The sequence below is a fragment of the Methylobacterium sp. BTF04 genome (genome assembly GCF_010692745.1).
Classification (GTDB): Bacteria; Pseudomonadota; Alphaproteobacteria; order Rhizobiales; family Beijerinckiaceae; genus Methylobacterium.
The window spans coordinates 1-57,671 of record NZ_JAAHTB010000007.1; the positions used below are offsets into that span (position 1 = coordinate 1).

Genomic DNA, 57,671 nt, shown 5'->3' on the forward strand with positions numbered 1-57,671 from the left:
GAGTTCGCCGTCGTCCGCGCCGGCCTGAACTACAAGTTCGGCACGTACTAGGACCTGACCGGCGCCCCATACCGGGCGCCATCGGGCCAGATGTTCGAGACCACGACAACGCAGAGAGCCCGGCCGAAAGGCCGGGCTCTTTCGCGTTGAAGGCGGATCGATGCATCCGGAATGGCAGAGTTTGCGTTGAACCCCTGACAAAAGCCCGCGGCATCCCCCATCTCTGAACCGCCTGCGCGGTGACGACGCCGCCGGCTTTGCCTTAGGAGGACGACTCCCATGAACAGCGAAGAACGCGACGTCATCGGTGGCATTTTCCAGCGTCTGGAACAGGCTTCGAGCCAGCCCCGGGACGCGGATGCCGAGCGTTTCATTGCCGAGAAGCTGCGCTCCCAGCCCTACGCTCCCTACGCGATGGCGCAGCTGATCTACGTGCAGGAAGAGGCGATCAAGAGCCTCAACCAGCAACTCGAGCAGGCCCGGCAGAGTGCCCAGCCGCAGCAGGGCGGTTCCGGCGGCGGCGGTTTCCTGTCGAGCATCTTCGGCGGTGGATCGCGGCCCGAGCCGCAGCGACCGGCCGGTCAGCCCTGGGGCAATCAGGGCGGTCAGCAGCCGGGATACGGGCAGCAACAGCCGGGATACGGCCAGCAGCAGCAACCCGGCTACGGACAGCAGCAGGGCTTCGGCGCACCGCAGCAGGGCGGTCCATGGGCTGGACAGCAGGCGGCGCCGGCACGCGGCGGCGGCTTTCTCGCGACGGCTCTGCCGATGGCCGCCGGTGCGGCGGGTGGTATGCTGCTCGGCAGTGCCCTGTCGAACGCCTTCGCCGGCGGTCACTCCTCGTTGGGGAGCTCGGCAGCGGCGGGGCTCGGCGGCGGATCGGTGACCGAGAACAACTTCTTCGGGTCGGATAGCAGCAACCAGGATCTCGGTTCGGCCCTCGGCGGCGGAAGCGACCTTCAGGGTGCGTCGTTCGACAACGATCCCGGTGAGGATTTCGGCGGCGACCTCGGTGGCGGCGGAGACGACGACTGGGTCTGAGAATCATCGCCCGGCGTCGTTCGACACGACGCCGGGCGGACGTTCTAAGCGGGCGCGGTCAGAGAACCTCGACGCGAGTCCCCACCGGCGTGCGCTCGTAGAGGTCGATGACGTCCTCGTTCATCATGCGGATGCAGCCGGACGAGACGTTCTGGCCGATCGTATGCGGCTCGTTGGTGCCGTGAATCCGGTAGAGTGACGAGCCGAGATAGAGAGCCCGAGCGCCGAGCGGATTGCCCGGCCCGCCCGACATATGCCGCGGCAGGTCGGGCCGCCGCAGGATCATCTCCGACGGCGGTGTCCAATCCGGCCATTCGCGCTTCTGGCTGATGGTCTTGAGGCCAGACCATGCGAAGCCGGGGCGGCCGACGCCGATACCGTAGCGGATCGCCCGGCCGCCGGGCTGAACCAGATAGAGAAACTTCGACGGGGTATCGACCACGATGGTGCCGGGACGCTGGCTTCCTTCGAAGGCGACGACCTGGCGGCTATAGCGTGGATCGGGCGCACGGGCGATCGCTTCCACCGGGCGGTCCTGAAGCGGCTCGCGAGACAGTGCCGCCTGACGCATCGGCGCTTGGGCAGGCACCGTGTAGCTCGGTTCCGGAACGCGATCTCCGGACGACAGCATGCGCTCTCCGACAAATCCGTAGGCCGCTCTCTGGTGTCGCGGCGCACCCGCATCCATCAGCGGATCGCCCGTCCGTACAGACTCCTGACGCCGTACCGGGGCGGGTTGGCTCGCGCCATTGACGAGCAACTCGAGGAAACCGCCGCCATAGGCGCCCGGGCGGGCATAATCGCTCGATCCGGACTGAGCCTGCGCAACACCTCCGGTTACTGTAACGGCAAGGCAGGCGACGGCGACACACCACTCGACACGCATGATCCCTCAATCCCCTCAGGGCGGCCCGATGGTCCGCATGGGAACGAAGGATCGGCGCTGATGGCGCGATTTCGGTGAAAGAACGTGGTGAATCGTTCAGGAAACCGAATACGGCGGCGGCAACGCGGATTCATCGTGAACGGCCCGTAAAGGTTGCCGAGCGGTTTCAATGTTCAAGAAATGGCAACCTGTTTGATGGATGTTCGGAACGTGACCTCCTCAGCCGGCTGATTCTGACCGATGACCATCAAACGTTACCGCATCGAAGACAGCCTCGGCCTTGCAGTCAATGCGCCGCCCGTCGCGGAAGCGGCCAACGTGGAGTCGGCCAACCTCAACAGCGCCAAGCTCGACGAGATCATGAGCGCGATCCAGAATCTCCAGCGCGTCACCCAGAGCAGCACGGTGGAAACCATCGATGCCTGCCGGCGCGAGCTGAGCGAAGCCTTCGCCATGCGGTCGGAACTCGACATCATGAAGGAGGCGATCACCCGCACGAAGCAGGAGATCGCCACGCTCTACCGCTCCGAGAATACCGGCAAGGGGATGCGCCGGGTGGCGGGTGAGCTCGATGCCGTGGTCGATTCCACCGAACAAGCGACCAGCACGATCCTGGGTGCCATCGAGGAGATCGAAACCAACGCGAGCATGCTGCGCGCCATGACCACCACCATGGCCGGACGCGAGAATATCGATGCGATCCTCGAGCGGGTCGTCGTCGCCTTCGAGGCGTGCAACTTCCAGGATCTCACCGGCCAGCGCATCAACAAGATCGTCGGCGTGCTGAAATTCATCGAGGAGCACCTCGACCGGATGATCGACGCGTGGGGCGGCCTCGACACCTTCAGCGAGATGCTCGGCGTCAACGCCGGCAAGATCGACGTCGACGACGAAAGCTCGCTGCTCAACGGGCCGCGACTCGGCGACGACCCCGGCCATGTCGACCAGGGCGATATCGACGCCTTGTTCGATTAAGCGGGCGCGGCCACGGTCGCGGTGCAGTCTCCGTTCCTAACCCCCCCTTCCCTCGCTAATGCCCGCGGCTTAAGTCAGCGGCATGAGCCGCGACACCGCGAAAGCCCCTCCCCCGAAAGAGCCGTCCCGGAAAGATCTGCCTCCGGACGGCTTCGACGAGAGCGAAGACGACGAGGGCGCTCTCGAGGTCTCGGCCGCGGACGATGCCCCGGAGATCGACTTCGATTTCGAGGATGGCGCAGTCAAGGCCGGCACCGAGATCATCCGGCGGTTCTGGACCACCCTGCCGACCTCGCCGGGCGTCTACCGGATGTTCGACGACAAGGGCGACGTGCTCTACGTCGGCAAAGCCAAGAACCTGAAGGCGCGCGTCGGTTCCTATGCGCGCGGGCAGGCGCATTCCAACCGTATCGCCCGGATGATCTCGCAGACGGCGGCGATGGAATTCGTCACCACCGCCACCGAGACCGAGGCGCTGCTGCTGGAAGCCAACCTCATCAAGCAGTTGAAGCCGCGCTTCAACGTGCTGATGCGGGACGACAAGTCGTTCCCCTACATTCTGGTCACGGGGGATTCGGAAGCACCGCAGATCATCAAGCATCGCGGTGCACGCCGCCGCAAGGGCAGCTATTACGGTCCGTTCGCCAGCGTGTGGGCGGTGAATCGCACGGTGAATGCACTCCAGCGCGCGTTCCTGCTGCGCACCTGCACCGACAGCTACTACGAGAACCGCACCCGGCCGTGCCTCTTGTACCAGATCAAGCGCTGTGCCGGCCCCTGCACCGGCGAGATCGACCTCGGCGAATATCAGGCCCTGGCGGAGAACGCGAAAAACTTCCTCTCGGGTAAATCGAATGCGGTGAAGGACCGCATGCGCGACGAGATGCAGGACGCGTCGGAAAAGCTCGAATTCGAGCGCGCGGCGCGATACCGCGATCGGATCGCCGCGCTCTCGGCGATCCAGGGAACGCAAGGGGTGAACACCCAGGGCGTCGAGGAGGCCGACGTCTTCGCGCTCGACGAGCAGGCCGGGCAGTTCTGTATCGAGGTGTTCTTCTTTCGCAACTTCCAGAACTGGGGCAACCGCGCCTATTTCCCGAAGGCCGACCGGTCGATGACGCCGGACGAGGTGCTGGCCTCCTTCATGGGCCAGTTCTACGACGACAAGCCGGCCCCGCGCCTAGTTCTTGTGTCGCACGTCATTGAGGATGCCGAACTCCTCGCCGCCGCTCTGTCGAGCCGTACGGAGTACCGCGTCGACATCCACCAGCCCCAGCGCGGAGAGCGCAAGAACCTCGTGGACTACGCCCAGCGCAACGCCAAGGAGGCCCTCGGGCGCCGGCTGGCCGACACCGCCTCGCAGGGCAAGCTGCTGGTGGCGCTCGGACAATCCTTTGGACTCGGTGCCACCCCGCGGCGGATCGAGGTCTATGACAACTCGCACATCATGGGCACGAACGCGGTGGGCGGGATGATCGTCGCCGGGCCGACCGGGTTCGCCAAAACGCATTACCGCACCTTCAACATCAAGTCGGAAGAACTGACGCCGGGTGACGATTACGGGATGATGCGCGAGGTGCTGCAGCGCCGGTTCAAGCGGCTGGTGAAGGAAAACCCACGCGATACGACCGAGCCCGCAGCGGCGCTCGGCGACGCCTCCGAACCGGTCCCTGAAAGCGACACGCTCCCGGCCTGGCCCGACCTCGTGCTGATCGACGGCGGCAAGGGTCAGTTGGACGCGGCGCGCACCGCGTTGGAAGAGATCGGAGTCATCGACGTGGCTTTGGTGGGAATCGCCAAGGGCCGCGACCGCGATGCCGGTCGCGAGACCTTCTTCGTGCCGGGTCGGCCACCGTTCAAGCTGCCGCCGCGCGACCCGACCCTGTATTTCGTCCAGCGCCTGCGTGACGAGGCGCATCGCTTCGCCATCGGCACCCACCGGGCCAAGCGCAAGCGCGAGATGATCAGCAACCCGCTCGACGAGATCGCCGGGATCGGACCAAGCCGCAAGCGGGCGCTCCTGCACCATTTCGGCACCGTCAAGGCGATCCAGCGCGCGGCGTTCGAGGATCTCGCCAAGACGCCGGGGGTCAATGCGGCCACCGCGCGGGCGGTCTACGACTTCTTCCATACCAATGCGTGAGGAGATCACGGTGCAGGAGCGGTTGACCCCCGACCCGGTGCATGGTTTCACCGCGCCGATGAATCCGGTCCTCACCCGACGCCGCTCGCCGGCCTGGACGCTGGCGAACTGCCTGACCTACGGGCGGCTCGTGGCAGTGCCGGTCGTCGTCGGCCTACTGTTCTGGCCCACCGAGCACACGGCGCGCTTCGCGGCGCTGGGAATCTACATCGCGGCAGCGATCACCGACTATCTTGATGGCTATGTGGCGCGCACCTACGACCAGAGCTCGGCGCTCGGGCGGATGCTCGATCCCATCGCCGACAAGCTGCTGGTGGCCGCCTGCCTACTGATGTTGGCGGCCGACAACACCATCCACAGCTGGAGCCTCTGGGCCGCCATCGTGATCCTGTGCCGAGAAATCCTGGTCTCGGGCCTGCGTGAATATCTCGCCGAGCTGAAAGTCGGCGTGCCGGTGAGTAAGGTCGCCAAGTGGAAGACGACGCTGCAGCTCGTGGCGATCGGATTTCTCGTGGCCGGCCCTGCCGGGGAGACCATCCTGCCCGGTACGATCTGGACCGGAACCGTTCTGCTGTGGATCGCTGCCGCGCTGACGCTCTATACCGGCTGGGACTACATGCGCGCCGGGATCAAGCACGTCATCGACGATCCCCGCTGACAGGACCACGCGCGATGAAGCTCGTCTATTTCGCGTGGGTGCGCGAGCGGGTCGGCAAGGCCGAGGAAATCGTCGACCTGCCGCCCGGCGTCACCACGGTCACTGATCTGGTCGAATGGCTCAAGGGCCGGGGCGAGGAATACGCCTACGCCTTCGAGACCAATGGTGTGGTCCGGGCCGCCATCGACAAGGTCCACGCCAAACCGGACGCCGCCATTGCGGGTGCGTCCGAGATCGCGTTCTTCCCGCCGATGACCGGCGGCTGAGCTTAGCGCTTGTTCAGCGCGGTTTTGAACGCTGCGAGATTGTTACGCATCATCGCGAGGTAGGTCGGCGCCGGGCCGTCCGGTGCCGACAGGGCATCCGAATAGACCTTGCCACCGATCACCGCACCGCTCTCGCGGGCGATCTGCTGCATCAGGCGCGGATCGGCGATGTTCTCCAGGAAGACGGCCGGGATCTTGTCGCGCCGGATCTGGCGGATGATCCTGGCGACGTCGCGCGGGCTCGCCTCGCTGTCCGTGGAGACGCCCTGCGGGGCGATGAAGGTGAGCCCGTAGGCAGCGCTGAAGTACCCGAAGGCATCGTGCGTGGTGATGATCCGGCGGTGCTCGGGCGGGATGCCGGCGATGGCCGCGCGGACTTCGCCGTCGAGGGCGTCGAGCTTGGAGAGATAGGCCGCCGCATTGGCGGCATAGGTCGCCGCCCCTTCGGGATCGACCTTCGCCAGGCCGTCGCGGATGTTGCCGACATAGATCTTGGTGTTGGCGATGCTCTGCCAGGCATGCGGATCGGAATGGTGACCGTGGCCGGCTGGCTCGTCGTGCGTGTGAGCATCGCCTTCCTCCTCGATCGGCTTGACGCCGCTGGACGCCACCACAAGCGGCGCCTTGGCGCCGGAGGCCTGGATCAGCCGGTCGATCCAGCCTTCGAGGCCGAGGCCGTTGACCACCACGAGGTCGGCCGCCGCGAGGGTGCGGGCGTCGCTCGGAGCCGGGGTGTAGCCATGCGCGTCGGCATCGGGACGGACGAGACCCGTCACCGCGACCCGGTCGCCACCGACCTGGGCGACGAGATCGCCGAGGATCGAGAAGCTGGCCACCACCCGCACCGGTACCTGTGCGGCGAGCGCAGGGACCAGCCCCAGCAGCACCAGCACGCCCGCCCCGATGGCCTTCTTCACAAATCGCCCGCACGGCATCCGCCTGTCTCCCATTCGTCCCGCCGGAATGCCAGTAATGTAACATTATCACATTTCCAAGCCCGTAGCCGCTTCGTGGTCCGGAGGCTTTCGCTTGATCTCGAACGAGACCGGTCGCAAACACCGCCAACAGGCGCCGCGACTAGCGAACCCCAGCGGCGCGGGACAACGAACGGATCAGCATGGCGCGTCGGCCGCTTCTGAGGGGCGAGACCCTTCCCCTCCTCGGCCGCGTGTGGCGCGATTGGCTGTCTCCTCACCGGGCGACCCTCGCGGTGGTGCTGGTGCTCATCGCCATCGTCGGCGCGGCCACTGGGTTCTACCCCGCCCTGATCAAGGGCGCCTTCGACGCCTTCGATAACAAGAACAGCGCGGCCCTCGCCTACGGACCGCTCATCGTCATCGCCATCACGTCGATCCGGGGCTTTGCGCTGTTCGGGCAGACGGTCCTGACCAACCGTGTGGTGACGCGGGTCGAGGCGGACATGCAGGCCGCGCTCTACGCCCACCTGATCGATTCCGATCTCGCTCAGCTCGGCCGCGAGAGCCCGGCGGCGTTCACCCAGCGTTTCACCACGGACTTCGCCTTCATCAAGGAAGCGCTCACCCGCATCTCGACCGTGCTCCTGCGTGACATCGCCATGCTGATCGCCCTGGTGGCGGCTCTGGTCTGGATGGACCCGCTGCTGACCCTGGTCGCCGGAGTGACGGTGCCGTTCGTCGCCGGCCCGATCGGGCGCGTCGGCAAGAAGCTGCGCCGCGTCTCGACGACGACGCAGGAGCAGATGGGTGCCACCGCCAGCCTGATCACCGAGAGCCTGCAAGGCGCGCGCGTCGCCAAGACCTACGCCCTGGAGGGCTACCTGAAAGGCCGCGCCGCCGACGCCTTCGACAAAGTGCGTCGCCTCAAGATGAAGGCGGCCAATGCCCGCGGCCGCCTCGACCCGCTGCTCGAGATCGGCGGCGGATTCGCGGTGGCGGCGGTGCTGGTGCTCGTCGGTCAAAGGGTGATGTCGGGAGAGCGCACGGTGGGCGATTTCACCGGCTACGTCGCGGCGCTCCTCCTGGCGGCCCAGCCGGCCAGGGCGCTCGGCACCCTCAACGCCATCCTGCAGGAAGCCGGTGCGGCCCTGCAGCGCTACTTCACCCTGATGGACGAGCCGCCGCTGATCCGGCAGGCCGCCGACGCATCGCCGCTCCGTGTCGTAGGCGGAGCGATCCGCTTCGACGACGTACGCTTCCGCTACCGCGACGATGCGCCGGCTCTGGAGGGCATCGATCTCACGGTTCCGGCCGGCGCCACCGTGGCCCTCGTCGGCCGCTCGGGCTCGGGAAAATCCTCGCTCCTCAACCTCGTGCCGCGGCTCTACGACGTCACGCATGGCCGCGTGACCATCGACGGACAGGACATCCGCGCGGTCACGATTCCGTCCCTGCGCGCGGCGGTGGCGGTGGTCTCGCAGGACGTTGTGCTGTTCGACGACACGGTCTCCGCCAATATCGGCTTCGGCCGCCCCGGCGCGAGCCAGGCTGAGATCGAAGCGGCGGCGGAGGCAGCCGCCGCGCACGGCTTCATCAGCCGATTGCCGGAGGGCTATGCGTTCCGCGTCGGCCCATCGGGGGGACGCCTATCGGGAGGTGAACGTCAGCGCATCTCGCTCGCCCGCGCCTTCTTGAAGGACGCGCCGATCCTGCTCCTCGACGAGGCGACGAGCGCGCTCGATTCCGAATCCGAGCGGCTGGTCCAGGCCGCCCTGCTGCGGCTGATGAAAGGGCGCACCACCCTGGTGATCGCCCACCGCCTGTCGACGGTGCGCGATGCCGACCTCATCGTCGTCATGGATGCGGGCCGCGTGATCGAGACCGGCACCCACGACGCCCTGATCGCGCACGGTGGCGGTTATGCCCGCCTCCACCGGATGCAACTCTCCGGCGACGCGGCCGAGCTGTCGCTCACGCCCTAGGGCGAGAGCGGACCACCCGGCCCGCTCGCGCGTTGAGCGCGACAGTCTCGAACGAACGGGCACGCGATGGCACCGGAATCCTTTGGCCGGACAGGCGGTGGCGAGACCGTCACGCGCTACACCCTCCGCAGCGCGCACCTCTTGGTCCAGATCCTCGATTACGGCGGGATCGTCGCGCGGATCGATGCACCCGATCGCACCGGCTCCCGTGCCAATGTCGTGCTCGGGGCCAGAGACCTCGCGGGATACGCGGCGAGCGATGCGCATTTCGGCGCGATCATCGGCCGGTACGCCAACCGGATCGGCCAGGGCCGGTTTGCCCTCGACGGGCATGTCTACCAGCTCTCGCAGAACGAGGGCCGCAACAGCATGCATGGGGGCGCACGCGGTTTCGACCGGCATGTCTGGCGCGTCGAGGCCGCGGAGGATAGCCGACTCGTCCTCACCCTTCGGTCTCCGGATGGCGAGCAGGGCTTTCCCGGCACGCTCGACCTGCGCGTCACCTACAGCCTCGACGACGATACGCTGGTGATCGACTATGCTGCCCGGACCGACGCGCCGACGATCCTCAACCTCACCAATCACAGCTACTTCAACCTCGCGGGCGAGGGAACCGGTAGCGTGCTCGACCACCGGGTCGAGATCGACGCGGATTCCGTGCTGGTGGTGGACGAGACCCAGGTCCCTACCGGAACGCTACTCGATGTCACCGACACGCCCTTCGATTTCCGGAACCCGACGGCTCTCGGCGCGCGCATCCGCAGCCCCGACGGCCAGCTCGCTTTGGCGCATGGCTACGACCACACCTACGTCTTGCGTTCGGGCGATGGCCTGAAGCGGGTGGCACGCGCCACCGATCCGTCGAGTGGGCGGAGCCTGGAGATCGCGACGACGCAGCCCGGTCTGCAACTCTACACGGCCAACATGCTCGATGGCACCGTGACGGGATCGGGCGGCGGCCTCTATCGCTCCGGCGATGCGGTCTGTTTCGAGGCCCAGGGCTTCCCCGACGCGCCCAACCACCCGCATTTCCCTTCCACCGTGCTCCGGCCCGGGGAGGATTTCGCGGCGCGGACCACCTATCGCTTCACGGTCGCCCCATGACCTTTGTGATCTTCGCGGCAGCGTCCCTCGCGGAGATCGCCGGGTGCTTCGCGTTCTGGGCGTGGCTGCGGCTCGGCCGATCGGCGTGGTGGCTGCTGCCGGGCGGCGTATCGCTCGCCCTGTTCGCGTATCTGCTGACGCGCGTCGACAGCGAAGCGGCCGGGCGTACCTATGCGGCCTATGGCGGACTCTACATCGTCGCGTCGCTGCTCTGGCTCTGGCTGGTCGAGAACCAGCGCCCCGACCGATTCGACGTGGCGGGGGCTACCCTCTGTCTCGCCGGCGCGGGCGTTATCCTGTTCGGGCCACGCACCTGAAAAGGCCGGCGCCCGATGCGCCGGTCCGTTCCTGGGAAGATCAGTCGAGACGGACCCGCCAGATCTCATCGGCGTATTCGCGCATGGTGCGGTCGGACGAGAACCACGCCATGCGCGCGGTGTTCAGGATCGCCTTGCGCCACCACGCCTTCGGGTCCTTCCAGGCGGCGTCGACCGCGCGCTGCGCCCGCCAGTAATCGTCGAAATCGACGGTGAGCAGGTAGCGGTCGTTGTGGCGCAGGTCGTCGACGATGGGCCGGAAGCGGGCGCGGTCGTCCGGCGAGAAGCCGCCCGAGCCGATGAAATCCAGCGCCGCGGCCAGGCGCGGCGAAGCGGCGATGGCCTTGGCCGGATAGTTCGTCTCGGCCATACGCGCCTGCACCCCGGCCGCATCGAGGCCGAAGATGAAGATGTTGTCGGCGCCGACATGGTCGCGGATCTCGATGTTGGCACCATCGAGCGTACCGATGGTCAGCGCGCCGTTGAGTGCCAGCTTCATGTTGCCGGTACCGGACGCCTCCATGCCGGCGGTGGAAATCTGCTCGGAGAGATCGGCGGCCGGGATCATCGCCTCGGCCAGACTCACCGAGTAGTTCGGCAGGAACACCACCTTGAGCCGGCCAGCCACGTCGGAATCGTCGTTGACGAGCTTGGCGACGTCGCAGGCGAGCTTGATGATGAGCTTGGCCTGGACGTAGCTCGGCGCAGCCTTGCCACCGAAGATCTTGACGCGCGGGGTCCAGTCCCTGTGCGGCTCGGCCTTGATCGCCTGATACAGCGCCACCGTCTCGATGACGTTGAGGAGCTGGCGCTTGTACTCGTGGATGCGCTTGATCTGAACGTCGAACAGGGCAGCGGGATCGATGACGATGCCGGTGCGCTCGGCGACCACCTTGGCGAACGTCTCCTTGCGGGCGTGCCGCATGGCGGCATAGCGGCGCTGGAAGTCGGCATCCTCGGCGTGATCGGCAAGGCCGAGCAGCGCTTCCGGCTCGTCGAGCACGCGCGCGCCGACCATCTCAACCGCGAGCTTGGTGAGTTCCGGGTTGGCGTTGTGCAGCCAGCGCCGGAAGGTGATGCCGTTGGTCTTGTTGACGATCTTGTCGGTGTCGAGGGCGTGCAGATCCTTGAACACCGTCGAGCGCATCAGGTCGGTGTGCAGCGCCGAGACACCGTTGACGCGGCGGGCGCCGAGGAAGGCGAGGTGGCCCATCCGCACGCGCCGGCCGTGGGTCTCGTCGATCAACGAAACCGAAGCGAGTTGCGCCGCATCCGCCCGGCCATGGCGCCCCTGCTCCTCGAGATGCATCCAGTTGATCAGGTAGATGATCTGCATGTGGCGCGGCAGCACCCGCTCCATCAGGCCCACCGGCCACGTCTCCAGCGCCTCGGGCAGCAGGGTATGGTTGGTGTAGCTGAGGGTGTTGGTGGTGACGTGCCAGGCATCCTCCCAGGTGAAGCCGTGGTCTTCGAGCAGGATGCGCATCAGCTCGGGGACGGCAATGGCCGGATGGGTGTCGTTGAGCTGGATCGCGGCGTGATCGGCCAGCGTGCGCAGGTCGCCGCGCTCGGCCATGTGCCGGCGGACGAGATCCTGCAGCGACGCCGAGGTGAAGAAGTATTCCTGGCGCAGGCGCAATTCCTGGCCGGCATCGGAGGAATCACTCGGGTAGAGCACGCGCGAGATCGCCTCGACGCGGGCCCGGTCGGCCACCGCGCCGACATGGTCGCCGCCGTTGAAGCGAGCGAGTTCGACGGGCGATTCCGCCTCCGCCTTCCACAGGCGCAGGGTGTTCACATGGCGCCCGCGCCATCCCACTACCGGCACGTCGTGCGCCACCGCCTTGACGGTCTCGGCCGGGTGCCAGTGGCGACGGATCACCCCCTCGCTCACCGACGACATGGTGACGGAGCCGCCAAAACCGATGGTGTAGGTCGCCTCCGGGCGCACGAACTCCCAGGGGTTGCCCTCGGCGAGCCAGGTCTCAGGGGCCTCCTTCTGCCAGCCATCCTCCAGGGACTGCCGGAACAGGCCGTGATCGTAGCGGATGCCGTAGCCGATGGCCGGGATCGAAAGGCTCGCCATGCTGTCCATGAAGCAGGCGGCCAGGCGCCCGAGGCCGCCATTGCCGAGCGCCGCGTCGGGCTCGGCACCCTCCACCGTGTCGAGGTCGACGCCGAGCTCCTTCAAGGCGGCGCGGGTGGTCTCGACGAGGCCGAGATTGTTCATGGCGTCGGAGAGGAGACGGCCGATGAGAAATTCGAGGGAGAGGTAGTAGACGCGCTTGTTCGGCACGGCGTCGCCGGCCTCCATGCAGGCGTCGACGATCCGATCACGCAAGGCGAGCGCAGTAGCGGCGAACCAGTCGCGCTCGCGCGCGGAGGCCGGCGTCTTGCCCACCACATAGGCGAGCTTGGCGAGGATCGCTTCGCGCAGATCGGTCACCGCATGCCCCGACGCGGCCTTGTGCGGCAGGCTCGGAACGCCGTTGGCCCGCTTCGCGCCACCGTTCGCTGTGGCATCCTCGGCGGGATCGCGTTTCATCAGAATCTCGTTCAACACGTCTGAAATCCCCCTCCTGACCGGGACATCGCGTCAGGTCAGCCCTGGGGGCCGTCCCTGTGCGCGTCTGCCGACTCCGGTCCGTTTCGCGACGGCGTCGCCAACGTCCTGCGTGCGGTCCCATATCCATCGAGACGCGGCGGCGACCTCGGGCCCTGCAATCCCCGTCGGTTCGGTCCGTGATCGAACCGACTTCAGGATACGCGCGCCCTTGCCGTCATCCCCCGTATCGAGGCCATCTCGCCGCGATCACCGCGCTTCGACACGATCTTAGCCGCGTTCGCAGCACGAACCTTCCACGCAATCCGCACAGCATTGAGACGGGATAACGTTGAAGTTTCACTGAACGCGGCGAAATAGCGTCCGATATCCCGGCAAAAAACGCGCGACGACGCCCAGCGTCAGTAAAAATTAAGGATGAACATGGCCTGAATTGTGCGATGCAGCGGAACCGTTCAACAGGGTGGGGCGCTCACGATGCCGACGTCGGTCATGAGCCTGCCCGCCGAGTTTTCCACCACCGCCCGACGCGGGGATGATGTGATGAGCTTGCTGGAGCGCACTGCTTCCTTCGACATGCAGGGCAGCCTGAGGCCCCGTTCGCAGCTTCAGCCCCGCATCCTGTTCGCGACGCCGGAAATGTCCGATTTCGTAAAGACCGGCGGGCTCGGCGAAGTCGCCGGGTCGTTACCGCGTGCACTGCGGCGGCACTACGACGTCCGCGTCCTGATTCCGGGCTATCGTCAGGTGGTCGACCGGTTCGACCATATCCCGGTGGTCGCACACCTGCCTGGTCATGCCGGCATCCCGCCATGCGATCTCGGGCTGATCGAAACCGGTGACGGCCTTCAGGTCTATATCATCCTCAACGCCGAACTGTATCAGCGCGATGGTACGCCCTACGGCGATGCGCAGGGCGACTTCCACGACAACGATCTTCGTTTCGCCCGTCTGAGCCTCGCCGCCGCCGAGATCGCGCGCGGCATCGATCCGTCCTGGGCCGCCGACCTGCTGCACCTGAACGATTGGCAGGCCGCCCTGGCGCCGGCCTATCTCGCCTGGTCGGGCGTGCGGGTACCGAGCATTCTCACGGTCCACAACCTCGCCTACCAGGGGCTGTTCCCGCGCGATTCGCTCGGACGTCTCGGTGTGCCCGACACCGCGTTCCAGATGGACGGCGTCGAATTCTACGACCAGATCTCCTTCCTCAAGGCCGGCATCTTCTACGCCTCGCAGGTCACCACGGTGAGCGAGACCTATGCCCGCGAGATCATGACGCCGGAAGCCGGCTGCGGGCTCGATGGCTTGCTACGCACCCGCTCCGCGCAGGGGCGGCTCGCGGGAATCCTCAACGGGATCGACGAGAGCTGGGACCCGCGAACCGACCCACACCTCGCCACGCGGTTCGAGGCCGATGACTGGAAGGGCAAGCGCGCCAATGCCGAGACGGTGCGGCGCCAGTTCGGCCTCGCCGTATCGCGCGGGCCGCTCTTCGCCATCGTCTCACGCCTCGTGCACCAGAAGGGGATCGACCTCAGCATCGCCGCGGCCGAGGCCATCGTGGCCGAGGGCGGCCAGCTCGTGGTGATCGGACAGGGCGAGACCCGGTTCGAGGGTGCCCTGCGCGAGCTCGCCCGCCGCCACCCGGCTTCGGTCGGCGTCCATGTCGGTTTCGAGGAGAAGGACGCCCGTCGGATGTTCGCCGGCAGCGACTTCCTGCTGATGCCGTCGCGTTTCGAGCCATGCGGCTTGGCGCAGATGTATGCGCAGCGCTTCGGCTCCCTGCCGATCGTGCACCGCACCGGCGGCCTGGCCGACACCGTGGAGGACGGCGTGACCGGCTTCACCTTTGGCGAAGCCTCCTCGCGCGGGTTCGGCGGCGCCATCCGGCGCGCCTTCGACACGTTCGGCCAGAAGAAGCGCCTCAACGCGATGCGCCGCACCGCCATGTCGCGCTCGTTCGGCTGGGACAATGCGGCGATGAATTATTCGGCACTCTATGCCCGCGCCTTCGGCAACGGACACGCTCTGCGGGCACGCGCCGCTTAACGCTGCTCTACGGATCGCGACGGTAGCTGCGGCTAAAATCCACGATGACGGATGCCCATCGCCCGTGGCGATTCCGGGTAGACTTGCGAACGCCGGGAAAACGGGCCGCCTGATGCTGTTCGTGCATGTTCAGGCGGGGCGCCCACTGAACACCTCGTCCTGCGGCGGCGCGTCAGCGGCCTCGAAGGAGTCCTCCAGTGCGCTCTGCGATCCTTGAAGCGCATCTCACAAGGCCTTCACCCCGCTGCGGCGCCTCAGAACCAGACTATCGCTGGAAATAGACCATCCAATCGAGCGGGCCCGTCTGGGAGCGGCCTCCCAGACGGGCCCTCGGTCAGCTCATCCTTCGCGGACGAGGATCATCGTCGCGAGCGGCGGGATGGTGAGGGACAGCGAGTAGGGCTGGCCGTGACTCTCGATGGCCTCGGCGTGGACACCGCCCATGTTGCCGATGTTCGAACCGCCATAGCGCTCGGAATCCGAGTTCACCGCCTCGCGATAGAAACCCGCTTCCGGAACGCCGATGCGATAGCCGTCGCGCGGGACCGCGGTGAAGTTCGCGACGACCACGGCGACCTCGCCGGCCTCCCGGCCCTTTCGGGCCCAGGCGATGACGCTGTTGTCCTGATCGTCCGCTACCAGCCACTGGAAGCCACCGGCCTCGGTGTCGCGCGTGTGAAGCGCGGGCGTCGCCGCGTAGAGATGGTTGAGATCGCGGATCAGATCCTTGACGCCCTGGTGCATTCCGTCTTCGAGGAGATGCCAGTCGAGGCTCTGATTGTGGTTCCACTCCTTCTCCTGGCCGAACTCGCAGCCCATGAAGAGCAGCTTCTTGCCGGGATGGCCCCACATGAAGCCGTAATACGCCCTCAGATTTGCGAATTTCTGCCAGCGATCGCCCGGCATCTTGCCGAGGAGCGAGCCCTTCCCGTGCACCACCTCGTCGTGGGACAGCGGCAGGATAAAGTTCTCCGAGAAGGCGTAGAGCAGGCCGAAGGTCAGGTCGTGGTGGTGGTAGCGGCGATGGATCGTCTCCTTCGAGACGAAGTTCAGGGTGTCGTGCATCCACCCCATGTTCCACTTGAAGCCGAAACCGAGGCCGCCGGTATAGGTCGGGTGCGAAACCCCCGGCCATGAGGTCGATTCCTCGGCGACCGTCAGGGTACCCGGCGCATGCGCGTAGGTCGCCTCGTTGGTCTTGCGCAGGAAATGGATCGCGTCGAGGTTCTCGTTGCCGCCGTACTGGTTGGGGATCCACTCGCCCTGGCGACGGGAATAGTCGAGGTAGAGCATCGACGCGACGGCATCCACGCGCAGACCGTCGAGGTGGTAATGCTCCAGCCAGAAGCGGGCATTGGCTGCGAGGAAGGACGACACCTCCGTACGGCCGAAATTATAGATGTAGGTGCCCCAATCCTGGTGGAAGCCCTGGCGCGGATCGGCATGCTCGTAGAGATGCGTTCCGTCGAACTGGCCGAGGCCATGCGCGTCGAGGGGGAAGTGCCCCGGCACCCAATCCAGCATCACGCCGATACCGGCCTCATGCGCGGCATCGACGAAGGCGGCGAAGTCGTCGGGCGTGCCGAAACGGCTGGTGGGGGCGAACAGCGATACCGGCTGGTAGCCCCATGAGCCATCGAACGGGAACTCGGTGATCGGCAGCATCTCGATATGGGTGAAGCCCATATCCTTGACGTAGGGGATCAGCCGGTCGGCCAGTTCCTGATAGGTCAGGTAGCGGTTGCCCTCTTCGGCCACCCGCGCCCACGAACCGAGATGGACCTCGTAGATCGAGATCGGCACATGGCGCGGGTCCTTGGCGCCACGCCTGGCCATCCAGGCCTCATCGTGCCAAGCCGGCTCGCTGGTGCCCTGAAGAACGGAGGCCGTCTCTGGCGGCTTTTGGGCAGCAAACGCCACAGGGTCGGCCTTGAGCGGCAGGATCGTGCCGTCCGCGCCGCGTATTTCGAACTTGTAATGGGCGCCGGCGGTGAGACCGGGGACGAACAACTCCCAGATTCCGCCGCTCTGCCACAAGCGCATCGGGTGGCGACGACCATCCCAACCGTTGAAATCGCCGACGACGCTGACGCGGCGGGCGTTCGGCGCCCAGACGGCGAAACGGAAGCCCGCGATCCCGTCGACGGTGCGCGCCTGCGCCCCGAGAATGCGGTAGGTGACGTCGCTTCCGATCTCACGCAGGGCATCGATGTCGTGCTGCTGCAGCGACGAGCCGAAGCCATAGGGATCGTGGCGCGAGCGCTCGGTGCCGTCCCAGAACTCGACGGAGAGCTCATAGAGCGGGCGTCCCTCGCTCGGCACGCGGGCGACGAAGAAGCCGTCGGGGTGTTTGCGCTCGAACGGAATGCGCTTGCCGCCGACGAGCAGGTTCGCCGACTTGGCCTCGGGGAGAACCACGCGCACCTCCCAGCTTCCCGGCCCGACTTGATGCGGGCCGAGGACCGAGAACGGATCACCGTGATTTGCCGCCATGATGGCCGCGACGGCATCGGGGTGAAGGCTCACCTCCGGTGCCGTCGACCTGGCAACGGGCGGAACGTCCGTGGACCCGGAGCCTTCGGATATGCGCCCGGTCTTCCCCGCAAACGTCTCGTCGATGCCCATCATTCAAACGCCTCTCTTGATCTCATCCAGAATGGTGAGAACCCCCCGGGCCGGGATTTCGATCCAGTCGGGGCGGTTGTTGGCTTCGTAATCGACCTCGTAGAGGGCCTTCGTCAGCAACGAGAGCTTCAGAAGCCGGCTCTCGGTCTCCGCATCGGTCACGGCGGCACTGCTCACGGAGACGGCCTCGCGGTAGCCGTCGAGGAACGCCGCATCGATCATGCCGCGCCACTCGATGGATGCCCGGCGTGCCCGCTCCTCGGAATCGGCAAAGCGCACCGCGATCTCGCGGGTCACGGTCTCGGCGCCATAGGCGAACGAGCGCATCATGCCGGCGACGTCGCGCAGCGGCGTCGACTTCATCCGGCGCTCGTCGGCGGGCCGCGACGGCTCACCCTCGAAATCGACGATGATGAGATCGTCATCCGCCGCCAGCACCTGCCCGAGATGATAGTCGCCGTGGATGCGGGTCTTCATGGCCCCGATCGGTGCGCGGGCCGTGAGCGCTTCGACGGCGTCTTCGACCTCGCGGCGGCGTCCGGCGAGTTCCGTGCTCGCCACGTTGGCACTGCGCCCGGCCAGACCATCGAGCCCGCGGAAGGCACGCTCCGCCTGCCGCCGGGTGTCCTCGCCGAGCGCGATCAGGTCGTCATGGTCGAACGGCTCGGCGGCGAAGGCCGGATCGTCGGTGGGCGTCGCGAAGGCGTTGTGCATCTCGGCCGTCCGCCGTCCGAGCAGGATCGCCCAGCGCAGATGCGTCTCGAAGGCCTCGGCCGGGGTCGGAGCCTCGCTCTCGGGGGCGAGCACCACAGTGTCGAAGTCGCGGCGCAGGCCTTCCAGCATCAACGTCCAGGCATCGCCCTGGTTGGGCACGAAGTTCTGCAGCACGGCGAGTGCGGTGCGGGTCCCAGCCTCGTCGACATGCTCGAGCACGCCGAGCAGCGCCGGGGTGTTGCCGAACTTCGCCGTCTCCGTGAGGAAGCGCCCGACCTCGATCTCGGGATGGATACCGGTCTGCAGCCGCCGCAGCAGCTTCAGCATCATCTTCGAGCCGATGGCGATGGAGGTGTTGCTCTGCTCGGCGTTGAGCGCGCGCACATCGCTCGCCTCCAACGTGACATCGGGATCGAACGCCGACGTGGTCGAGAACACCAGCTTACCGCTCTCGGTGGAGATTTCGCGTCCCTCGCGCATGCCCTCGATCATCGAGATCACGAACGGAGCCGATGCGGCTGCGCCGAACAGCAGGCCGGTGCGCGGCCCGCGGCGGACGCGCGCCACCGCATGCTGCATCATCGCCTCGTCCTCGCGGCCCTCGTCGACGGCCACGGGTACGAAATAGTCCTGGCGCTCGCCGGAGGCGAGGTGGACGGCGACGCGGGGCAGCAGGAACTTGGCCTCGCCGGACGCATCCTTGAGCGCGGCGCTATCGATGACCTGAACCGACTTGATGCGCGATCCCTTGGCGGCGAACCATCGGCGGGTTGCGATGAAGCGCGGCGCCACGGTGCGCTCGAAGGCCGTGCGCTCGCGACCAGCCATCAGGGTCTCGATCCCGCCGGTGAGCACGAGCGTGAAGAGCTCCGGCGCCTCGGGCTGCGGCCCGACGGTGCCGGTATTCGCGGCACTGAGCGAGAACCAGTAGAAGCCATAGGCCGGCAGCGTCAGCAGGTAGGGCAGTTCGCCGATGGCCGGGAATTCCGAGCCGCCGGTCAATTCGATCGGCACGGCGTTGCGCAGTTCCGACAGGTCGAGTTGCACCGCCTGTGGCGCCCGCGACAGGTTGGCGACGCACAGCACCCGCTCGCCCTCGAACTCACGGATCCAGGCGAGCACCTTGCGGTTGCTCGGATACAGGAACTGCATCCCGCCCCGGCCCAGGGCCGTGGAGTTGTTGCGGATGGCGATCATGCGCCGGGTCCAGTTCAGCAGACTGGTCTGCGACTGGGTCTGCGCCTCGACGTTGATGGCGTCGAAGCCGTAGATCGGGTCCTGCACCGAGGGCAGGAACAGCTTGGCCGGGTTGGCCCGCGAGAAGCCGCCGTTGCGATCCGGGGACCATTGCATCGGTGTCCGCACGCCGTCGCGGTCGCCGAGATAGATGTTGTCGCCCATGCCGATCTCGTCGCCGTAGTAGAGCACCGGCGTACCGGGCATCGACAGGACGAGGGACTTCATCAGCTCGATTTTACGCCGATCGTTCTCCAGGAGCGGAGCCAAGCGGCGGCGGATACCGAGATTGATGCGGGCGCGGCGTTCCGCGGCGTAGAACGACCACAGGTAGTCACGCTCCTCGGCGGTGACCATTTCGAGGGTCAGCTCGTCATGGTTGCGCAGGAAGATCGCCCATTGGCAGCCCTCGGGAATCTCCGGGGTCTGACGCATGATGTCGGTGATCGGGTGCCGGTCTTCCCGGGCGATCGCCATGTACATGCGCGGCATCAGCGGGAAGTGGAACGCCATGTGGCATTCGTCGCCGTCGCCGAAATACTGCGCCGTCTCTTCCGGCCACTGGTTGGCTTCCGCCAGCAGCATGCGGTCGGGGTAGCTCGCATCGAGGGCCGCGCGGATCGCCTTGATGACCGTGTGGGTCTCCGGCAGGTTTTCGCAGTTCGTGCCGTCGCGCTCGATCAGGTAAGGGATCGCGTCAAGGCGCAGCCCGTCGACACCCATGTCGAGCCAATAGCGCATGACCTCGATCACGCCCTCGAGCACGGCCGGGTTGTCGAAGTTCAGGTCCGGCTGATGGCTGTAGAACCGGTGCCAGAAGTACTGCTTGGCGACCGGGTCCCAGGTCCAGTTCGAGGTCTCGGTGTCGAGAAAGATGATGCGCGTGTCGGCGTACGGTGTGTCGGTGTCCGACCAGACGTAGAAGTCGCGCTCCGGCGATCCGGCCGGCGCTTCGCGGGCGCGCTGGAACCAGGGGTGCTGGTCGCTGGTGTGGTTGATGACGAGTTCGGTGATCACGCGCAGGCCACGCTCGTGCGCGGCGTCCACGAACTTCCGGAACTCCTCCATCGTCCCGTAGGAGGGATTCACCTCGCGGTAGTCGCCGATATCGTAGCCATCGTCCCGCAGCGGCGAGGGATAGAACGGCATCAGCCAAATCGCCGTGACCCCTAGGTCGCGGACGTAGTCGAGCTTCTGCGTCAGGCCCTCGAAATCGCCGATCCCATCGTTGTTCGAGTCGAAGAACGACTTGACGTGGATCTGATAGATGATGGCGTCACGGTACCATTGCGGATCGCTGCGATCGATCATCGCGTCGTTGCCTCATGCGTCGGTTTCAAGGGCGTGTCCGGCGCGTCGGCTGTCATCCCCAGAGAGGGGAGAACGCGCGCGCCGTCCGTGGGTGGGGTAGGCGCCGACACTGAGGCGACACCGCGACGGTTGGCCATATCCGTCGGATTTTTTGCTGACACGCGCACGCGGTTTACGCAACCCGGCGTGGTGCCCGCAGCCGCCATACGATGGCCGAGCGTTCCGCCGGGTCGAAGGCGATGCGGTGCGATTTCCCGCGCAGCTCGAACGTGTAGCCGAGCAGCAGGTCCTCGACCTCCACGGCACCGTCATCCGGCTGGCCGACCAGCCATAGCGGCACCTCGTAGGTGCATTCCTGCCGGTTCTTCGGATCGAGATTGACCATCACGAAGATGCAATTGTCCGCCTCCGGCGTGGTCTTGGCGTAGGCGATGATCTGGTCGTTGAAGGCGCCGGTGAAGACGACGTTCCGGAAATCCCACAGGGCTGGATTGTCCTGGCGGATCCGGTTGAGCTTGATCACGTGCTCGCGGATGTTGCCGGGCCGGTCGTAGTCCCAGGCCTTCAGCTCGTACTTTTCGGAGTTGAGATACTCTTCCTTGCCGGGATACGGTGCGGCCTCGCAGAGCTCGAAACCGTTGTAGATGCCCCAGACGCTCGACAGGGTGGCGGCGAGCGTCGCGCGCACTACGAACCCGGCCCGTCCGCTGGTCTGCAGGTAGATCGGGTTGATGTCGGGCGTGTTGGCGAAGAAATTCGGGCGGTAGTATTCGCCCATCTCACCGGCCAGTTCGGTCGAATAGGCGATGAGTTCCGCCTTGGTGTCGCGCCAGGTGAAGTAGGTATAGCTCTGCTGGTAGCCGGCCTTGGCAAGCTTCTTCATCATCTTGGGCCGGGTAAAGGCCTCGGCGAGGAAGATCACGTCGGGATAGTGGCCGTTCACCTGCGCGATCATCCATTCCCAGAACGGGATCGGCTTGGTGTGCGGATTGTCGACCCGGAAGATGCGGGCGCCCAACGCCGCCCAGCCGAGAACGATGTCGCGCAGCTCGATCCACAGCGACGGCAAGGCGCCGCTGTAGAAATGGACGTTGGAGATATCCTCGTATTTCTTCGGCGGGTTCTCGGCGAACTTCAGGGTGCCGTCGGGGCGCCACTCGAACCACTCGGGGTGGTCCTTGATCCAGGGGTGATCCGGCGAGCACTGGATCGCGAAATCGAGGGCGATCTCCATGCCATAGGCGTGACTGGCGGCCACCAGCCTGCGGAAATCGTCGAGCGTGCCGAGATCGGGATGGACCGCCTCGTGGCCACCCTCCGCCGAACCCACCGCGTAGACCGAGCCGACATCGCCCGGCAGCGCCTTCAGGGTGTTGTTCTTGCCCTTGCGGTTGGTCTTTCCGATCGGATGGATCGGCGTGAAGTACAGCACGTCGAAGCCGAGTTCGCGGATCTGGGGAAGACGCGCGATCACGTCGTCGAAGGTCCCGTGGCGGTTGACGTCGCCCGATTGCGAACGCGGAAAGATCTCGTACCAAGCCGAGAACCGCGCCGCGAGCCGGTCGGCGATCACCGGGACGTTGACGGGGTAGCGCGAGAGATTCACCCGTGGCGCGTAGCGGCGCACCAAGGCTGCGGTCTCCGGTGCCAGGATCAGGTCGAGTTGCGTCGCCGAACCGGTGCCCTCGGCGGCGAGCGCCGAGACGACGGCGAGAAGCCGGTCGCGGTCGCGCCCTTCCGCGAAGTCGGCCGCGCCCTGGACGAAGGCGATCCCCTCCACGGTCTCCAACTGCACGTCGACGCCGGCGTCGCGCTTCTTCAGGGTGTCGCGCATCCAGGACGAGAACGCATCGCGCCAGGCCCGGATCGTGAACTCGTAGCGGGCGTTGTGCTCGAGCGGAAATTGGCCGCCCCAGCGGTCGTTGTCGATGAACACCATCGGATCGGAGGCCCAGGCCTCCTCGCCGACAACGCGCGACAGGATTTCCGCGTCGATGATCTCGTGGCCATCGCTGAAGATGTCGGCGGTGACGCGCACGCTCTCGCCGACCACGCGCTTGACCGGCGAGCGGCCGCCATCGAGTTCCGGCATCACCGCCTCGATCACCACGCGTCCCTCGCCGCTCGGCGTTGTCAGGGCAGGGCGACGGGCCGGCTCAACGCGTGCGGCGGCCAGAATGCGCACCTCGCCCGGCACGAGATCGAGGCTGATCCCGGGATGGAAGGCGATGGGATCGACCTCGGGCGTGCGATCCTCGAAGGCGCCGAGCATCCCGCCGGTCCGGGCCAGCAACGCACCGGCATCGACGGCGACGGAGGCCTGTGTCGGGTTGTGCAGCACTAGCGTCGCGTGGCGAGCTGAGGCGCCGTGGCCTGTATCGAAGCGAAGGAGCGCCACGAAAGCCGCGTCCGGTGCCGAGATGCGCGCTTGCGCACCCTCGACGTTGGCGGCGGAAAGTTCGACCCGCAGGGCGTTGATCGCGGCGACGTAGCCAGAGATGTCGATGCCGGTGTCGGATTCCCGCGAATCGGGCGTGGTGTCGACCACATGCAGGGCTTTCGCGTAGCCCCATTCGTAGCCGATCGGCATCAGAACGCCCGCCGAGAAGAATGCCGCGAGCGCATAGCGCGCCTTCAGGTGGCGAGCGATGGCGGCCGCATCACCATCGAGGTCCGCGGCGAGGCGGGCCATGTCGTGGTTCTCCGGGAAGGCGATGGAGGGTGCGACCACGCGCAGGCGGTCATACTGTTCCAGAGCCCATGACGCCTTGAGATCCCACCACGCGAAGCTGTTGAACAGGTAGTCGAATCCGGCGCCGGCCGTGGCCTGGGCCTCCTCGAAGGTGCAGCCCAGGGTCTCGGCGGCGAATAGGCAGTTGGGCTCGACGGCCTTGGCCGCGCCGATGAGATCGCGCCAGACCAGTGCTGGGACCTTGTAGGCCGCATCGCAGCGGAAACCGCCGACACCGAGATCCTGAAGGCGATTGATGTAGCCCGCCCAAAGCGCCGTGAGCTCATGCCGAGCGGCTTCCGAGTGATAGTCGAGTTCGGCGAGATCGCCCCAGACCGTGCGGATGCTCGGATCATCGGGGTCGACGGCGTAGGGGCTCTCGATCTCGCCATCGGCGTCGCGCAGGAACAGATCGGGCCGGTCGCGGGCCAGCGCGCCATCCTTGGCGGTGTGATTGACCACGAGGTCGGTCATCACGTTGAGGCCGAGCGCCCCGGCTGCGGCGCAGAAACGACGGATCTGTTCGTCGTCCGAGGTCCCGTCAGCGTCGCGAAAGCGCGCATCGAGCCGGTCCGTGTCGGCCACCGCATAGAGGCTGCGCGAGCCGCCGGTCTGGTGAAACGGGTTCAGGTAGACCCAATCGAATCCGAGATCGGCAATGCGCGGCAGTTCCGCGGTCCAGGCCGAGACGCGGCCCACCAAGAGCGGAAACAGATTGTAGATACGCGGCCCCTCGGCGCGGGGCGCGAGGGAGGCCGGAAGCGGCACCATACCGGCTTCGGTCCGCTGAGCGGCGGTCGTTGCGAGGTTCGGTGCGTTCATGAATTCTCCATTCCGTAACAATTTTTCGCAGTCTCCCTCACCCCTCTTCGCGAGCGAATGGCCCGCTCAGGCGGGTCGGGAGAGGCGCACGCTTTTTCGAACGAGGTCATCCCCTCGTCCGGTTGCGCCGCGGCGACCCTCCCTCGGATTCGAGGAAGGATCGTGAGCCGGTTCAGCGGGTCCGCTTCAGGACCGCATAGGGCAGACGCGCGAACAGGCGGTCGAGTTCGATCCGTCCGTCATGCCCGTCTACCGGTTCTCCGGTGACGAGGTCGATCCAGGCGCTGTCCGCCGGCACCGGCAGAACCGTTCCGGCGAAAGCCTCTCCCGTCCAGACCGCGTCTCCCACCAGCCGCGATACGAGCCGAGGCACGGCCACCAGCAGGTCGCCCTGAACCACCGTCGCATCCGAACGTGTGAACGCGATGACATGGTCGGCGAGCGCGCCGTCCGGCACCACAGCCTGGTAATCGGCAACGGCGTAGAAACCCGGACGCTCGGTCCGGTCAGTGAGCAGGCGAGCGAGGGTGGCCTGCTTCACGCGGCCGTCGGTCCACTGCGCCAGAAGGTCGGGCACCGCGCCACCCTCCTCCAGTGAACGGGCCAGAGCTTGATAATTCACCGGGCGGCGGTTGTCGGGATCGACGAAGGAGAAGTCCCAGAACTCGGTGCCCTGATAGGTGTCGGGCAGGCCCGGCAGGGTCGCCTTCAGCACGGTGCGGCCGAGGCCAGCGATCATGCCGAGATGAGCGAGTCGCTTGGCGAAGGGACGCAGCTGCGCCAGGAACTCCGAGCCCGGCACGATGAGCTTGGCAAAGAGCGCGTGGACCGCGCCCTCGTAGGCCTCGTCGACGTTGACCCAGCTCGACCGGCGCTTGCCTTCGCGAAGGGCCTTTTCCGAATAGGCGTCGAGGCGCTTGCGAAAATCTTCGATCGCGCCGGCCTCGTCCGTATCGAGCAGCTCGAGCGGCCATGCACCGAGAATGGCCTGGAAAAACATCCACTGGTCGTTGGCGTCGGGCACAGCCTCGTCGTCGCTGGTGGTGAGGTGGGGCTGTGCCAGCGCGCTCCACATATCCCATGCCCGCGCCCAATCCTCGGGCATCTCGGACAGAGCGAGCAGCCGCGACCGGGCATCCTCGCCACGCTTGGTATCGTGGGTCGCCGTAGCGATCATGGCGTTGGGCCAGTCGCGGGCACGCGCCGCCTGGAGCGCGTGGAAATGCTCGCCGTCGATCCCGTATTCGCCCGGATCGCCGCCGACCTCGTTGAGGGCGAGGAGTTCCGAGAACCGGTAGAACAGCGTGTCCTCCAGGCTCTTGGCCATCACCGGGCCGGTGAGCTGCTGGAAACGGCGGCGGAAGCGCAGGATCACCTCCGGATCCGGGCGTCCCGGCCCGGTGACGTCGATCCGACCGAGCATGGCGTCGGCGGCGAAGTCGTGGACCGAGCGGTCCGGCAGGGCACTCCAGCGCTTGGCCTTCTTCACCGCCGTCTCGATGAGACGGACATCTTCGTCCTCGACGTCGCTCTCGTCGAGATCGCCGGGCAGGTAGCTGCGATAGGTCGGGAAACGGGCGATGATTTCGATGAGCGCCCGCCGGATCGCGTTCACCGAGAAGTCGCGGGTGCGCCGGTCGGCATCGGCCACCGCCTTGAGGTCGGAGGTCATCACCTCGAGCTCGGAGGCGAAGCTGATCTCGAGGATCTCGGCCTTGGCTGCGCGCAGCAGGAACTTGTAGGGCTCGTCGTAGTCGGTCCGGCTCTCGTAGAGCGCGCGGATCTCCCGGCGCTGGCTCTTGTCGACGAGGATGCCGTCGAGCTGGTTCAGCACGTCGTAGCCGGTGGTCCCGGCGACGGGCCACGGCCGCAGACGCTCGCCCGGCTCGAGGATCTTCTCGACGACCACATAGAATCCGGGGCCGACGGCGGCCTGGAGCGCCCGCGAATAGCCGAGCGGATCGGCCAGCCCGTCGATGTGGTCGATGCGCAATCCGTCGATCCGGCCCTCGCGAATATGGCGGAACACCGTCTCGTGCGAGCGCCGGAAGATGTCGGACTTCTCGACGCGCAGGCCCGCCAGTCCGTTCACATCGAAGAACCGGCGATAGTTGATGTCGCTGGCCGCAACCCGCCAATGGGCGAGCCGGTAGGATTGCTGTTCGAGCAGCCGGTGCAGCGGGCCGAAACTGTCGGCATGGCCTTTGGCGCCGTTCAGCAGCCGCAGGGTTCGGGCGATCGCCGCCGCGATGGCGGGCGAGGCCGCTACCGCCTCGACCAGCCGCTGCTTCAGCTCCTCGGCCTCGGCCGGGAAGTCGAACCGCCGCTCCGCGTTGGTCTCCTCACCCATGAGACGCAGCCGCTCGGAAATACCGAGGACTTCCAGCGCCGCCGCATTCTCGATGTCTCCCAGGGCCGCGAGCGAGCGGTTGAGGATGGTCGGATATTGGCGCGGGCAGATCGGGAATTCGTGCTCGTAATGCCAGACGCTGAAGGCGCCCTTGTCGGCATCGAACTTCAGTTCGAGCGACCCCTTCTCCAAGGCTTCGCCGTAGCGGTCGCCGAGGAACGGCACCACCAGCTTGTTGTTGGCGCCGAGGCGCGACCAGTCGATGTCGAAGGCATCGGCCGAGGGCGACAGCCCGCCCCATTCGAGCACCGACAGCCACCACGGGTTGTCCGCGCCGCCGACCCCCATGTGGTTGGGGACGATGTCGAGCAGCAGTTTGAGGCCATGGCCGTGCAGGACCTCGGAGAAGCGGACGAAGCCCGCCTCGCCGCCGAGCTCCGGATTGATCGTCGAATGGTCGACGATGTCGTAGCCGTGGGTCGAGCCCGGCCGCGCCTTCTGGATCGGCGACGCATAGACGTGGCTGATTCCGAGCTTGGCCAGATACGGCACGATCTTTTCGGCGTCCGCGAAGGTGAAGTCCTTGTGGAATTGCAGGCGGTAGGTGGCACGCGGCGGCGGCGAGGCGAGGCGGGCAGCGCCGGAGCGCGGGCCGCGCTCTTCGGCCGAAAGCGACGCGGCCAGCTTGGCGAGCGGACCACCGGGAGCGGCGATCGCCTCCAGGCTGCGGTCGAGCTTGCGCCGCCAGTTCGGGTAGCCCTCGGTGGAGCCGGGCACGTTGGCTTGAGAGAGTTCGGAGACCACGTCCTCGTACTGCACCGCCGTCAGCATCGACGGCGCGCGGCCGAGATAGCGCGCGGCAGCTTCGAACGGCGCCGCCTCCGGTGGGTCGTAGCTCGGCAGCAACTGCTCGGCGGCCAGCGCCTCGGTGAGGCGGGCGCGCTCCTCGACGCGCTCACGGCGCTCGGCTTCGGCCCGCTCGGCATCGTAGAGCCCGAGCGCCTGCCGGGTATCGGTATCGACACCGCGCCACCAGCCGACGAAGGTCGGCAGATCATGGGTGGTGATGGCGGTCAGCGCCTCGCGCGGATACGCCCCCGGCGGCTTGAACCGGGCCCCGTGCTCGCGCTCGAATGCGAGGATGCGATAGCTCAGGATGCCCGCCTGCATCAGCGCATCGGAGAACCCTTCGGGCGCGGTCCCGAGGTCCTCGGCGATGACGAGACACATGGCGCGGTGGCTCTCGAGGCGCAGCACGGCCAGCATCGGCTCGAACGGCATCGCCACGTAGGCGCCGGCCTTGGCCGAACCGCCGAGCGGGATCAGGAACAGGCGCGCCAGCTGGAAGGCATGGTCGATGCGGATCGCACCGGCATGGCGCATGTTCGACACCACCAAAGCCCGGAAGGCGGCGAGCCCGTCACGCTCCATCTCCAGGGGGTGGAAGGCGGGCAGGCCCCAATCCTGGCCCTTGGGTGCCAGGAGATCGGGCGGCGCGCCGATGGAGACGCCATTGGCGAACCGCTCGGGATGCGACCAGATCTCGGAGCCGCCGCGATCCGCGCCGACCGCCAGATCGCGGTAGAGGCCGAGACGCATGCCGGTGGCGAGGGCTGTGTTCGCGGCGTCTTCGAGCTGCCTGTCGGCGAGGTATTGCAGCCAGACGTGATAGGTCACCGCCTCGGCGTTCTCGGACGCGAAGGCCTTCACGGCGTCGGTGCCGTTGCGCTGCATTTCCTCCGGCCAATCGCCGAGCCACTGCGCGCCACGTCCCTGAAAATGTTCGGCCAGGGCCTCGAATGTGCCGTGCGCCTCCAGATCCTCGCCCCCGGCGGCGCGGAAGGCGGCAAACCCCGCATCGGTGCCATCTCGGGCGGCGGATTCCTGCCAGAACGCGCGCAGCACCGGGGAGAGCACGCCCCAGATGCCGGCATGTTCAACGAGCTTGGCCTCGCGCAGGGCCTCGACCCGCGCCGACATCGAGGCGAGGAGCGCGGCGGCCTTGGAACCGACGAAGCCGGGCAGCACGCCGGGCTCGATGTACAGGGTCTCCAAGAACAGGCGCGAGGACGGCGAGTAGGGGGAAATCTTGGTGCGGTCGGTGGCAAACAGCGCATGGACCGGGCTGAGGCCGAGGAACGAGGCGCCCCGCAGGCCGGCATCGTGAGCGGCCCGGCCGGCATCCGCGTAGGAGCCGATTCCGAGATTGTCGGGCGAGCGCAAGCCGTAGAGCTGGGCGGCAAGGCCCCAATCGCGGGCGCCCTCATCCGCATAGGCGCGGGGGCGCCAGCAACGCTGCGGCGCGGAGATGACCCAGGCTTCGGCGCGCTCGTCGCCGAGCGTCGCGGTGAGCCGGTGATAGCCGGGCGTCAGCGGGGGTAGCTCGAACCCCGCCTGGGTGTCGGCGCCCAAAGCCACGCGCCCCTCGCGGGTGTGGCCGCGCTCGTCCACGAGGCGCCACGCCACGGTACCGGCGACGTGGCCCACGCGCAGCGGCACGAACGCGGCCCGGCGCGATTCGGCCGGAAGCAACGGCGGGATCAACCCTTCGCGCACCGCAGCGACCTCGCGCAGGCTCGCTGCGATTTCGTCATCGGTGCCGACCGGAAAGCCCAGGGCGGCGATCATCCCGCGGCGGGTGTCGAGGGACGTCTCCACCGGCTGGCCGAAGGCGTCCGTATAGCCAGGAGCGACGCCGAGCAGGTCGGCGAGACGTTCGAGGTCGCGGCTCATCGATTCACACCCGTCAGGAAGAGACCCGTCCAGGACGGGAGTTCGAACGTGTCGTTGGCGGGATCACAATCGGCCCCGTTGCACCACACCACCTGCCCGCCAGCGCGCAAAACCGGCAAGGCCGTATCGCCGAAATTCGCGACGAAGCGGAGCCAGCCGCCCTCGTACGTCCAGGTGCAATCCACCGCATCCTTCCGCGGCAGGGTCGCTTGGCTGCCGAGGTAGTGGGTCTTGGTCAGCGGCACGACGGTCTGATGCCGAATCTGGAGGAGATTGCGTGTGTCGGCCAGCACCGCGCGATGCGGCGCGCGCTCCCGCTCCGACCAATCGATCCGGGAATCCGCAAACGTCTTCGCCTCGGTGGGATCGGGGATCACTGACGTATCGTCGGCGAACGCCGCGAAGCTCTTGAACTCGCGCCGGCGCCCCTCGCGCACAGCCTTGTTCAGCTCCGCGTCCGGCGCGAAATCGACGAAGAACAGGAACGGCGCCGTGGCCGACCATTCCTCGCCCATCCACAGCATCGGGATCTGTGGGCTCAGCAACAGGCCGGCCCGGGCGAGCGCCAGCTTGGCCGGATCGCTGAGCGCATTCAGCCGCTCCCCGAGTGCCCGGTTCCCCACCTGATCGTGGTTCTGCAGGAAGGTGACGAAAGCCGAGGGCGGCAAATGGCCGGACGACTCGCCGCGCGGATGGTTGTCGAGGCTCGGGAACGGCTCACCCTGGTAGGCGAAGCCCTCCGACAGGCAACGCGCCAAGTGATCCACCGGCTTGTCGGCGAAACTCGCGTAATATCCGGCATCCTCGCCGGTGAGCAGTACGTGCCAGCAATGGTGCAGATCGTCCGCCCATTGCGCGTCGTGCTGAAGCGCCTTGCCGTCGGGGCCACGCTCCAGCCAGCGGGCCTGATTGGCCTCGTTCTCCAGCACGAGGTGGATGTGCCGACCGGGCAGGCGCGCGCGGATGGTCTCGGCCAGTTCGCCGATGAAGTGCTTGTCGGAATCGTCGAGGATGGCGTGAACCGCATCGAAGCGAATGCCGTCGAAACGATATTCCTCCAGCCAGTACAGCGAATTCTCGATGAAGAAATCGCGCACCACGCGCCCGCTGGTCTCGCCGTCGAAGTTGATCCCGGCGCCCCAGGGCGTCTGATGACGCTCGGTGAAGAACGTCTTGGCATAGGCGTTGAGGTAGTTCCCAGCCGGTCCGAAATGGTTGTAGACCGCGTCGAGGAAGACCATCAGCCCGAGGGAATGCGCCTTGTCGATCAGGTGCTTGAGGTCGTCCGGTCGGCCATAGGCGGCATCCGGCGCGAAAGGCAGCACACCGTCGTAACCCCAGTTACGGGTTCCCTTGAAGTCGGCGAGCGGCAGAAGCTCGATGGCGGTGATCCCGAGATCGCGAAGGTCTTCCAGCTTGCCTTCGAGGGCCGCGTAGGTGCCCTCCGGTGTCGCGGTGCCGACATGGAGCTCATAGAGGACGGTTTCCTCCCAGGGGCGCCCGGCCCATTCGTGATCGGACCAGCCATAGGCCCGTGCGTCGATCACCTCACTCAAACCCGAGACGTCGTCAGGCTGAAAACGCGAAGCCGGGTCGGGCACCACGAGGTCGCCATCGATGCGATATCCGTAGCGGGCCCCCGCGTGCACACCCGGAAGGGTCAGGCGGCGCCATCCGTCGCCGACCTCGGGGATCACGTGATCGGTGCCATCGACCACGAGAGTGACGTCCTTGGCGGTGGGCGCCCAGAGGGCGAACCGCGCGCCGTCCTTCACCATCTCGCTGCCGAAGGCCATGGTATGGGCTCGCCGCATCAAGGCTCCGTCTTTCGTCATCTCGAGAATTTCGATCCGCCGCCACGCTCGCCGACATGTCAGAAGGCCATCCGCAACGCTCTGGTTCCCTCATGGCGAGGTAACGCAGCGCAGCGTGCCGACAACCGCCCAGCTTCGAAGATTTGTGCGATGCGGGATTGCGAGGAATTCGAGCATCGACGCGGTCCGACAGCCTGCTAGGGTGCAGCGTTGAGACGGGAGGCCGTGATGCGCGAACCCGACGAAAATCTCGTTCTCGCCCGAGCAAAACTGAATTTCGCGTGCAAGAGCCACGGCGAACGATGCTGGGACGGCATCTTCTCCGACAACGTGAAAACCTATGGACGCCCGGTTCTGGTTCTGAGCGAGAACGAGCGTGCCGAATTTCTCGAACAGGCCCGGCACGAGTTACGCCACGAATCCGGCGACGCCTGACTTCCGGCGCGTGGCGGGCAAGTCATCGTCGGCGCGTGGAAACGGACCTCATGATTATACCAACGGTCCGGTACGGCATCGACTGTCGTCGCGCGGACGCGCATCTTGACGACTGTCAACAGGGAGAAAATCGATGAGTCGTGGATTTCCGTCGATGACGGCATTGCTCGGAATGCTTGCGGTGGCAGGCTACCAGAACAGGGACAAGATCACCGAGATGCTCGGTAATCTGACCAAGGACGCACCGGCACCATCCGGTGCCAGCGCCTCTCACACCACGACGACGTCCGCGACCGCAGGAGGCCTCGGCGGGTTGCTCGGCGGGCTCGGAGGCGCAGGAGCGGGGGGCCTCCTCAGCGGTGGGCTCGGCGAATTGGTGGATCGCTTCACCCAGAACGGGCACGGCGACACCGCGTCGTCCTGGGTCGATCATGGTCCGAACAAGGAGATCGCACCCCAACACCTCGAACAGGCGATCGGCCCCGACGTGCTCGCTACCCTGACGCAACAGACTGGCCTCTCGCGAGAGGAGTTGCTGTCGCGGCTCTCGCGCGACCTGCCCGAGGCGATCAACCAATATACGCCGGACGGCCGGGTCCCAGCACACGGCTGATTTCCCCTCATTTTACGTCGGCGGCCGCTTTCCGGGGCGGCCGCAGCCGGACGAAAGCCTTCGGAGAATGGACGACGCAGTCACGCGGCTCGGACGGCAATTGCTGGACGATGGCTTGGCCCAGTTCTCGGAGCGGGAGCAGCGGGTGATCGCGCTCATCGCACGGCGCAGGCCGATCGCACGCAGTGCCGACGAGGCTGCGGCGGAGACCGAGACCGTCGGCGACCGGATCGCCGACAAGGTGGCGCAGTTCGGCGGATCATGGGCCTTCATGATCGGCTTCATTGCGATCCTGATCGGATGGATCGTGGTCAATACGGTGATCCTGGCGCGCTATGGGCGCGAGTTCGACGCCTACCCGTACATCTTCCTCAATCTCATGCTGTCAATGGTCGCCGCCTTGCAGGCCCCCGTGATCCTGATGTCGCAAAACCGTCAGGCCGCCCGCGACCGGGTCGCCGCCAGCCTCGATTACGAGGTCAATCTGAAGGCCGAGATCGAGATCATGGCGCTCCACGAGAAGCTCGATGAGATCCGCATCCATCACCTCGAAGGCGTCCTGCACGAACAGGGCGAATTGCTTCGGACACTCGTGCGCCAAACCGAACGCGCCGGGACGACGCAGCCGGTTCCGGCCACCGCGACCCGATAGACTCCGTCACGGAAAAGCGCGCGCCGAAGACGGGCGCCGGTTGACGACCGCGATGGGCACGGGCGCAGCAGGCACCCTCTCCGGTTTGAGAGAAGGCGCCCGAGTGTGCAAGAAACCGACGGGATCAAGCCTCAGCGGCCGTAGCTGGCCGGGCGCGTCCGCAGCACGTAGAGCGAGCGGGCATCGAGACGCATTCCGGCGCCGGCCGGGAACAGCGCCTGCCCGGCGATGACCGCACCGGTCGGTTTCGTCGTGTCGAACACGACGCTCCACGGACCGCCGATGACGGGTGCGAGGGTGAAGTCGCAGGGGGTCTCGGCGGCGTTGACGAGGACGAGAAGGCGGTCGGCATCCGGCAGGTCGTTGCCGATCTGCATGCCGAAGGCCTGGCGTCCGTCATCGGCCCAGGCGTCTCCGTCCATTTCGGCGCCGCAGGGTGAGAGCCAATGCACGTCGCGCAGCGGTCCGCCATCGACGGCGGCACCGGTGAGGAAGTGGCGGCGACGCAAGGCCGGCTGCTCGCGGCGCAGACGCGTCAGGTTGGCGACGAATGCCGTCAAGCCGGGATCGGGATCGGTCTGCCAATCGACCCAATTGGTGGCGTTGTCCTGCGCATAGGCGTTGTTGTTGCCGCCCTGGCTGCGTGAGCGCTCATCGCCCATCAGGATCATCGGCACGCCTTGCGCGAGAAGGATCGTGGCGAGGAGGTTGCGCTTCTGCCGCGCCCGGACCGCCAGGATCGCCGCGTCCTCGCTCGGTCCCTCGACGCCATAATTGCGCGACAGGTTGTGACCGTGGCCGTCGCGATTGTCCTCGCCGTTGGCGTGGTTGTGCTTGTCCTCGTAGGCGACCACGTCGGCGAGGGTGAAGCCGTCATGGGAAGCGGCGAAGTTGATGCTGGCCAAGGGCGAACGGTTCGAGGCGGAAAAGATCTCGCGCGAGCCCGACAATCCCTGTGTGAGCTTGGGCAGCGTACCGCGGTCTCCGCGCCAGAACCCCCGCACGCTGTCGCGGAACTGGTCGTTCCACTCGCTCCAGCCGACCGGGTAGCCCCCGAGCTGGTAGCCGCCCTGGCCGATATCCCAGGGCTCGGCGATCATCTTGACCTGCGCCAGCACAGGATCCTGTGCCACCGCCTGGAAAAACGCGGCCTTGGCGGTGAAGTCGTGCGGCGCGCGGCCCAGACTCGTCGCGAGGTCGAACCGGAAGCCCGCGACACCGTAGGCCGTCACCCAGTGACGCAGGGAATCGAGGACGAACTGCATCACCCGCGGATGGTCGAGATCGAGGGTGTTGCCGCAGCCGGTGCAGTCGATATCACGGCGCGGGTTGTCGGGTTCGAGCTTGTAGTAGCTGGCATTGTCGATGCCGCGGAACGACAGGGTCGGTCCGGTGTGGTCGGCCTCCGCCGTGTGGTTGTAGACCACGTCGAGGATCACCTCGATGTCCGCAGCGGCGAGTTCGCGGATCGCCGATTTGAGGCCGCCGATCCCGGCCGGGCCGCGATAGCGCGGATCGGGCGCGAAATAGTTGAGCGGCGAGTAGCCCCAGAAATTGACGAGCCCCTTTTCCACCAGGAACCGGTCATCGGCGAAAGCCTGGATCGGCAGGAGCTCGATGGCGGTGACACCGAGCTTCGTCAGATGTTCGATGATCGCCGGATGAGCGAGGGCCGCATAGGTGCCGCGCGCGGCCTCGGGCACGTCCGGATGGGTCTGGGTCAACGCCTTGACGTGGGCCTCGTAGATCACCGTCTGGGCGAGCGGCCGGCGCACGGGACGCAGCGCGAGATCCGGCACCTCGGGCGCCGTGACGACGCCGCGCGGCATGAAGGCGGCGCTGTCTCGCCGATCGATCTGATCCTCGCGCTGGATGCCCCGGCGATGGCCGTAGAGCGAATCGTGCCAGCGAATCCGGCCGTGGATTTCGCGGGCATAAGGGTCGAGCAGCAGCTTGGCGGGATTGAAGCGGTGCCCGTGCGCGGGGTCCCAGGGACCGTGCACGCGGTAACCGTAGAGCTGGCCCGGAAAAACGCCGCGCAGATAGCCGTGCCAGATGTCGTCAGTTCTGCACGGCAGGCGGATACGCCGTTGCTCATGCCGTTCGCCCGGCTCGAACAGGCACACATCCACCGCGGTGGCATTCTGCGAAAACACGGAAAAGTTGACGCCACGGCCATCGAAGTGAGCACCGAGCGGCGCAGGAACGCCGTCGTCGATGCCGATCATGTCGTCGTTCACACGCACGTCCGTCTGAGAAGATCGAAACCGGACGCAAGCCGCCCCGTCACGATGCTTGCAAGGTCTATTCCGCCGCCGCAGCGGCGCGGGGTGGCTGACGCTCGACGGTGCGGAAGTTTTCCAGCTCCGTCATGAAGTTGCGCGCCCACCAATCGACATCCTCGCGGGTCATGCGCTCGACCATCGGCTTCCAGCGCTCGAGGCGCTCGCCCCGTGGCATGTAGAGCGCGGTCCGAATCGCCTCGGCCACCTCGAAGCGGTCGTAGGGATTGACGAGGAGTGCCTCGGGCAGCTGACGGGCCGCGCCTGCGAACTTCGACAGCACCAAGACGCCGGGGTCCTCGTCCGATTGGGCGACCACGTATTCCTTGGCGACCAGGTTCATGCCGTCCCGCATGGGCGTGACGAGCCCGACCCGGGCGGCCCGGTAGAGGCCAGCGAGAACCGGACGCGGATAGGCTTTCGTCACGTACTGGATCGGGGTCCAGTTCGGCTCGCCGAGGGTGCCGTTGATCTCGCCCACCGTCTCGTTGACCTCGCGGCTGAGCTCCTCGTACTCGGGCACTTCGGTGCGCGATTTCGGGGTGATCTGCAGATAGACTACGTTGCCGCGCTGATCGGGGTTCGACGCGAAGAAGCGATCCACCGCCTCCATGCGCTCGGGCACGCCCTTGGAATAATCGAGGCGGTCGACGCCGATGAGCAGCTTGCGGGTGCGCAAGCCCGCCATGGTCTCGCGGACGGTGCGGTTCGAGCCGGCGTTCTCGGCCGCTTCCTTGAAGCCGGCCACGTCGATTCCGATCGGGAAGCTGCGGATCCGGGTGCGGCGCCCATCGACCATCAGCGAGCCGCCGCCCAGCGGAATCGCCCGCATTTCGTCGATGAGATTGCGTGTCAGATTGTGGACGTCGGGATCGGTCTGGAGGCCGATGAGGTCGTAATCGGCAATACCGCGCAAGAGATCGTTGCTCGCAGGCAGCGTGTTGAACACGTCGGCGGCCGGCCACGGAATATGGTGGAAATACCCGATCGGGTTGGCGATCCCGAGGCCGCGCAGCTCCGAGGCGAGCGGCAGCAGATGATAGTCGTGGACCCAGATGATGTCGTCGGGTTCGATCAGGTTCGCGAGAGCCCGCGCAAAAATCCGGTTCACGCGCTGATAGCCGGCATAATCGGAGCGCGAGAAGCTGCCGAGGCCAAGCCGGTAATGCATGATCGGCCACAAGGCCCGGTTGGCGAATCCGCTATAGTATTCGCGATGGTCCTGGGGCGACAGATCGACGACGGCGTATTGCACGCGGCCCCTGTCGATCAGCGTCGGCTCCTCCGCCGGGTTCTCGACGACCTTGCCGCTCCAACCGAACCACAGCCCTTCATAGGCGGTGAAAGCCTCCTTCACCGCGACCGCGAGGCCACCGGCTGCGACGGCTTTACCCCCTTCGTCGGGGATAGCGACGCGGTTCGATACGATGACAAGACGTGCCACGAAGCCGGCTCCGGTCCTCAAGACGTGGCGCGAGGATCGCGCCCGACCAGGATGATACAGTGGGTGAACGCGCGGAAGCCGAGCGCGATCCGTCGGTTGTAGCCAAGCGCGTTCGGGTCACCCGGGTCAAGGGGTGAAGTCTCGACTCTCACTGTCAAAAAGTCCGGTTGGGAGGCATCATCCATCGGTTTGGTCGGGATCGAGACTGCACCGAAGTGCGAAACGTCGCACCGGTGACCGCAATACCGCCAAGCTCTGCCGAAGGTAGGCGGTGAAACCTGAACCAAAGCTGATCCGTCCGGGATGTGTCCGACGCGTTTGCAGCGAAGGTGGCACCCTCCACCGCAATGCGGAACCGTGGCTCTTCGGCGGATGTTGAAGAGCCGCAACAGCGATTTTCGAATATGTTTCGAGGAGTTTCACCGTGAGCGCCAATCACCCCCTTGGATCGACCGGCGCGGATGCGGCCGAGCGCGAGACGGCGGACTGGAAAGCCCTCAAGGGCGATGTCGAAGGGATCGCGGATGTGGCGGTGGAGCGCGGACGCGGCTTCGTCGATGCGGCTCGCGCCCATGCCACCGATTACGTCGATCAGCGTAAATCGGACGCAGCCCGCTCGGTGACGGACCTCGCCAAATCGGTGCGGGACTCGAGCAAGACCTTCGACGACCGGCCGAACATCCGCGCCTTCTTCGACAGTGCAGCGGAAGGACTCGAGCAGCTCGGCAGCTCCATCGAGAAGCGCAGCTTTTCCGAGTTCTACGAGGACGCCGAAGCTTTTGCCCGCCGGGCACCGGTCGCGGTGGCCGTGGCGACCTTCTTCACCGGTTTCGTAGTGGCGCGCTTCATCAAGTCGACGAGCGCGGCTCCGTTGCCGGATTCGCGCACCGACTATCGCGCTTGAGGGCTGGGAACGATGTCGAACGGCTCCCCCTCCAGCATTCAGGGCCTCATCGGTGATGCCCTGCGTGAAACCAACGAACTCGCCCGGAAGGAGATAGCGCTCTTCCGCAACGAGATGACCAGCAACGTCCGGTCGCTCTTCATCGGTCTCGGCATGCTCGTCGGCGCCGCAGTGTTCGGTGTCGTCGCCCTCTTCGTGCTGGTGGACGCCCTGGTGAAATGGCTCGCCACGGTGGTGCACTCCGAGGCGCTCGCTGCCCTCATCGTCGGCGGCGTCCTGCTGGTTGTGGCGATCGTGCTCGCCCTCCTCGGACGCAATGCCATGTCGCTGTCGACCTTGGCGCCGGTGCGGACATCGCGCCAGGTGCTCCAGGATGCCCGCGCGCTGTCTGAAAGGGTTTCGGGATGAGCGGTTCGCTGAATGAACTCGAGAAGGACATCGAGGCGAGCCGCGCCCGTCTCGACCAGACCATCGACCAGATCCAAGAACGTCTGTCGGTGTCCAGCATCGTCGACGAGATGCTGGGCAACGCCCGCCAGACTCCGCTGAGTGGGGTCTATGACGGCGCCCTCGCCGCTGTCCGACGCAATCCCGTCCCGGTTCTGCTCATCGCGGCCGGCGTCGGTTGGCTCATGCACCGGATGTCGAAGGACGGCACGGCGACGCCCGACAGCCGCCGGATTCGGCGCCTGGTCGATGATCTGCCCGTGGTGAAGACCGGCGCCGACCGGGTCTACGACCCGGACCTGCCCACGCGCCACCCTGTCAAGGATCTCGCTGAAGAGACCCAGATCTGATTGCACCGACTGCGACGGCCACCAGAATTCAGGAGCATCCCATGAGTTTCCCATCCAAGCCCGGCGATCAGCCGCACGCGCTGCCCGAGGATATCGCCGCTGCTGCCGGCATGCCGCGTGGGCACCTTGCCGACCGCGATCTCCATGACGAGGTCGACTCGGCCGCACGCGGCGTACGGGCGAAAGCCAATGACCTGCAGGATCGAGCGTCCGATGCTGCCGATGACATCCGTGACCGCGCCGCAGAGGCGACGCACCATGTTCGCGCCCGTGTCAGCGACACCGTCGACGATGCGCGTGATTGGGTCGCCGATACACGCGACACCGGTCGTCGCCGGATCGAAGATCTGAGCGACCGCGGCGCGGAGCGTTTCCACGACGGCAAGTCGGCTGTGGAGGCCTTTGTCACGGAGAACCCGCTTCTGGTCGGTGTGGTCGGGCTCGCGGCCGGCCTCCTGCTCGGCGCGCTGCTGCCGCGCACCCGCAGCGAGGACAAGGCGGTGGGTCCCTGGGCGGACGAAGTTCGCGACCAGGGTCTGCGCTACGCCCGCGACGTGACCAATCGCGGTCGCGAGTTCGTGGCGAGCGCCCTCGATCCCGATACGCTGAATGCCGCCGTGCAGCGTGCTGCTGAGCAGGCGGGCACCGCTGCACACTCGGAAAATCCGGCGTCCCGTCCACACTGATCCAGGCTGCCATCGATCGACCGACCTTGTCACCGAAGGGCGGTACCGTAACGGTATCGCCCTTTACATATCGAGGGTCCGGATGAACGGTAAGGCGTATCGCGCGTGAGCCCGTCCCCGATCCGCCTGCTCTGGTGTGGCGATTCAGCCCTCACGGTTGAGTTCGGCGACGTGATCGACGCTGGCGCGAATGCGCAGGTTCTGGCGCTCGATGACCGCCTGCGCGTTGCCGCTATGCCCGTCATCGTCGAAACGGTGCCGACCTACCGATCCCTGACGATCCATCTCGATCCCGTTCGCCTCAATCCAAACGCACTCGAGGCGGCTGTCCGGAAGCTCGCCGAAAACACCATCCCGGAGCGTCCGCCTGCCCGAATTTGGCGTGTGCCCGTGGTCTATGGCGGCGAATACGGGATCGATCTCGTCGATGTGGCGCGCCATCACGGACTCGCCCCCGAAACTCTGGTGGCGCGCCATTCCGCCCCCGAATATCGGGTGGTGATGATCGGCTTCCTGCCCGGCTACGCCTATCTCGACGGCCTCGATCCGGGGCTCGCCCTCTCGCGCCGGACGAGCCCGCGCGCATCGACACCGGCCGGGACGATCTCCATCGGCGGGGTGCAGGCCCTTATCGCCAGCATCGCCGCCCCGAGCGGCTGGCACCTTCTCGGGCGTACGCCGGTGCGATCCTTCATGCCGGGACGCGATCCGGTCTTCCTGTTCCAGCCTGGCGACGGAATCCGTTTCGAGCCGACCGCGCCAAGCTGTTGGGATGCCCTCGACAAAGCCGCGGCGGCCGGCGAACCCGTTGCGGAGCGGGTCGACGCGTGAGCCCGGTTCGCCTCGCCATCCGCGATTGCAGTGGCGCGGTCGGCCTCCAGGATACCGGCCGCGTCGGCTACCAGCGCCAAGGGCTCTCGGCGTCCGGCCCGGTGGATTCGCTCGCGATGGCGGCGGCCAACGTCCTGGTGGGCAATCCCGCAGGGACCCTCGCGATCGAATTCGGGCTCGGCGGCGGAATCCTGCGGGCCGAGGGCGGCCCCATTCGCGTCGGCATCGCCGGAGCGCCCTGCGTGCTGCGTGTCGATGGAACCAACATGCCGTGCCATCGCAGCTTCGTTCTGCCGGATAGCGCCGATCTCACGGTCGCTCCACCGCGCGAAGGCATGTTCGCCTATCTGGCCGTGGCGGGTGGCTTCGCGGTTTCCGCCATCCTCGGTAGCGCCGCGCTGCATCGGCGCGCCGGTCTCGGCGGCCTCGACGGACGCGCCTTGCGACGGGGCGACATTCTCGACCTCGCCGCGTCAGATCGCGCGTGGGACCCGGATCGTGGCATCGCGCCGCTCTCCCTCGATCTCGCCGAACCGATCCGGATGCTTCTCGGACCGCAGGCGGACCATTTTTCAGAAGCCGGCCTCGCCACCTTCCTCGGCGCGGCCTTCTCGGTGTCGCATCGCGCAGACCGGATGGGCTACCAGCTCGATGGGCCGACCATCGCCCACGGCCCGCAGGGCTACAACATCGTCTCCGATGCGACGGTCGACGGTTCGATCCAGGTGCCGGGTTCGGGGCTGCCCATCATCCTCATGGCCGATCGGCAGACCACAGGCGGCTATCCGAAGATCGCCACGGTGGTCTCGGCCGACCTGCGCCGTGTCGCCCAGCGCCGGCCGGGCGACACCATCCGCTTCGCAGCGGTCTCTCTCGATCGGGCGCTCGAACTCGCTCGCGAACGCGCCGCCCGGATCGCAGGGCTCGCGCGGCGACTGCAGGACATCGCTCAGTTCGATGCCGACCGTCTGGCCGGCGCCAACCTTGCCGGTGAGGCCACGGACGCGTTGCGCGATCTCTCCTGAAGCGACGACCTCGACGCGCGCCGTTCGAGCCGCTATCGGAGCAACCCATGAAGCTTGCCGATTGCGATGTCCTCATTCTGCCGGGCTATGCCGGCTCCGAAACCGCGCACTGGCAGGCACGCTGGGCCGAGCGGATCTCCACCGGGCAGATCGTCGCCCAGGATGACTGGCACCACCCCGATGCCGCCGCGTGGCGCGCCCGGATCGTTACGGCCGTGACGCAGGCGACGCGGCCGGTGATGCTGATCGCGCACAGCCTCGGCGTGGTCGCCGCCGTACAGGCCGCCCCCGACTTCCCCGCCGGGGTGGTGAGGGGCGCGCTCCTCGTGGCCTTCCCCGACGTCGAGCGAACCCCGGACCTGCCGGCGAGCGTCACCGCCTTCGCGCCGGTGCCACGCGATCCCCTGCCCTTCCCGTCCCTGGTGGTGGCGAGCCGGAACGATCCCTACTGCTCCTACGACCGGGCGGAGGATTTCGCCTATTCCTGGGGCGCGGTGGTGGTCGATGCCGGAGAATCGGGCCACATCAACGTGGCGAGCGGCCACGGACCGTGGCCCGAGGGCCTGATGCGCCTCGCCGGGTTCCTCAAGAACCTCTGAGCGGACCGAGCGAAGGACAGATCTGGACACCAAGGATCATCCCAATCGATACCCTCATCCTGAGGTCATGATCTGGGCAGAGGCAGAGCTTCTTTTCAGCGTTTCTTTCACGCCTCATCCTTGAACGGCTTCAGCAGCTCGCCCGCGACATCCGACAGGCGCGGCGGCGCCTCGCGGACGAACGGGAGCGGGCGACACACCGCCAGCGCTGCGAGGCCGAACCGGGCGGTCATCAGGCCGTTGAGCACGCCCTCCCCGAGCTTGGCCGACACCTTCGCGGCGATGCCGAGGCCGAGCACCTGCTGGATCATGCTCTCGCCCACCGCCATGCCGCCCGTCACCGTCAGGTGGGCGAAAGCCGAGCGCGCCAGGCGCAGGAAGCCGAGGAAGCCGGGGCGGCCGCCATAGATCGTCGCGATCCGCCGCAGCAGGCGCACGGCGGCGAAGACCACGAAGGCGACATCGACGATGGCGCGGGGACTGAGCGCCGTGACGCCGGAGACCTGCTTGGCCGCCGAAGCGATAGCATTCTTCGCCTGTCGGTCGAGAGAACTGAGCAATTCATGCTCGGCCAAGCCGATGCGGTCGTCCACATCCAGGATCGCGTCGCTCAAGGTGTCGAGGCGCGCGCGCCCGGCGGCCAACGCCGGCCGATTCGCATAGAGCGCGCTGAGGTCGCGAACCACCGCCTGTGCGGCGGAATGATCGCGGGTGGCGATGGCCTCCACCGCCTTGGCCCGTACCGTCTCGATCTTGCGCTCGCGCCAGATACCGGAGAGTTCGCGCGCCACGATCGCCAGGAACGCGATGGCCGCCACCGCCAGCAGCACCAGCGCCACCGCACCGAGCCAGGGGGCGGCGCTGAAGAGATCGGCGATCAGGCGCTCCACGGAGAGACCGACCCCGAGGGAGACGAGGCCGCCGAGCGCCAGCATCAGGAGCGACAGCCACGGCGCCCGCGATTTCGGCGCCACCGGGACCGGCGTGCCGTCGGCGGCGGCGACGATTTCGAAGGGCTCCTCGACGATCCGCACCTGCGATGGTGGCGCGGGCGGCGGCGTCACGCCCTCCACCGCCTCGGCCGGATCGGCGGACGGAAGGCGGAAGGCGCGGGGGCGGTTGGGAGAGGTCATGGACGGACCTTCATGCGCGGCATCAGGTGAGCTTGTCGCCGATGAGGAACTGCATCGCCCGGTCGAGGCGGATCTGCGGCAGGTGGCCGGGACGCCCCAGCGCATCCGGCTTCACCAGCGGCGGACGAAACCGCGGAAACCGCAGGGAGCCCGGCGGCACCGCCCCCTCCAGCACCGCTTCGGGGCGGGCGGGCAGTTCTCCGGGGAAGATCGCCGCCTCGCTCAACCCGTCGAAGACCTCGTCGCCCACGATCTCGCCGGCCTCGGGCGTGCCCGACACCGCACGAAGAACGTCTGCACCGTCATGGATCGTGGTCTCGCGGGTGGCGCGGACCGAGGCGAGGGCCACGGTTCCAACCCGGGCGCCGGCGGCTTCGGTCCGACGCATGGCCCGCGACACCAGCAGGCGCAGCAGCGCGTCGAGGCGGTCGTGGCTGGTCTGGTGCAGGTGATCGGCCTTGGTGGCGGCGAACAGGATGCGCTCGGCCCGTGGCGCGAAGAGGCGTGAGAGGATCGTGTTGCGGCCGATGCGGAAGCTGAGCAGCACCGAATCCAGCGCCTCCTCCAACTCGGCGAGCGCCGCAGGGCCGGCATCGACCGCGGCGAGCACGTCGACCAGCACGATCTGCCGGTCGACCCGCTGGAAGTGGTTGCGGAAGAACGGCTCGACCACCTTGGCCTTGTAGGCCTCGAAGCGCCGCTCCATCAGCCCGGCGAGGCTGTCGGGCTTGAGCGTATCGGGCAGGCTGTCGAGAGGCGCGAAGGTGAGAGCCGGCGAGCCGGCCAGGTCGCCCGGCATCAGGAAGCGGCCGGGTGGGGTGGTGGCCACCGATTCCGGGCCGGCGCGCAGGGCCGACAGATAGGTCTTGAAGGCCGTGCTGGCATGCTCGGCCACGACTTCGTCCAGGGGCGCATTCGGGTCGAGCCCCTTCAGGGTCTCGAGCCAGGGTCCGGCCATCGCCGCCCGGCCGGTGCGGCGGGTGCCCGAGATCGTGGCTCGGGACCACGCGGTATAGCTCAGGTCGATGAGGGCGAGATCGAGCAGCCACTCGCCGGGATAATCGACCACGTCGAGCATCAGCGTACCGGGCCCCGAGCGCCAGCCGCCCGCCCGCTCGTATTCGATGGCGAGCCGGAACTGGCTGATCCGATCGGTGGAACGGGGCCATAGCCGCTCGCCAGTGAGGGCCGCCATGTGCTCCTCAAAGGGAAAGCGCGGAATGTCGTCGTCCGGCTGCGGCACCAGCCGGGCGCGGCGCAGACGGCCTTCATGCGACGGCGCGAAGGCCGGAAGCGCATGCGCCTCGACGAGATGGTGGATCAGCGCGGTGGTGAAAACCGTCTTGCCCGAGCGCGCCAACCCGGTGACACCGAGCCGCAATGTCGGTTGGATCAGGAGGTCGCTCGACGCTTCGGCGAAGGCCTTGACCGCGGAGCCGGCACGCGCGGCGAAGCTGTTCATGGGCGGCGATTCTCGGACGGCACGACGACACTCTGGCGGGGGGTGGATGGGCAGGCTGCGCTGAGGTGGCGCGTGAACGACGCAACCACAAGGCTTTCCCGGAAACGCCGGGGTGACGGCGATTCACGGCGTCCGGGCGGGAGTACTCAAGGCCGCCAACGTCCCGGCATCGAGACGGCCAATCGCCGCCTCCACCAGCGCCGGGCCGGCCCGCAGGGTGCCGAGCTCGACGTTGGACATGGCGAGCATCACCGCACGCAAGTTGGGCGACGGTCGCCCATCGGCCCCGAACAGCTTCAGGTCGTCCTCCAGGTTCACGCCAACACTGGCGGCGATCCGTCCGGCATAGTTGCGAATGCGGGTCTCGTCGTTGGAACAGAGCGGCGCCGGCAGGCTGAGGTCGAGCAGCGGGATCGCACCCAGACCGGCGGCGATGGCGGGCAATGCGGCGGATTCGGCGACGAACCGGTCCTGAAGGCGCGCGGATGCCGACCGGCTCGCGGACTTCGCCGGGGACGTGGTCGGGTTTCCCAGCACCCTGGCGGGCTCGACGAGGAGCACCGACGGCTTCGCGACGATCACCGACGGCTTCACCAGAAGCTCCGAGGGACGGACGAGCAGCCCGGTTTTCGGCGCAGGCACGGGCGGCGTCGATGCGGCGACGGGGGAGAGGGGTTTCGGGCGCCGGGCCATCCGCGCCAGGGGCGACCACGGCTGCACCCGCAACGGACCTCCCCGCGCCGCAAGCGCGCGACGCGGCATGCCACTCCGCGTGTTGCGGGCAAGGAAGCGCGCCCGGAGCGTCTTGCCCAGGCCACCTGGCGCCAGCGCCGGCGACACCCGTCGGGCAGACACCGGCGCGGCACCCGCGGAGCGGCATTCGGCCGGCGCCCAGCGGCGGACGATACTGAGCGCGTTGCGCCGCCCAAACTCGCGATAGTAGCGGCGCAACAGCAGGGCGGCGGCATCGGCGCCGTCGGCCGCTTTGGCAAAGCCGGTATGGCCCTCGGCATCGGCCCCGATCTCTCCGGTCCAGCGCGCGCTCTTGATGCACCAGTAGTTGTTGAGCTTGACGCAGCGGGCGACGAAGGCCGGCTCCGTTGAGGCGTAGCGCACCACGAGCGCCAGGCTGGCAGGCCGGAGGCCCTCGCCCGCCTCCTCACGCCAATTCGAAACCGCGCGGGATTCGGGCAGGAAGCGCGGCGTCGTGGTGGGCCCGGCGCCGACCTGCGAGAGGCTGCGCGTCCACGCGGAAACGTCGCCGCGCACCACCGCGAGGCCATCGTCGAGGCGCGGCAGCAGCGTCGTCAGGGCGATGAGCGTGGCGAGGAGCACGGGATCCGCGAAGCTTGACCAGGGACCAAGGCAACGATGGCGCTCGCAAACGGTTCAATCCGACGCGACACCGGCCTCGGCAGGCACGGTGTCAGGCCGCCTCTTCGGACTCGAGGTCCTTGGGCGCGACGAAACGCCCGAGCCGCCCCGTCTCGGGCCGTACCTCGCTCCAGCGCTCGCAGTCGAAGTCGATCACCGCCAGCGCTCCGGTTGGAAACCCCGAGCTCAGGCGCGCGCGCGCAGTGTTCGATCCCGCACCGACGAGCCGCAAGGACACGTCCTGAAAGCCCGGATTGTGGCCGACCATCAGAAGACACCGCACCGTCTCCGGCGTGTTCCGGACCACCGCCAGCAGGCTGGACACCGGCGCCTCGTAGATTTCCCGGACGATCACCGCTTCCGGACCGTCGAGCGCCATCCGGATCGGCTCCCAGGTTTCCCGCGTCCGGCACGAGGGCGACACCACGACGTGGTCGGGACGCAGATCCTCCCGTGCCAGATAGGCCCCTATCAGCGGTGCGGTGCGGCGGCCGCGGGGGTTGAGCGGACGGTCGAGGTCGGCGACGCCGGCCGGGCGGTCGGATTTGGCGTGGCGCAGGAGCATGAGACGAAGCACGCGGCGAACCCTTCAGTTGAAGCCGACGACGGGATGCGGCGTGTAGAGCCGCTCCAACGCCGTCGTCTCGTTGGGGGTGAGCGCGAGATCGAGGGCCGCCACTGCATCGTCGAGATGACCTGGCTTCGAGGCGCCGATGATCGGCGCGGTCACCGGCGATTTCTGGACGACCCAGGCCAAGGCGACCTGCGCCCGCGAGACGCCGCGCGCCTTGGCGATCTCCGCGACAGTCTCGATGATCGCCCGGTCGGCCGCTTCCGTGGCGTCGTAGAGGCGCTTGCCGACCTCGTCGGTGTCCTGGCGCGCGCTCTTGGCGTCCCAATCCCGGGTCAGGCGACCGCGGGCGAGCGGGCTCCACGGCAGCACGGCGATCTCCTGGTCGATGCAGAGCGGCAGCATTTCGCGCTCCTCCTCGCGGTGCAGGAGGTTGTAATGGTCCTGCATCGTCGCAAAGCGCGTCCAACCGTTCTGGTCGGCGGTGAACAGGGCCTTGGCGAATTGCCAGGCATACATCGACGAGGCACCGATATAGCGCGCCTTGCCCGCCTTCACGACGTCGTGCAGCGCCTCCAGGGTCACCTCGATGGGCGTGGCGTAGTCCCAGCGGTGGATCTGGAGCAGATCGACGTAATCGGTACCGAGCCGCTTCAGGCTGGCATCGATCGCCGAAAAGATCGCCTTGCGGGACAGTCCCCCGGCATTGGGCTGGCTCGTCAGCGGATAGTAGCATTTCGTCGCGAGGACGATGGCGTCGCGATCGGCGAAATCCTTCAGCGCGCGACCGACGATCTCCTCACTGGTCCCGTCCGAATAGTAATTCGCCGTGTCGAAGAAGTTGATGCCGAGCTCGATCGCCTGCTTGATCAGCGGGCGGCTCTCCTCCTCGCGCATGGTCCAGGGATGCGGGCCGCGCTCGGGTACGCCGTAGGTCATACAGCCGAGGCAGAGCGGCGAGACGTCGAGGCCGGTGCGGCCGAGTTTCTTCATCTTCATGGAAGCGGTCCGCTCTTTAGTATGGGCGCGCGCCGACCCGCTCTATCTGGGCAACCGCGTCGGCATGGCTAGGGTCGTTCGGCCGGAGACGGCCTCAGCCGCCGCGGCCCTCCCGCCGCATCATGAAGGCGAGCTTCTCGAACAGGCTCACGTCCTGCTCGTTCTTCAGCAACGCACCGTGCAGCGGCGGGATCAGCTTGCGGCCGTCGCGCTCGCGCAGGGTCTCGGGCGAGATGTCTTCGGAGACGAGGAGCTTGAGCCAATCGAGCAATTCGGAGGTCGACGGCTTCTTCTTCAGGCCCGGCACCGCGCGCGTCTCGAGGAAGACCCGCAGGGCCTCCTCCACGAGCCGGTGCTTGATGCCGGGGTAATGCACGTCGACGATGGCCTTCAGCGTCTCGGCGTCCGGAAACGTGATGTAGTGAAAGAAGCACCGGCGCAGGAACGCGTCGGGCAATTCCTTCTCGTTGTTCGAGGTGATGATGACGATGGGCCGGCGCTCGGCACGGATGGTCTCGCCGGTCTCGTAGACGTGGAACTCCATGCGATCGAGTTCGGTTAGCAGGTCGTTGGGGAACTCGATATCGGCCTTGTCGATCTCGTCGATCAGCAGCACCGGGCGTTCGTCGGCGGTGAACGCCTCCCACAGCTTGCCGCGGCGGATGTAGTTGCCGATGTCGGACACGCGCGGGTCGCCGAGCTGGCTGTCGCGCAGGCGCGAAACGGCATCGTACTCGTAGAGCCCCTGCTGCGCCTTGGTGGTCGACTTGACGTTCCAGGTGAGGAGCTTGGCGCCGAGACCCTTGGCGATCTCCTCCGCCAGCACCGTCTTGCCGGTGCCGGGCTCACCCTTCACCAGAAGCGGCCGCTCCAGCACGATGGCGGCATTGACGGCGGTGGTGAGGTCGGAGGTCGCGACGTAATCGGCGGTGCCGGTGAAGCGCATGGGGCGTCGATCCCTGCAGGAGGTTGCCGGTCCGGGCAAGCAAGCACAGCACCATGTCGGAGGCTTGTCGCTCACGAGCATGCCGGATATATGACTGGCTATACGTCGGAGTCCGTCGATGGACAACACCTCGCAGAAGCGGGCTCTCAAAGCCTATCGGTCCAGGCTGACTCAGCGTGGCATTGCGCGCTTCGAGGTGATCGGGCTCGATGCGGACCGCGCGCTGATCAGATCGCTGGCGCGTCGCCTGACGGAGGATGGCTCTGAAGCTGCCCGGATCCGGACCGCGCTCGCAAGCGCCCTCGGCGGCGAGCCGCCGAAGACCGGCGGCATTCTAGCGGCCTTGCGACGTTCGCCTCTTGTCGGGCTCGATCTCGACCTGACGCGGGACGATGCAGAGGGCCGCGGACTCGAACTGTGACGCGCTACCTGCTCGACACCAACATCATCAGCAACATCGTCAAGCCGGCGCCTTCGGCCGCGCTGATGACCTGGATGGCGAATCAGGTGGATACCGACCTGTTCATCACCGCATTGACGGTGGCGGAAATCCGGCGCGGCATTCTCGAGACTCCAGTGGGTAGACGCCGTGACGGTCTCGAGACTTGGTTCACCGGTCCAGAGGGACCGCAGGCGCTGTTTGCCGGCCGAGTCCTGGCGTTCGATGAGCCGGCCGCTCTCGCCTGGGCCGCATTGATGGCACAGGGTCGAACCCTTGGACGACCGCGCAGCGCACTCGATACGATGATCGCCGCCGTAGCGGAGGTTCATCGTTGCGTCGTCGTGACCGACAACGAGCGTGATTTCCCTGGAGTATCAGTCCTGAACCCGATGCGGGATTCCGGCGGACGCTGATGCGGAGCGACAGCAGGCCGTCCCGGACGCCCGCTAAAGCGTCTTCCCGTCATGCCACACGCAGTTCGACGCCAGGATGCCGAGGTTCACGTCGGATTTCTGCGGCTGCGGCAGGGTCTTGCCATCCATGGCGAGGTCGATCTTGATCTCGACCTGCCCCTTCGCCTCGTTGGTCCGGCGCGAGAAGTAGCAATATTGCTGGAACGGCTGATCCTCGTTGGCCTTGAAATTCCAGCCGGTGACGATCTGCCCGTCCATGTAGGGCACCTGCTTGAACACCGTGAAGGTGGTGTTGACGATCGCCTTGGAGGCCGGCGCCGCATCCTTGCCGAGCTGCGCCTGGGTCGGCGTCGGGGTCGCGCTCGCCCGGGGCATCGTGCCTTCGAGCTTGAGCACGTTGTCGGTAAGGGTGACCTCGCCCTTGGTCTTCAATGTCACGTCGGACAGGGCCGCCTGCATGGCGCTGGCGATCTTCTCGGCGGCCGAATCGAACTGGTTCATGTAGGCGTAGCCATAGGAGGCCGAGCCGAGGCCGATGCCGGCGAGGGCCGCGAACGCGCCGAGGCCGAGCGCCCGGAACAGGAAGGCGCGCGCGGCGATGATCTTCGTCTCGGCACGCAGACGCCCGTTGACGTTCTGAGCGAGGACGACGTTCTCCGGCGTACCGGTGGCGTGGAGGTTCATGCGCCCGCTCCCGCGCTGGCCGGTACGGCCTGACCCGGCCCACGGCGGTCGATGGGGATGACCTCGCCGGAGGCCGCCGATCCGCCCGAGGCGGCGGTGGCTTCACGCGGCTGCTTTTGCTGCGACAGGCCGATCTCTTGCCGCAAAGCGTCGGTGATCGAGTCGAGCATGTAGGGCGTCGCCGCGAGGTCGACGGAGGCGCCGAGATCGTCCTCGTCCATGAAGGTCTTGCGCACCGAGACCGCGCACAGCGCCAGGATCGTCGACGCGAACGCGGCGCACAGGGCCGGCACGAACACGAAGATGCGCAGGAAGGCGTGGACCTGCGCTTCGTTCACGTCGATCGGATCGACGCCATAGACCATCGCCGTGAAGGAGTGGAGCTGCGACCGGTTGACCGAATTGCGATAGGCCTGCTCGGCGTCGGCGACCTTGCGATCCGCCGCGCCGCGGTCGAGGTCCGCGCGGGCCTTGCGGGCTTCTTCGAGGGCCTTCGTCACCACGCCACGGTCGGCGCCGGCCTTGCTCACACTGGCATTCAGCGTCGCGGTGCGCGGGTCGGTGACGCATTTCAGGTTGGAGTAGCGCTGGCCGCGGCTGTTGGTACCGGAGATGCGTTCGCAGCGCTGCGCCGGCAGGGCCGAAAGCTGCTGGGCGTTCTCGGCGGAGCGCTTCTCGATCTGGTCGAGTTCGGTGGTGTATTGCGCCACGCGGGCATCGGCCGCGGAGATGCGCCCGTCGATGGTGCCGCGGTCGGCCTGGGCGTCCTTGAGGGCGGTCTTCGCCTTGGCCGCGTCCATCAGTCGGGGATGGAACATCATCTCGCCGAGCTGCGAGACCGACTTGGTGGTCACGCCCGCGGCGAAGATGATGCCGACGATGGCCAGTGCCCTGATGACATACGAACGCTGGGTGCGCGCCAGGATCCCGAGCGGCACCCGGCACAGCTCCACCGCTGCATAGACCAGCGGCGCCAGCAGCATGAAGTAGAACGCCTTGGAATCGCCGTCGCTATAGACGCCGGCAAACAGCCAAGCGCCCCACAGCGAGGCCCCGATGACCATCGCCTCCACCAGGTAGGCGATGCCGACATAGCCCCACTTGATGCGGTAGCCCTTCTCGATGTGGCGCTCTTGCGTCCACCGATCGGATTCCCGGCGCCATTCGCGGCGTTCGCGCTGGACATCCCGGCTGGGAGGCGTCTTTCGCATAGGGCACTCGTGTCTCGAACCGCGACGTCCGCCGCGCTTAACATTTCATTAAGCGCGGGGTTATGCGGCCATTGTGCCGTTTTTGCGCCGCATCACGCTGTGGTGCAATCCGGGTATCCCAGTTGCAAGGGCATACCGCGCTGTCCGCGCCGGTTTCCCCGTCGATCGGACCATTCGCCGGTTGCCCCGCCCGGCCACTGCACCGCATGATCGTGGAGCCGTTCGTTCGCCAAGCGACGGACACCGCCCGAGAGAGACCTTGGAGATCGATGACCGACGTCCACGCCGGATCCTACAAGGAAGCGATCATCTTTCTCGTCACGGCGGGAGTGGTGGTGCCGTTGTTCCATCGCCTGCGGATCAGCCCGGTACTCGGATTCATCGGGGCCGGCGCGCTGCTCGGACCGTTCGGGCTCGGGCGTCTGGCGACCACCTACGACTGGCTGTCGATCTTCACCATCGCCAACCGGGCCGAGATCGCGCATCTGGCCGAGTTCGGCGTCATCTTCCTGATGTTCATGATCGGCGTCGAGCTGTCCTGGGAGCGCCTGCGCACCCTGCGGCGCCTCGTCTTCGGCCTCGGCTCGATCCAGGTGCTGGCCTCGTCGCTGGTCCTCGGTGCGATCCTGCTGGCGCTTTCGGTGCCGCTCGCCGCCGCGATCATCGTCGGCCTCGCCCTCGCCCTGTCCTCCACCGCGGTGGTGCTGCCGGTGCTGGCCGAGCAGAAGCGCCTCAACACGCCGGCCGGACGGGCGAGCTTCGCCGTGCTGCTGTTCCAGGATCTCGCGGTGGCGCCCGTGCTGTTCGCCATCGCGGTGCTCGGGCGCAGCGACGGAGCCAATGTCGGCGGAGCGCTGGCGATTGCGCTCGGTCAGGCGGCGGTGGCCATCGTCGTCATCGTGGTGGTCGGTCGCCTCGCCCTGCGTCCGCTGTTCCAGCTGGTGGCGCGGACCCGGTCGCCCGAGTTGTTCATGGCGGCCTGCCTTCTCGTCATCATCGGCACGGCGCTCACGGCGGCGGCGAGCGGCCTTTCGATGACCCTCGGTGCCTTCGTCGCCGGGCTGCTCCTGGCCGAGACCGAGTACCGCCGTGCTATCGAGGCGACGATCGACCCGTTCAAGGGCCTGCTTCTCGGCGTGTTCTTCGTCTCGGTGGGCATGAACCTCGACCCGGCGCAGCTGATGTCGACGCCCGGCACCATTCTCGGGCTGTCGCTGGGCCTGATCCTGATCAAGGGCTGCGTGATCGTCGCGGCGGCCCGCTTCCTCAAGCTGTCGCGCGCGGTGGGCGTCGAGGCGGCCCTGTTGCTCGGGCCCGGCGGCGAGTTCGCCTTCGTGCTCATCGGCGGGGCCCTGGCCGGCAACCTCGTTCCCGAGGAGCTGGGTCAGGCCGCCCTCATCGTCACGACGGTGACGATGATCGCGATCCCGCCGCTCGCGGTCGTCGCCAAACGCCTCGGCAAGCGGATGTCGCGCAACACCCTCGGCCGCGCCCGCGCCGAACCGGTGCCGGACAAGCTGCAGAACCGGGTGATCATCGCAGGCTATGGCCGGGTCGGGCGGCTCGTCGGAGAGATGCTGGCCCGCCACAAGATTCCCTATCTCGCCCTCGACGCCGACGCCGCACGCGTTTCGGAGCATCGGCGGCTGGGCAATCCGGTCTATTTCGGCGATTCGGCGAATCCGGAATTGCTGCGCCGCTGCGATATCGCCAATGCCCGCGCCCTCGTCGTCACCCTCGACAATCCGCGTGCGGTGGAGGCGGTGGTGGAGGCGGCGCGCGCCGAGCGGGCCGACATCACCATCGTCGCCCGGGCCCGCGACGCGCGCCATGCCACGGCTCTCTACGAGATGGGCGTCGACGATGCGGTGCCCGAGACAATCGAGGCCTCGCTGCAGCTCTCGGAGGCCGTCCTGGTCGATGTCGGGGTGCCGATGGGTCTGGTCATCGCCTCGATTCATGAGCGGCGGGACGAGTATCGCGCCATGCTCAAGAAGAAGGAGACCGAGGTGCGCCCCGCTTTCCGGGCTCGCCGCACCGTGGGCAAGGGCGTCGAGGTGCGCGACGGCGGCGCTTCGAAGGACGATTCTGCGGGACCGGTCAAAGGTGTGACGGCCAAGGCGACGATCGCCAAGGGTACGACCGCGAAAAGTGCCTGAGGAGAGGAACCGCCGGATTCTAGAGCAGGCGGCCCTGTCGCGGCTCCACCGAGCCGCGCTTGCCGCCCGGGGCCTTGCCGCCGGGGAGGCGCGTCCCGAGCCCCTGCTCGGCGGTGGGCTGAGACCGGGGAGGCTTGGGGCGCTGGGGTTTCGGTTTGTCCGGCAGAGCGCCGGTGGCGGGTGTGCGTAGGGCCGCATCCCGGGCCGGCGCCCGACAGGGCGGCTCCATGCCGGGGGCGTAGCTGCACCGATAGATGATCTCGTCAGGAGGGCCGAGGCCGGTGTCGAGCGGGATCGCCACGGTGTCCTCGGAAAAGCGCCATTTCCGGGTGCCCTTGTCCCAGTACAGCCACACCGTCGTCGGATGCCCTCGCACCGCGAAGATCGCCGCCTTCTTCGACAGGGCCTGGACGGTGCGCGGCTCGTACATGCCCTTTTCGCGATAGGCCGATTGGAAGGCCAACGGCTGCCGGTCCACGAACGTGTTTTTCACGACCTCGATCGTCGCGCCGGGCCGGGCCAGAAACCGCTTAAAATCGCTCAATGAACGCAAGACGAGCGCCATGACGGTCACCCCTACTCTAACTGAAGCACATCTGCCCTGACTTCTTGTCCTGACGTCCACAGGACTGTGGAGGTTAGCTGTTCGATTCCGATGACAACACAGGAGGGGTCTGGAGCGGCAAATGGGCACCTATCAACAGAAAATCGGAGTTATACCCAGCTTCGTTGCAGTGCGGGACGCGTGGCGGGTCCGGGACACGCCGCGACGGACCCGGCGACAGGCAAGAACATCGACGCCGCAAGGCCTTGCGCCGAGCCTTGAAGGGAGGCCCGGCTTGACCCCAACGGCGCCTTGCCGCGTTGTCGCTCCATGCTGCTCCAGTTCTTCACGGCTCTGCGCCAGGCAAAGCTCCCCGTCACCCTGCGGGAATTCCTGACGCTCCTCGACGCGCTCGACCGTGATCTGGCGGAGAAGCGGGTCGAGGAATTCTACCTCCTCGCCCGGACCGCCCTGGTGAAGGACGAGCGCAACCTCGATCGGTTCGATCGGGTGTTCGGCGCCGTCTTCAACGGGTTCGAGACAGTGGGTGAGGCCGCCGAGCCCACCGCGATCCCGGAAGAATGGCTGCGCAAGCTCGCGGAAAAATACCTCACGGACGCCGAGAAGGCGGAGCTGCAGGCGCTCGGCTGGGACGCGCTGTTCGAGACCCTGAAGCAGCGCCTCGCCGAGCAGAAGGAGCGCCATCAGGGCGGCTCCAAGTGGATCGGCACCGGCGGCACCTCCCCGTTCGGCGCCTACGGCTACAATCCGGAGGGCATCCGCATCGGCCAGGACGGCAACCGCAATTTCCGCGCGGTGAAGGTCTGGGACAAGCGGACATTCAAGGACCTCGACGACACCGTCGCCCTCGGCACCCGCAACATGCGGGTGGCCCTGCGCCGCCTGCGCCGATTCGCCCGCGCCGGAGCGGCGGACGAGCTCGACCTCGACGGCACCATCCGGGAGACCGCGGCCAAGGGCTATCTCGACGTAAAGCTGCGTCCCGAGCGCCGCAACGCGGTGAAGGTGCTGCTCTTCCTCGATGTCGGCGGTTCGATGGATTGGCATATCGCGCTGGCCGAGGAGCTGTTCTCGGCGGCCCGCTCGGAGTTCAAGCACTTCGAGCATTTCTACTTCCACAACTGCCCGTACGAGCGGGTGTGGAAGGACAACCGCCGGCGCCACGACGAGACCCTGTCTCTCCTCGACGTCATCCGCACCTACCCGCCGGATTACCGCGTGGTCTTCGTCGGTGACGCGTCGATGAGCCCCTACGAGATCGCCATGGCGGGCGGTTCCGTCGAACACTGGAACGAGGAGCCGGGGCAGGTCTGGCTCGGCCGCCTGCTGGAGCGTTTTCCGAAGGCCGTGTGGCTCAACCCGGTCCCGGCCGAGCATTGGAGCTACACCCAGTCGATCGGCATGATCCGGCAGATCGTCGGAGGGCGGATGTTCCCGCTCAATCTCGAAGGGATCGACGGCGCCATGCGGGCCCTCGTGCGGTAGGACGAACTTCGATGACGAAAGATCAGCCGCCGTCGGCCGGCTTCTCGCCAATCGTTCCGGAACTCGACGTGTTCGACCCAGTCGCCAGCCTGCGCTTCTGGTGCGACGCACTCGGATTCGAGGTCGCATATGCCCGGCCGGAGGACGGCTTCGCCTATCTCGAACGCGAGGGGGCACAGGTTATGCTGAACCGGGTCAACGGCAACTGGAAGACCGGATCGCTGGAGAGGCCGCTCGGGCGCGGCATCAACCTACAATTTCACGTGGGAACCGTGGCTCCGATCCTCGCACGGCTCAAGTGCTGGCCATGGCCGTTGTTCCGCCCGCTTCACGACGCTTGGTATCGCGTCGGGATCGAGCGGATCGGGTTTCGTCAGTTCCTCGTCCAGGACCCCGACGGTTACCTGTTGCGGTTTTCCGAGCGTCTCGGAGGCGAAGACGCTCAGCCCTGACGGGCCGGCGTCGTCACGGTGAGGCCGTCGAGCTCGGGCTTGATCCGGATCTGGCAGCACAGACGGGACGTGGCGCGCACGTCGGAGGCGAAATCGAGCATGTCCTGCTCCATCGCCTCGGCGGGACCGACGATCGCCGCCCACGCACCATCGACGTAGACGTGGCAGGTGGCGCAAGCGCAGGCGCCGCCGCATTCGGCGTCGATCCCCGGCACATTGTTACGGATCGCCGCCTCCATCACGGTCGATCCTACGTCGCCTTCCACGGTCCTGGCCGTTCCGGCATGGTCGACGTAGGTGATCTTGGGCATGGGTGGCTCCGGGCTCGTACAACGCCTGTGTGGCCGGTTGTGCTGCGCGCGTCTGCCTTGAAGGGGCAGGCGGTGGAATGCAAGCGCGCTCGCCCGCACGGCGAACATTCCTGCCCCTACGTTGCAGGATCGAACCCGTTCCATGTCCGGCACCGCGACCCGAAGTCCCGAGGGGGTTGGGGTCAAGCCGCGCCGGAGATTTCACACAAGGTCGCGGTGACGACCGCGTCGAGGTCCAGCACGCTCGTGCCGAGGCCGCGGTGCTGGCGCAACGCATCCTCGATGGTCGTCGCCAGCGCCGCGACATCGACGGCGCCGATACCGAGCGCGGAGCCCTTGAGCGTGTGGGCGAGATCGGCGCGCTCGTCGGCCGGGCGCGACGGATCCGTAATGCCGGGCACGAGGCGCCGGCATTGCTGCGCGAACAGATCGAGCAGCTCGCGGGCGAGCTCCGTGTCGCCGAAGGTCTGACGCCCGAGATGGTCGCGATCGATGAGCATGGTCCCTCGCATGCCGGCGATCCGCGTCGGAGGCGAACCGCCGGGTGCGGATCGCGGGCTATCCACAGGGGAGGACCCGGTCCGTTCGCTTCCGCTTAAGCCTTGAGGCATCATGAGGAAAGGCGACTGGGTTTCTCTGGCCCCTGGCTTGGTAACCATTCCGTTAAGGTTTTTTGGGCGCTGCGGTCGGCTCGGGTATCCCGGTCTACCGCCAAAGTCTAAACTTACCTGGTTAACTGGTAAAAGTATCCTTCACCGCCGGGCTCGGCGCGTTGAGGGGACCGCGCGTAACGAGGCGTTTGATGGCCACGGAAAAGAAGCTCAAGGATCCGGCCGAGGCTGCGCTGTCGGCGATCGAACAGGCTCTCAACCTGGACATGTTCGCAGGCAGCGACGCGGAGTCGCGCGTCGAGCCGCGCCTGCCCGACGTCGGCGATGGCGATGCCCTGCACGATCCGAGCGGACGCTTGTCGCCGCCGCGTCTGGACCTCGACCAGCCCTTGCCCTCGGATCTCGCCGCGCCCGACCGGCACCGCCCGCGCCGGGAAGGTGGCCTGCTGCCCCCCGACCGCTCGATGGTGGCCAACGACGATCGCCAGAATATCGGCATTCTCCAGCAGACCCTGCGGGTGCGCACCTCGCGAACGCCCTATCTTCTCGCCGCACTCGGCTCGGGCCTGTGGGTCGCCCTTCTCATCGGCCTCGCCTGGAGCCAGTCCGGTGGCGATCTGAAGGGCTTCTTCCACGGGCTCACCGCCCTGCAGGCCGCGGTGGCCGCCACTGTCGTGGTCGGACCGCTCGTGCTGTTCTCGATCATGGGGATGCTCGCGGTGCGGGCTCAGGAGATGCACCTGGTGGCGCGCGCCGTGGGCGAGGTCGCGATCCGGCTCGCAGAACCGGAGGATTTCTCCACCGACGCGGTGCTGACCATGTCGCAGACCGTGCGCCGCGAAGTCGCCGCCGTCGGCGATGGCGTCGAGCGGGCCCTGGCCCGGGCCGGCGAACTCGAGACCCTGGTGCGCGGCGAGATCGCGACCCTGGAGCGCGCCTATTCGGAGAACGAAATCCGCATCCGCTCGCTGGTCGACGAGCTGGTGGCGCAACGCGAATCCATCGTCGCCAACGCCGAGCGGGTGCGCGGAGCGATCGCGGGAACCCATCAGAGCCTGACGGCCGAACTCGACGGCGCCGCCGAGCGCATCGTCCTGGCGGTCAACGGCGCCGGCGACCGGGTCACCGGCGCCCTCGATGCGCGCGGCGAAGCGATCACTGCGGCTTTGGGCCATCGCGGCGACGCGATCACGGCGGCGCTCGGCGAAGCCGGCGACCGCGTGGTCGAACTGGTCTCGGGTCGCGGCGACGACCTCGTCCAGCGTCTCTCAGCCACCAGCGAGGGCGTGCGCGGCAGCCTCGCTGAGGTCGGCACCGCCCTCACCCTGTCGCTGGAGAGCCGCGCCGA

Annotated in this window: 45 protein-coding genes and 1 pseudogene (1 of these 46 running past the window's edge); 25 read left to right on the top strand and 21 right to left on the bottom strand. The window is 67.0% G+C overall.

All coding sequences use genetic code 11. The features are described from left to right. Positions 1–279 precede the first annotated feature (279 nt). On the top strand, positions 280–1,041 hold the full coding sequence (locus tag G3T14_RS06250) for a DUF2076 domain-containing protein (RefSeq protein WP_163641125.1): 762 nt from the start codon (positions 280–282) through the stop codon (positions 1,039–1,041). 58 nt (positions 1,042–1,099) lie between these two features. Here G3T14_RS06250 and G3T14_RS06255 read toward each other — a convergent pair whose 3' ends face one another. After that, positions 1,100–1,927: a L,D-transpeptidase gene (locus G3T14_RS06255; RefSeq protein WP_163641126.1), complete on the bottom strand. Its 828-nt coding sequence runs from the start codon at positions 1,925–1,927 to the stop codon at positions 1,100–1,102. Positions 1,928–2,167: 240 nt separating this feature from the next. Here G3T14_RS06255 and G3T14_RS06260 point away from each other — a divergent pair, with 240 nt between their 5' ends. The 4 genes from G3T14_RS06260 (at position 2,168) to moaD (ending at position 5,969) form a co-directional block, all read left to right on the top strand. Beyond that, entirely contained in the window at positions 2,168–2,902 is a 735-nt protein-coding gene (locus G3T14_RS06260; RefSeq protein ID WP_163641127.1) for a chemotaxis protein, read from the top strand. Positions 2,903–2,984: 82 nt separating this feature from the next. Then, a complete protein-coding gene (gene uvrC / locus G3T14_RS06265; protein ID WP_163641128.1) occupies positions 2,985–5,045 on the top strand; it encodes an excinuclease ABC subunit UvrC in 2,061 nt (686 codons plus the stop codon). Positions 5,046–5,103: 58 nt separating this feature from the next. Beyond that, complete coding sequence (gene pgsA / locus G3T14_RS06270; RefSeq protein WP_163641336.1) at positions 5,104–5,703, top strand: CDP-diacylglycerol--glycerol-3-phosphate 3-phosphatidyltransferase; 600 nt, start codon at positions 5,104–5,106, stop codon at positions 5,701–5,703. 14 nt (positions 5,704–5,717) lie between these two features. Next, a complete protein-coding gene (gene moaD, locus G3T14_RS06275) occupies positions 5,718–5,969 on the top strand; it encodes a molybdopterin converting factor subunit 1 (RefSeq protein WP_163641129.1) in 252 nt (83 codons plus the stop codon). 2 nt (positions 5,970–5,971) lie between these two features. Here moaD and G3T14_RS06280 read toward each other — a convergent pair whose 3' ends face one another. Continuing rightward, the gene (locus G3T14_RS06280; protein ID WP_163641130.1) at positions 5,972–6,904 is read right to left on the bottom strand and encodes a metal ABC transporter substrate-binding protein; all 933 of its coding nucleotides are present in this window, start codon (positions 6,902–6,904) and stop codon (positions 5,972–5,974) included. 182 nt (positions 6,905–7,086) lie between these two features. On the opposite strand from G3T14_RS06280, the gene G3T14_RS06285 reads away from it, so the two are divergent. The 3 genes from G3T14_RS06285 (at position 7,087) to G3T14_RS06295 (ending at position 10,289) form a co-directional block, all read left to right on the top strand. Next, positions 7,087–8,868, top strand: coding sequence for an ABC transporter transmembrane domain-containing protein (locus G3T14_RS06285; RefSeq protein ID WP_163641137.1), 1,782 nt, complete (start codon positions 7,087–7,089; stop codon positions 8,866–8,868). A gap of 66 nt (positions 8,869–8,934) precedes the next feature. Continuing rightward, positions 8,935–9,972: an aldose epimerase family protein gene (locus G3T14_RS06290; protein WP_163641139.1), complete on the top strand. Its 1,038-nt coding sequence runs from the start codon at positions 8,935–8,937 to the stop codon at positions 9,970–9,972. Continuing rightward, positions 9,969–10,289, top strand: a complete 321-nt coding sequence (locus tag G3T14_RS06295) for a YnfA family protein (RefSeq protein ID WP_163641141.1) — start codon at positions 9,969–9,971, stop codon at positions 10,287–10,289. Before G3T14_RS06290 ends, G3T14_RS06295 begins: the two co-directional genes overlap by 4 nt. Positions 10,290–10,329: 40 nt before the next feature. Here the strand turns inward: G3T14_RS06295 and G3T14_RS06300 are convergent, their stop codons facing one another. Next, complete coding sequence (locus G3T14_RS06300) at positions 10,330–12,834, bottom strand: glycogen/starch/alpha-glucan phosphorylase (protein WP_163641143.1); 2,505 nt, start codon at positions 12,832–12,834, stop codon at positions 10,330–10,332. 594 nt (positions 12,835–13,428) lie between these two features. On the opposite strand from G3T14_RS06300, the gene glgA reads away from it, so the two are divergent. Then, the gene (gene glgA, locus G3T14_RS06305; RefSeq protein ID WP_246732999.1) at positions 13,429–14,901 is read left to right on the top strand and encodes a glycogen synthase GlgA; all 1,473 of its coding nucleotides are present in this window, start codon (positions 13,429–13,431) and stop codon (positions 14,899–14,901) included. Positions 14,902–15,240: 339 nt separating this feature from the next. On the opposite strand, the gene glgB is transcribed toward glgA, so the two are convergent. The 5 genes from glgB to treZ form a co-directional block, all read right to left on the bottom strand. Then, the gene (gene glgB, locus G3T14_RS06310) at positions 15,241–17,529 is read right to left on the bottom strand and encodes a 1,4-alpha-glucan branching protein GlgB (protein ID WP_163641145.1); all 2,289 of its coding nucleotides are present in this window, start codon (positions 17,527–17,529) and stop codon (positions 15,241–15,243) included. After that, complete coding sequence (gene treS, locus G3T14_RS06315; protein WP_163641147.1) at positions 17,530–20,787, bottom strand: maltose alpha-D-glucosyltransferase; 3,258 nt, start codon at positions 20,785–20,787, stop codon at positions 17,530–17,532. A gap of 172 nt (positions 20,788–20,959) precedes the next feature. After that, on the bottom strand, positions 20,960–24,340 hold the full coding sequence (locus tag G3T14_RS06320) for a maltotransferase domain-containing protein (RefSeq protein ID WP_163641149.1): 3,381 nt from the start codon (positions 24,338–24,340) through the stop codon (positions 20,960–20,962). 172 nt (positions 24,341–24,512) lie between these two features. Then, positions 24,513–29,423 (bottom strand): malto-oligosyltrehalose synthase, encoded by a 4,911-nt coding sequence (locus G3T14_RS06325; protein WP_163641151.1) that lies wholly within the window; start codon positions 29,421–29,423, stop codon positions 24,513–24,515. Next, complete coding sequence (treZ, locus tag G3T14_RS06330) at positions 29,420–31,237, bottom strand: malto-oligosyltrehalose trehalohydrolase (RefSeq protein ID WP_163641153.1); 1,818 nt, start codon at positions 31,235–31,237, stop codon at positions 29,420–29,422. The genes G3T14_RS06325 and treZ overlap by 4 nt, the downstream gene beginning before the upstream one ends. Positions 31,238–31,465: 228 nt before the next feature. Between treZ and G3T14_RS06335 the strand changes: the two genes are divergently transcribed. The 3 genes from G3T14_RS06335 (at position 31,466) to G3T14_RS06345 (ending at position 32,937) form a co-directional block, all read left to right on the top strand. After that, entirely contained in the window at positions 31,466–31,672 is a 207-nt protein-coding gene (locus G3T14_RS06335; RefSeq protein ID WP_163641155.1) for a hypothetical protein, read from the top strand. Positions 31,673–31,805: 133 nt separating this feature from the next. Beyond that, positions 31,806–32,285 carry a YidB family protein gene (locus tag G3T14_RS06340; protein WP_163641157.1) on the top strand — a complete coding sequence of 160 codons (480 nt, stop codon included), beginning with the start codon at positions 31,806–31,808 and terminating at the stop codon, positions 32,283–32,285. 67 nt (positions 32,286–32,352) lie between these two features. Further along, complete coding sequence (locus G3T14_RS06345; protein WP_163641159.1) at positions 32,353–32,937, top strand: DUF1003 domain-containing protein; 585 nt, start codon at positions 32,353–32,355, stop codon at positions 32,935–32,937. A gap of 131 nt (positions 32,938–33,068) precedes the next feature. Here G3T14_RS06345 and glgX read toward each other — a convergent pair whose 3' ends face one another. Next, a complete protein-coding gene (gene glgX, locus G3T14_RS06350) occupies positions 33,069–35,165 on the bottom strand; it encodes a glycogen debranching protein GlgX (protein WP_163641340.1) in 2,097 nt (698 codons plus the stop codon). A 76-nt stretch (positions 35,166–35,241) separates the two neighbouring features. Continuing rightward, positions 35,242–36,663 (bottom strand): trehalose-6-phosphate synthase, encoded by a 1,422-nt coding sequence (locus G3T14_RS06355; RefSeq protein WP_163641161.1) that lies wholly within the window; start codon positions 36,661–36,663, stop codon positions 35,242–35,244. A 424-nt stretch (positions 36,664–37,087) separates the two neighbouring features. On the opposite strand from G3T14_RS06355, the gene G3T14_RS06360 reads away from it, so the two are divergent. The 7 genes from G3T14_RS06360 to G3T14_RS06390 all read left to right on the top strand — a co-directional run bounded on the left by G3T14_RS06360 (position 37,088) and on the right by G3T14_RS06390 (position 41,505). Beyond that, positions 37,088–37,567, top strand: a complete 480-nt coding sequence (locus tag G3T14_RS06360) for a hypothetical protein (RefSeq protein WP_163641163.1) — start codon at positions 37,088–37,090, stop codon at positions 37,565–37,567. A 12-nt stretch (positions 37,568–37,579) separates the two neighbouring features. After that, positions 37,580–37,975: a phage holin family protein gene (locus G3T14_RS06365; RefSeq protein ID WP_163641165.1), complete on the top strand. Its 396-nt coding sequence runs from the start codon at positions 37,580–37,582 to the stop codon at positions 37,973–37,975. Further along, positions 37,972–38,364, top strand: a complete 393-nt coding sequence (locus G3T14_RS06370; RefSeq protein ID WP_163641167.1) for a DUF3618 domain-containing protein — start codon at positions 37,972–37,974, stop codon at positions 38,362–38,364. Before G3T14_RS06365 ends, G3T14_RS06370 begins: the two co-directional genes overlap by 4 nt. A gap of 41 nt (positions 38,365–38,405) precedes the next feature. After that, on the top strand, positions 38,406–39,050 hold the full coding sequence (locus tag G3T14_RS06375) for a hypothetical protein (protein WP_163641168.1): 645 nt from the start codon (positions 38,406–38,408) through the stop codon (positions 39,048–39,050). A gap of 105 nt (positions 39,051–39,155) precedes the next feature. Beyond that, positions 39,156–39,881: a 5-oxoprolinase subunit PxpB gene (gene pxpB, locus G3T14_RS06380; RefSeq protein ID WP_163641171.1), complete on the top strand. Its 726-nt coding sequence runs from the start codon at positions 39,156–39,158 to the stop codon at positions 39,879–39,881. Beyond that, entirely contained in the window at positions 39,878–40,906 is a 1,029-nt protein-coding gene (locus tag G3T14_RS06385; protein ID WP_348645218.1) for a biotin-dependent carboxyltransferase family protein, read from the top strand. Before pxpB ends, G3T14_RS06385 begins: the two co-directional genes overlap by 4 nt. A 47-nt stretch (positions 40,907–40,953) precedes the next feature. Further along, on the top strand, positions 40,954–41,505 hold the full coding sequence (locus G3T14_RS06390; protein ID WP_163641173.1) for an alpha/beta hydrolase: 552 nt from the start codon (positions 40,954–40,956) through the stop codon (positions 41,503–41,505). Between the two features lie 107 nt (positions 41,506–41,612). Here the strand turns inward: G3T14_RS06390 and G3T14_RS06395 are convergent, their stop codons facing one another. The 6 genes from G3T14_RS06395 to G3T14_RS06420 all read right to left on the bottom strand — a co-directional run bounded on the left by G3T14_RS06395 (position 41,613) and on the right by G3T14_RS06420 (position 47,990). Next, positions 41,613–42,638, bottom strand: coding sequence for a TIGR01620 family protein (locus tag G3T14_RS06395; RefSeq protein ID WP_163641175.1), 1,026 nt, complete (start codon positions 42,636–42,638; stop codon positions 41,613–41,615). Positions 42,639–42,660: 22 nt separating this feature from the next. Continuing rightward, positions 42,661–44,100, bottom strand: a complete 1,440-nt coding sequence (locus G3T14_RS06400) for a YcjX family protein (protein ID WP_163641177.1) — start codon at positions 44,098–44,100, stop codon at positions 42,661–42,663. A 123-nt stretch (positions 44,101–44,223) separates the two neighbouring features. Beyond that, on the bottom strand, positions 44,224–45,435 hold the full coding sequence (locus tag G3T14_RS06405; RefSeq protein ID WP_163641179.1) for a hypothetical protein: 1,212 nt from the start codon (positions 45,433–45,435) through the stop codon (positions 44,224–44,226). Positions 45,436–45,526: 91 nt separating this feature from the next. Further along, positions 45,527–46,051 carry a histidine phosphatase family protein gene (locus tag G3T14_RS06410; protein ID WP_348645219.1) on the bottom strand — a complete coding sequence of 175 codons (525 nt, stop codon included), beginning with the start codon at positions 46,049–46,051 and terminating at the stop codon, positions 45,527–45,529. A 12-nt stretch (positions 46,052–46,063) separates the two neighbouring features. Beyond that, complete coding sequence (locus tag G3T14_RS06415) at positions 46,064–47,044, bottom strand: aldo/keto reductase (RefSeq protein WP_163641181.1); 981 nt, start codon at positions 47,042–47,044, stop codon at positions 46,064–46,066. A 94-nt stretch (positions 47,045–47,138) separates the two neighbouring features. Then, a complete protein-coding gene (locus tag G3T14_RS06420) occupies positions 47,139–47,990 on the bottom strand; it encodes a MoxR family ATPase (RefSeq protein WP_163641184.1) in 852 nt (283 codons plus the stop codon). A gap of 118 nt (positions 47,991–48,108) precedes the next feature. Between G3T14_RS06420 and G3T14_RS06425 the strand changes: the two genes are divergently transcribed. Both G3T14_RS06425 and G3T14_RS06430 read left to right on the top strand, forming a co-directional pair. Continuing rightward, the gene (locus G3T14_RS06425; RefSeq protein ID WP_163641186.1) at positions 48,109–48,411 is read left to right on the top strand and encodes a hypothetical protein; all 303 of its coding nucleotides are present in this window, start codon (positions 48,109–48,111) and stop codon (positions 48,409–48,411) included. Next, a complete protein-coding gene (locus tag G3T14_RS06430; protein ID WP_163641188.1) occupies positions 48,408–48,845 on the top strand; it encodes a PIN domain-containing protein in 438 nt (145 codons plus the stop codon). The genes G3T14_RS06425 and G3T14_RS06430 overlap by 4 nt, the downstream gene beginning before the upstream one ends. Before the next feature lie 33 nt (positions 48,846–48,878). On the opposite strand, the gene G3T14_RS06435 is transcribed toward G3T14_RS06430, so the two are convergent. Continuing rightward, positions 48,879–49,529 (bottom strand): hypothetical protein, encoded by a 651-nt coding sequence (locus G3T14_RS06435; protein WP_163641190.1) that lies wholly within the window; start codon positions 49,527–49,529, stop codon positions 48,879–48,881. Further along, a complete protein-coding gene (locus G3T14_RS06440) occupies positions 49,526–50,740 on the bottom strand; it encodes an ATPase (RefSeq protein WP_163641192.1) in 1,215 nt (404 codons plus the stop codon). Before G3T14_RS06440 ends, G3T14_RS06435 begins: the two co-directional genes overlap by 4 nt. Before the next feature lie 269 nt (positions 50,741–51,009). Here G3T14_RS06440 and G3T14_RS06445 point away from each other — a divergent pair, with 269 nt between their 5' ends. Further along, positions 51,010–52,899 carry a cation:proton antiporter gene (locus G3T14_RS06445; protein ID WP_246732990.1) on the top strand — a complete coding sequence of 630 codons (1,890 nt, stop codon included), beginning with the start codon at positions 51,010–51,012 and terminating at the stop codon, positions 52,897–52,899. 241 nt (positions 52,900–53,140) lie between these two features. Here G3T14_RS06445 and G3T14_RS06450 read toward each other — a convergent pair. Continuing rightward, positions 53,141–53,464, bottom strand: a pseudogene (locus G3T14_RS06450) (hypothetical protein); the annotation flags it as partial. Between the two features lie 309 nt (positions 53,465–53,773). On the opposite strand from G3T14_RS06450, the gene G3T14_RS06455 reads away from it, so the two are divergent. Together G3T14_RS06455 and G3T14_RS06460 are read left to right on the top strand one after the other, a co-directional pair. Then, on the top strand, positions 53,774–54,949 hold the full coding sequence (locus G3T14_RS06455) for a VWA domain-containing protein (protein ID WP_163641194.1): 1,176 nt from the start codon (positions 53,774–53,776) through the stop codon (positions 54,947–54,949). An 11-nt stretch (positions 54,950–54,960) separates the two neighbouring features. Further along, the gene (locus tag G3T14_RS06460) at positions 54,961–55,401 is read left to right on the top strand and encodes a VOC family protein (protein ID WP_163641196.1); all 441 of its coding nucleotides are present in this window, start codon (positions 54,961–54,963) and stop codon (positions 55,399–55,401) included. On the opposite strand, the gene G3T14_RS06465 is transcribed toward G3T14_RS06460, so the two are convergent. Continuing rightward, positions 55,392–55,712 carry a 2Fe-2S iron-sulfur cluster-binding protein gene (locus G3T14_RS06465; protein ID WP_163641198.1) on the bottom strand — a complete coding sequence of 107 codons (321 nt, stop codon included), beginning with the start codon at positions 55,710–55,712 and terminating at the stop codon, positions 55,392–55,394. The genes G3T14_RS06460 and G3T14_RS06465 overlap by 10 nt on opposite strands. A 182-nt stretch (positions 55,713–55,894) precedes the next feature. After that, positions 55,895–56,224 carry an Hpt domain-containing protein gene (locus G3T14_RS06470; RefSeq protein ID WP_163641200.1) on the bottom strand — a complete coding sequence of 110 codons (330 nt, stop codon included), beginning with the start codon at positions 56,222–56,224 and terminating at the stop codon, positions 55,895–55,897. 290 nt (positions 56,225–56,514) lie between these two features. Between G3T14_RS06470 and G3T14_RS06475 the strand changes: the two genes are divergently transcribed. Beyond that, positions 56,515–57,671: the start of a hypothetical protein gene (locus G3T14_RS06475; protein WP_163641202.1), read on the top strand. It continues 6,376 nt past the right edge of the window; only the first 1,157 of its 7,533 coding nucleotides appear in the window; it begins with the start codon at positions 56,515–56,517; its stop codon lies beyond the right edge, outside the window.

Coding starts and splice junctions, on each gene's coding strand:
- G3T14_RS06250 (WP_163641125.1), top strand. CDS start 280: ATGAACAGCGAAGAACGCGACGTCATCGGTGGCATTTTCCAGCGTCTG.
- G3T14_RS06255 (WP_163641126.1), bottom strand. CDS start 1,927: ATGCGTGTCGAGTGGTGTGTCGCCGTCGCCTGCCTTGCCGTTACAGTA.
- G3T14_RS06260 (WP_163641127.1), top strand. CDS start 2,168: ATGACCATCAAACGTTACCGCATCGAAGACAGCCTCGGCCTTGCAGTC.
- uvrC (WP_163641128.1), top strand. CDS start 2,985: ATGAGCCGCGACACCGCGAAAGCCCCTCCCCCGAAAGAGCCGTCCCGG.
- pgsA (WP_163641336.1), top strand. CDS start 5,104: ATGAATCCGGTCCTCACCCGACGCCGCTCGCCGGCCTGGACGCTGGCG.
- moaD (WP_163641129.1), top strand. CDS start 5,718: ATGAAGCTCGTCTATTTCGCGTGGGTGCGCGAGCGGGTCGGCAAGGCC.
- G3T14_RS06280 (WP_163641130.1), bottom strand. CDS start 6,904: ATGCCGTGCGGGCGATTTGTGAAGAAGGCCATCGGGGCGGGCGTGCTG.
- G3T14_RS06285 (WP_163641137.1), top strand. CDS start 7,087: ATGGCGCGTCGGCCGCTTCTGAGGGGCGAGACCCTTCCCCTCCTCGGC.
- G3T14_RS06290 (WP_163641139.1), top strand. CDS start 8,935: ATGGCACCGGAATCCTTTGGCCGGACAGGCGGTGGCGAGACCGTCACG.
- G3T14_RS06295 (WP_163641141.1), top strand. CDS start 9,969: ATGACCTTTGTGATCTTCGCGGCAGCGTCCCTCGCGGAGATCGCCGGG.
- G3T14_RS06300 (WP_163641143.1), bottom strand. CDS start 12,834: ATGAAACGCGATCCCGCCGAGGATGCCACAGCGAACGGTGGCGCGAAG.
- glgA (WP_246732999.1), top strand. CDS start 13,429: ATGCAGGGCAGCCTGAGGCCCCGTTCGCAGCTTCAGCCCCGCATCCTG.
- glgB (WP_163641145.1), bottom strand. CDS start 17,529: ATGATGGGCATCGACGAGACGTTTGCGGGGAAGACCGGGCGCATATCC.
- treS (WP_163641147.1), bottom strand. CDS start 20,787: ATGATCGATCGCAGCGATCCGCAATGGTACCGTGACGCCATCATCTAT.
- G3T14_RS06320 (WP_163641149.1), bottom strand. CDS start 24,340: ATGAACGCACCGAACCTCGCAACGACCGCCGCTCAGCGGACCGAAGCC.
- G3T14_RS06325 (WP_163641151.1), bottom strand. CDS start 29,423: ATGAGCCGCGACCTCGAACGTCTCGCCGACCTGCTCGGCGTCGCTCCT.
- treZ (WP_163641153.1), bottom strand. CDS start 31,237: ATGCGGCGAGCCCATACCATGGCCTTCGGCAGCGAGATGGTGAAGGAC.
- G3T14_RS06335 (WP_163641155.1), top strand. CDS start 31,466: ATGCGCGAACCCGACGAAAATCTCGTTCTCGCCCGAGCAAAACTGAAT.
- G3T14_RS06340 (WP_163641157.1), top strand. CDS start 31,806: ATGAGTCGTGGATTTCCGTCGATGACGGCATTGCTCGGAATGCTTGCG.
- G3T14_RS06345 (WP_163641159.1), top strand. CDS start 32,353: ATGGACGACGCAGTCACGCGGCTCGGACGGCAATTGCTGGACGATGGC.
- glgX (WP_163641340.1), bottom strand. CDS start 35,165: ATGATCGGCATCGACGACGGCGTTCCTGCGCCGCTCGGTGCTCACTTC.
- G3T14_RS06365 (WP_163641165.1), top strand. CDS start 37,580: ATGTCGAACGGCTCCCCCTCCAGCATTCAGGGCCTCATCGGTGATGCC.
- G3T14_RS06370 (WP_163641167.1), top strand. CDS start 37,972: ATGAGCGGTTCGCTGAATGAACTCGAGAAGGACATCGAGGCGAGCCGC.
- G3T14_RS06375 (WP_163641168.1), top strand. CDS start 38,406: ATGAGTTTCCCATCCAAGCCCGGCGATCAGCCGCACGCGCTGCCCGAG.
- G3T14_RS06390 (WP_163641173.1), top strand. CDS start 40,954: ATGAAGCTTGCCGATTGCGATGTCCTCATTCTGCCGGGCTATGCCGGC.
- G3T14_RS06395 (WP_163641175.1), bottom strand. CDS start 42,638: ATGACCTCTCCCAACCGCCCCCGCGCCTTCCGCCTTCCGTCCGCCGAT.
- G3T14_RS06400 (WP_163641177.1), bottom strand. CDS start 44,100: ATGAACAGCTTCGCCGCGCGTGCCGGCTCCGCGGTCAAGGCCTTCGCC.
- G3T14_RS06415 (WP_163641181.1), bottom strand. CDS start 47,044: ATGAAGATGAAGAAACTCGGCCGCACCGGCCTCGACGTCTCGCCGCTC.
- G3T14_RS06420 (WP_163641184.1), bottom strand. CDS start 47,990: ATGCGCTTCACCGGCACCGCCGATTACGTCGCGACCTCCGACCTCACC.
- G3T14_RS06425 (WP_163641186.1), top strand. CDS start 48,109: ATGGACAACACCTCGCAGAAGCGGGCTCTCAAAGCCTATCGGTCCAGG.
- G3T14_RS06435 (WP_163641190.1), bottom strand. CDS start 49,529: ATGAACCTCCACGCCACCGGTACGCCGGAGAACGTCGTCCTCGCTCAG.
- G3T14_RS06440 (WP_163641192.1), bottom strand. CDS start 50,740: ATGCGAAAGACGCCTCCCAGCCGGGATGTCCAGCGCGAACGCCGCGAA.
- G3T14_RS06445 (WP_246732990.1), top strand. CDS start 51,010: ATGACCGACGTCCACGCCGGATCCTACAAGGAAGCGATCATCTTTCTC.
- G3T14_RS06455 (WP_163641194.1), top strand. CDS start 53,774: ATGCTGCTCCAGTTCTTCACGGCTCTGCGCCAGGCAAAGCTCCCCGTC.
- G3T14_RS06460 (WP_163641196.1), top strand. CDS start 54,961: ATGACGAAAGATCAGCCGCCGTCGGCCGGCTTCTCGCCAATCGTTCCG.
- G3T14_RS06465 (WP_163641198.1), bottom strand. CDS start 55,712: ATGCCCAAGATCACCTACGTCGACCATGCCGGAACGGCCAGGACCGTG.
- G3T14_RS06470 (WP_163641200.1), bottom strand. CDS start 56,224: ATGCGAGGGACCATGCTCATCGATCGCGACCATCTCGGGCGTCAGACC.